This is a genomic window from Lamprobacter modestohalophilus (assembly GCF_016583905.1).
Lineage (GTDB): Bacteria > Pseudomonadota > Gammaproteobacteria > Chromatiales > Chromatiaceae > Lamprobacter > Lamprobacter modestohalophilus.
The window spans coordinates 56,192-111,511 of the sequence record NZ_NRRY01000007.1; the positions used below are offsets into that span (position 1 = coordinate 56,192).

Below are 55,320 nucleotides of genomic sequence, written 5' to 3' on the forward strand. Positions count from 1 at the left end.
TGAGCGCAAATTCTTTCCCGGTTATGTCTTCGTCAACATGGAGATGACCGACGAGAGCTGGCACCTGGTGAAGGACGTGCCGCGAGTGATGGGGTTTATCGGCGGCAAGGGCGATCGCCCGGCGCCGATCCCTGACTCACAGGCTGAGGCGATTCGGCAACGTGTACAGGATGGTGTCGAGAAGCCCCGGCCGAAGGTGCTCTACGAGCCGGGCGAGGTGATTCGGGTCACCGATGGTCCATTCACCGACTTCAACGGTGTCGTCGAAGAGGTCGATTACGAAAAGAGCCGAGTCAAGGTCTCGGTGTCGATCTTCGGCCGCTCAACGCCGGTTGATCTTGAATTCAGTCAGGTCGAGAAGGGCTGAACTGAGATTGAATCCCTTGGTGGGCTGATCTCTATCGATCGTCCGCCGGTTTCGTCCACGTCCGCGCCTCGCGCGGTCCATGCGTTGGGGAGCTGGCCTTTGGTCAGCGCTTGCACCCATAGGAGCGTCACAGGATGGCGAAGAAAGTAAACGCCTACATCAAGCTACAGGTCAAGGCCGGTGAGGCCAACCCGAGTCCGCCCGTCGGTCCAGCACTGGGTCAGCACGGCGTCAACATCATGGAGTTCTGTAAGGCCTTCAATGCGAAGACCCAGGATCTCGAGAAGGGGCTGCCGACGCCGGTGGTGATCACCGTCTATTCAGATCGTAGCTTTACCTTCATTACCAAGACGCCGCCAGCCTCGATCTTGCTGAAGAAGGCAGCTGGTGTAGCCAAGGGCAGCCCGACACCGAATACAGCCATTATTGGTACGGTGACCCGCGCGCAGATCGAAGAGATCGCGAATACCAAGATGCCCGATCTTAACGCAGCAGACCTCGAGGGAGCCGTGCGCACTATCGCGGGCAGCGCACGCGCAATGGGCCTTAAGGTTGAGGGGGTCGCATAATGGCGAAATTATCAAAGCGTGCCGCCGCTATTCGCGAGCGCGTTGAGCACGGGCGGACCTACGCGGCTGAAGAAGCATTTGAACTGTTGAAAGCGGTCTCGAGCGTCAAGTTTGTTGAAAATATTGACGTTGCCGTCAACCTCGGCGTCGATCCGCGTAAGTCGGATCAGGTTGTCCGTGGCTCGACTGTGCTACCGCACGGTATCGGCAAGCAGGTGCGGGTTGCGGTCTTTACGCAGGGCGCCAACGTCGACGCGGCAACTGAAGCCGGCGCTGATCGCGTTGGTATGGAAGACCTCGCTGAAGAGATGAAGGGGGGCAACCTCAATTTCGATGTCGTCATCGCCTCACCGGATGCGATGCGCGTTGTTGGTCAGCTCGGTAAGCTGCTTGGCCCACGTGGCTTGATGCCAAATCCGAAGGTGGGAACCGTGACGCCGAACGTGGCCGAGGCGGTTCAGAACGCTAAGGCGGGTCAGGTCCGCTACCGGACTGATAAGGCCGGCATCATCCACTGCCCACTCGGCAAGATGGACTTCGACGCCGACAAGCTGCGCGAGAATCTCGAGGCGCTACTCGCCAATCTGGCGAAGGCCAAGCCGAGTGCAGCCAAGGGTATCTACATGAAGAAGGTCACGGTCTCATCGACGATGGGACCAGGGCTGACGATCGATCATGGCGCTCTCGCGTTCTGATCGCAAACGCGGCACAACGCGCTCCTGAATAGGCGCCGTTTGCCGCATGCTTCGATGATCTTTGGGGCAGCGGTCTTCATGGCCGTGGTCCGTCAAAGACCGCAGGTGTCGGGCGACGTGCCAGGAAGTGCACGCGTTTCGGCTTAATCGCTACCTGCGTAGATGGTGTCCCGGAACCGGTTTGCTGGCGACGGAACACATTCCATGATCAGGTACTCACGATGGATCGGTGTCCTGGTTCACTGGGTTGGACGCTCGTCTAACTCCAATCCGATTAGGAGGTGACGTCTGTGGCACTGACCTTTGCCCAGAAAGAGCGCATCGTCGCCGAGGTCGCGGAGGTCGCTCAGACCGCACACTCGGCGGTTGGCGCTGAGTATCGCGGACTGACCGTCGAAGCGATGACCAAGCTTCGCGTCGAGGCGCGTAAAGCCGGAGTCTACGTTCGCGTGGTTAAGAACACGCTCGCGAAGCGTGCACTCGCCGGTACTGACTTTGCTTGCATGGACGAAGCCCTCACCGGCCCGCTCGTGCTCGCATTCGGACAGTCAGACCCGGGCTCCGTTGGCCGTGTCGCTGAAAGCTTTGCCAAGGAGCATAAAGAGTTCCAGGTCCGCATGATCGCGGTCGGGGGCCAGCTGCTGGACGGTTCTGAGCTGAGTAAGCTGGCGAAGATGCCGACTTACGACGAGGCGATCAGTCAGTTGATGGCGGTGATGAAAGCACCGGTACAGAAGCTGGCGTCCACGCTCAACGAGGTGCCGAGCAAGCTCGCACGCACGCTCAGCGCGGTGCGCGACGCCAAAGAGGCGGCCTGACCCCTCGCCTGGGCCTTGAGCCCTGCGATAGCGATTATTCATTGCAACCGAATCATTAATGCGGAGATAAGCCCATGGCTGTTTCTAAAGACGAAATCCTGGAAGCCATTGCCAATATGACGGTGATGGAGGTCGTTGATCTCATCAGCGCGATGGAAGAGAAGTTTGGTGTGACCGCGGCAGCCGCAGTTGCTGCAGCCCCGGCCGCTGCTGGCGGTGCCGATGCGGCTCCGGCCGAAGAGCAGACCGAGTTCGACGTGGTGCTGACCTCGTTTGGCGCTAACAAGGTTGCGGTCATCAAGGCGGTGCGTGCCCTGACTGGCTTGGGCCTTAAGGAGGCGAAGGACGCGGTGGAAGGAGCTCCGGCAACCCTGAAGGAAGCGGTTTCCAAGGACGATGCCGAGGCGGCCAAGAAGACGTTGGAAGAGGCTGGCGCAGCTGTCGAGATCAAGTAAAGCCATCCTTGTACCCTGCCTTAAAGCTGGGATCGACTAAGGCTGGCGGCCTCGGGCCGCCGGCCTTTTGCCGTTTCCGCTGATAGGGCTAGCGCTGGGCTGGGACGCGGGCGCTCAATTTCGTGAGACAGGCCTTGATCAGGCCCGACTCGCACAGCTGACCGGTAGTGCCGGTTTCGCTCCCCTACTGATTGGCGTCGGATGATGCCAGGGGAGATCACGCCCGGTCAGCATCCGCTCCTGCGGCGGACGTTCAAGGCTACACAAAGACCTATTACGAGGGAAGGCAGCATGCCCTATTCGTTTACCGAAAAGAAGCGCATCCGCAAGAACTTCGGCAAGCGCCCGACGATCATGGAGGTCCCGTTCCTGCTGGCGACCCAGATCGATTCCTACCGCGACTTCCTGCAGTTGGAAAAGGGGCCGAAAGAGCGTGATGAGGTCGGTTTGCACGCCGCGTTCCGGACCGTGCTGCCTATCGAGAGCTATTCCGGCAACGCCCATCTCGAATACGTCAGCTATCGGCTCGGCGAACCTGCGTTCGATGTGCGCGAGTGTCACCTGCGCGGCGCTACCTATGCTGCACCGCTGCGCGTGCTGCTACGCCTAGTCATCTACGATAAGGATGCACCGGCCAGCACCAAGGTGGTCAAGGACGTGCGCGAGCAAGAGGTCTACATGGGTGACCTGCCGCTGATGACCGAGACCGGTACCTTTATCATCAATGGGACCGAACGGGTCATCGTCTCCCAGTTGCATCGCTCGCCGGGCGTGTTCTTTGATCACGACAAGGGCAAGACGCATTCGTCGGGCAAGCTCCTGTTCTCGGCACGGGTGATCCCCTACCGCGGCTCTTGGCTCGATTTCGAGTTCGATCCGAAGGATAACGTCTTCGTGCGCATCGACCGCCGGCGCAAGCTGCCGGCGACGGTGCTGCTGCGCGCCCTCGGCTATGGCGTTGACGACATCCTGTCGATGTTCTTCGAAACCGATACCTTTCATCTCGCCGAGATGCCCGAGCTCGAGCTGGTGCCAGAGCGGCTGCGTGGTGAGACCGTCAACTTCGAGATCAAGCTCGACGATGAGATCCTGGTTGAGGCTGGCCGTCGCGTGACGGCGAAGCATATCCGCGCGCTGCAGAAGGCTGGCGTCGAGCGGCTTGATGTGCCCGACGAGTTCTTGGTCGGCCGCACCCTGGCGCGGACCCAGATCGATACCGAGACCGGCGAGATCATCGCCGAGGCCAACAGCGAGATCACCGAGGAGCTGCTCGCGGCGCTGCGCGAGAAAGGCATCGAGCGGATCGAGACCCTGTTCGTCAACGATCTCGATCATGGTCCCTATCTATCCGAGACCCTGCGTATCGACCAGACCACCAACGAGCTCGAGGCCCAGGTCGAGATCTACCGGATGATGCGCCCCGGCGAGCCACCGACCAAAGAGGCGGCGCAGAACCTGTTCCATAACCTGTTCTTCGCGCCAGAGCGCTACGACCTCTCGGCGGTCGGCCGGATGAAGTTCAATCGCCGTCTGCTGCGCGAGGAGACCGAGGGACCAGGCATCCTCTACGACGGGCGTTATTTCTCGCAGCGCAATGACGCATTCTCAACCAAGCTGGTCGAGGCGAATGGCGAGCGCTCCGATATCGTTGATGCATTGAAGGTACTGGTCGAACTGCGCAATGGCCGCGGTACCGTCGATGACATCGACCACCTCGGCAACCGCCGCATCCGCTGCGTCGGTGAGATGGCGGAGAACCAATTCCGCGTTGGTCTAGTGCGGGTCGAGCGAGCGGTCAAGGAGCGCTTATCGCTGGCCGAATCCGAGGGGTTGATGCCGCAGGAGCTGATCAATGCCAAGCCGGTCTCGGCGGCGATCAAGGAGTTCTTCGGCTCCAGTCAGCTCTCACAGTTCATGGACCAGAACAACCCGCTGTCGGAGGTCACGCACAAGCGGCGCGTGTCGGCGCTTGGGCCGGGCGGTTTGGCGCGCGAGCGCGCTGGCTTTGAGGTGCGCGACGTGCATCCGACCCATTACGGTCGTGTTTGCCCGATCGAGACCCCAGAGGGCCCGAACATCGGCCTGATCAACTCGCTCGCGGTCTATGCGCGGACCAACAAGTACGGATTCCTCGAGACCCCCTATCGTCGCGTCGAAGGCGGTCAGGCGAGCCACGAGATCGTTCACCTGTCGGCGATCGAGGAGGGCGGCTACGTCATCGCCCAGGCCAATGCCACGCTGGATGAGGACAACCGGCTGACCGATGCCTTGGTCTCCTGTCGGCACATGAACGAGTTCACCATGAAGGCGCCCGATGAGGTCCAGTTCATGGACGTCTCGCCGCGACAGATCGTCTCGGTGGCGGCCTCGCTGGTGCCCTTCCTCGAGCATGACGATGCCAACCGCGCACTGATGGGCTCGAACATGCAGCGCCAGGCGGTTCCGACCTTGCGCGCCGAGAAGCCGCTGGTTGGCACCGGTATGGAGCGTGTGGTGGCCAAGGACTCGGGCGTCGTGGTCTGGGCGCGGCGCGGCGGTGTCATCGAGGCGGTGGATGCGGCACGCATCGTGGTGCGGGTCAATGATGACGAGACCGAGGCCGGTGAGGCCGGTGTCGACATCTACACCCTGACCAAGTACACGCGCTCGAATCAGAACACCTGTATCAACCAGCGGCCGTTGGTCATCCCGGGCGATGTGGTGGTGCGTAATGACGTGCTCGCCGATGGACCCTCGACCGACATGGGCGAGCTGGCGTTGGGGCAGAACCTGCGCGTCGCCTTCATGCCATGGAATGGTTACAACTTCGAGGACTCGATCTTGCTCTCGGAGCGTCTGGTTCAGCAGGACCGCTTCACCAGCATCCATATCGAGGAGCTGACCTGCCTGGCGCGCGACACCAAGCTCGGCCCAGAAGAGATCACCAGCGATATTCCGAACGTTGGCGAGGCCGCGCTCGGCAAGCTGGATGAGTCGGGCGTCGTCTACATTGGTGCCGAGGTGCGCGACGGCGACATCCTGGTTGGCAAGGTCACGCCGAAGGGCGAGACCCAGCTCACCCCAGAGGAGAAGCTGTTGCGTGCGATCTTCGGCGAGAAGGCGTCGGATGTGAAGGATACCTCGCTGCGCCTGCCGTCCGGAATGTCCGGGACCGTTGTCGACGTGCAGGTCTTTACCCGCGATGGCGTCGAGAAGGACAAGCGCGCGACCCAGATCGAAGAGATCGAGCTCGAGCGGGTGCGTAAGGACTTGGCTGACCAGCTGCGCATCATGGAGCAGGACACCTTCCAACGTGTCGAGAAGATGCTGATCGGTAAGGTCGCTGATGGTGGTCCGGGCGGACTCAAGGCCGGCGAGAAGATCACCAAGAAGTATCTGCACGAACTGGGCGACGGGCAGGGCAAGGATAAGTGGCTCGAGATCCGTATTCGCAGCGAGGAGGCGGCGGCACAGCTCGAGGCGGTGGCGGCGCAGATCAAGGAGCAGCGCGAGGTGTTCCGCGAGCGTTTCGAGGTGAAGAAGCGCAAGATCACTCAGGGCGACGAGCTGCCGCCTGGCGTGCTGAAGATGGTCAAGACCTATGTCGCGGTGAAGCGGCGCATCCAGCCGGGTGACAAGATGGCCGGCCGTCATGGCAATAAGGGTGTCATCTCGCGCGTTGTCCCGCAGGAGGACATGCCATTCAGTGCCGACGGTGAGCCGGTCGACATCGTGCTCAACCCGCTCGGCGTGCCCTCGCGGATGAACGTTGGTCAGGTGCTCGAGACCCACCTCGGCTGGGCCGCAAAGGGGCTCGGACAACGCATCGATGCGATGTTGCGGGCGCAGGCCAGTGTCGAGGAGCTGCGCGGCTTCATGGCCAAGGTCTACAACACCAGCGGTAAGCAGGAAGACCTCGACAGTCTAAGCAACGATGAGGTGCTGGAGCTGGCGGCCAACCTGCGCGGTGGCGTGCCGCTGGCAACCCCGGTCTTCGACGGCGCCAGTGAGGAAGAGATCAAGTACATGCTCGAGCTTGCCGGGCTCTCGACGACGGGCCAGACCAAGCTCTACGACGGTCGCAGCGGTGAGCCCTTCGAGCGACCGGTGACCGTCGGCTATATGTACATGCTGAAGCTTAACCATCTGGTCGACGACAAGATGCATGCGCGCTCGACCGGCCCTTACAGCCTGGTGACCCAGCAGCCACTCGGCGGTAAGGCCCAGTTTGGTGGCCAACGCTTCGGCGAGATGGAGGTTTGGGCACTCGAGGCCTACGGTGCTGCGCACACCTTGCAAGAGATGCTCACCGTGAAGTCGGATGACGTGACGGGTCGGACCAAGATGTACAAGAACATCGTCGATGGCGACCACCGCATGGAGGCCGGTATGCCGGAGTCGTTTAACGTTCTGGTCAAGGAGATCCGCTCGCTTGGCATCAATATCGAGCTCGAGCAGGATTGATCAGGGCTCCCGGGGCGAGGCGCAGTGGCTGCGGTCTTTGCCCCGGGGCGCCTGGATGGCAACCCTTGATGGCAGTCGCGCTGCAATCGAATACTGGCTGTTGGCCGCTGGCCGTCGGCTCACTCTTTCTTCAGGAGGCTAGGTCGTGAAAGATCTTCTCAGAATCATTAAGCAACAGGGTCAAGCCCTGGAGTTCGACGCCATCCGCATCGGCCTCGCGTCGCCCGAGATGATCCGTTCCTGGTCGTACGGCGAGGTCAAGAAGCCGGAGACCATCAACTATCGGACCTTCAAGCCAGAGCGCGATGGACTGTTTTGCGCCAAGGTCTTTGGCCCAGTCAGCGATTATGAGTGCCTGTGCGGTAAGTACAAGCGGCTCAAGCATCGCGGCGTGGTCTGCGAGAAGTGCGGTGTCGAGGTCACGCTGGCCAAGGTTCGACGTGAGCGCATGGGGCATATCGATCTGGCCAGCCCAGTTGCGCACATCTGGTTCTTGAAGTCGCTGCCATCGCGCATCGGTCTGTTGCTCGACATGACCCTGCGCGATATCGAGCGCGTGCTCTATTTCGAGTCCTTCGTCGTGATCGATCCGGCGATGACTGACCTTGAGCGCAATCAACTGCTGACCGACGATCAGTACCTCGAGGCCTTGGAGACGCATGGCGACGAGTTCGATGCACGCATGGGTGCCGAGGCCGTCTACGAACTGCTGCGCAGCCTCGATCTTGATGCTGAGATCCGCCAGATGCGCGAGGACATGGAGGCCACCAACTCCGAGACCAAGCTGAAGAAGCTGACCAAGCGGCTGAAGCTCATCGAGTCTTTGCAGGCCTCGGGCAACCGGCCGGAATGGATGATCCTGACCGTGCTGCCGGTGCTGCCGCCGGAGCTGCGCCCGCTGGTGCCGCTCGACGGCGGCCGCTTCGCGACCTCGGACCTGAACGATCTGTATCGTCGGGTGATCAACCGTAACAACCGCCTCAAGCGGCTGCTGGATCTGATCGCACCCGACATCATCGTGCGTAACGAGAAGCGCATGCTGCAGGAATCGGTTGACGCACTGCTCGACAATGGTCGACGTGGTCGTGCGATCACCGGCACCAACAAGCGCCCGCTGAAGTCGCTCGCCGACATGATCAAGGGTAAGCAGGGCCGCTTCCGGCAGAACCTGCTCGGCAAGCGTGTCGACTACTCCGGCCGCTCGGTCATCGTCGTCGGCCCGACGCTCAAGCTGCATCAGTGCGGCCTGCCCAAGCTGATGGCGCTGGAGCTGTTCAAGCCGTTCATCTTCAGCAAGTTGCAGTTGCGCGGACTGGCGCCGACCATCAAGGCGGCGAAGAAGATGGTCGAGCGCGGCACGGCCGAGGTCTGGGACATCCTGGAAGAGGTGATCCGCGAGCATCCGGTGATGCTCAACCGCGCGCCGACCCTGCATCGTCTTGGCATTCAGGCCTTCGAGCCGGTGCTGATCGAAGGCAAGGCGATCCAGCTGCACCCGTTGGTCTGCACGGCGTTCAATGCTGACTTCGACGGCGACCAGATGGCCGTGCACGTGCCGCTATCGCTCGAAGCGCAGCTCGAGGCGCGTGCCTTGATGATGTCGTCGAACAACATCCTCTCGCCGGCCAACGGCGAACCGATCATCGTGCCCTCGCAGGACGTGGTGCTCGGACTCTATTACATGACTCGCGAGCGCTTCAACGCTAAGGGTGAGGGCTTGGTCCTGTCTGGGATCGACGAGGCCCGGCGCGCCTACGAGACCGGCCATGCCGCGCTGCAGGCGCGGGTGAAGGTGCTGATCCGTGAGGTCGTGCGCGAGGAGGATGGCAGCATCGAGGAGCGCGTCGGGATTAGAGAGACGACGCTGGGTCGCGCCTTGGTCTGGGAGATCGTGCCCGATGGCCTGCCATTCGAGCTGGTCGATCGTGCGCTCGGCAAGAAGCAGATCTCAGGCCTGATCAATACCTGCTACCGCGTGCTAGGCCTCAAGGACACCGTGGTCTTTGCTGACCAGATCATGTACATGGGCTTCCGCATGGCGACCCGTGCCGGCGTCTCGATCGGCCTCGAGGACATGGAGGTGCCGGAGGAGAAGGCACGCATCATCAGTGATGCCGAGGATGAGGTGAAGGAGATCGAGGACCAGTACACCCAGGGCCTGGTCACCAACGGTGAGCGCTACAACAAGGTGGTCGACATCTGGTCGCGGACCAACGACCAGGTGGCCAAGTCGATGATGCGCAAGCTGGGCAAGGACAAGGTCACCGATAGCGACGGCAATCCGGTCACCGACAGTGAGGGGACTCAGCTCGAGCAGGACTCGTTCAACTCGATCTACATGATGGCCGACTCCGGTGCCCGTGGCTCGGCCGCACAGATCCGGCAGCTCGCTGGTATGCGCGGTCTGATGGCAAAGCCGGATGGATCGATCATCGAGACCCCGATCACCGCGAACTTCCGCGAGGGACTGAACGTCATCCAGTACTTCATCTCGACGCACGGTGCGCGCAAGGGCCTCGCCGATACTGCGCTGAAGACGGCCAACTCGGGGTATCTGACCCGCCGTCTGGTCGACGTCGCCCAGGATATGGTGGTGCTCGAGGTGGACTGCGGGACCGAGCATGGCCTGCTGATGACGCCGATCATCGAGGGTGGTGACGTGGTCGAGCCACTGCGTGAGCGCATCCTTGGTCGGGTCACGGCCGAGGATCTGTATCGTCCCGGCACTGATGACATCGTCTGCGAAACCGGAACCCTGCTCGACGAGGCCTGGGTCAAGCAGCTCGAGATCGAAGGGATCGACCAGGTGCTGGTGCGCTCGCCGATCACCTGCGAGTCGCGCCTTGGCGTCTGTGCCCAATGCTACGGACGCGATCTGGCTCGTGGTCATCGCGTCAACATGGGTGAGGCCGTTGGTGTCATCGCCGCGCAGTCGATCGGTGAGCCCGGTACCCAGCTGACCATGCGCACCTTCCACATCGGTGGTGCGGCGTCGCGGGCCGCGGCTGTCAGCAACGTCCAGGTCAAGGGTGCTGGCACGATCAAGCTGCACAACATCAAGACCGTGCAGCACCACAGCGGCAACCTGGTTGCGGTCTCCCGCTCTGGTGAGCTGACCGTCAGCGACGAGAAAGGGCTCGAGAAGGAGCGTTACAAGATCCCCTACGGCGCGACCGTTGCGATCAACGATGGCGATAAGGTCGAGGCTGGCGCCATCGTCGCGACCTGGGACCCGCATACCCATCCGGTGGTCACCGAGGTCGCGGGTGTCTTGCGCTTCGAGGACTTCATCGACGGCGTCACCGTGCAGAGTAAGACCGATGATGTGACCGGCTTGGCCTCGCTCGAGGTCATGGACCCGAAGCAGCGACCGGCTGCCGGCAAGGATCTGCGCCCTATGGTCAAGCTGCTCGATGGCGATGGTGAGGAGCTGAATATCGCGGGCACCGACCTGCCGGCGCGCTATTATCTGACCTCGGGCGCGATCGTCACCGTGTCTGATGGTGCCGATGTCGGCGTCGGTGACATCTTGGCGCGCATCCCGCAGGAGTCATCGAAAACACGCGACATCACCGGCGGCCTGCCGCGCGTTGCCGACCTGTTCGAGGCGCGCAAGCCGAAAGACCCGGCGTTGCTGGCCCAGGCCACAGGGACCATCAGCTTCGGGAAGGAGACCAAGGGCAAGCAGCGCTTGGTGATCACGACCGACGACGGCGAGACCATCGAGGAGCTGATTCCGAAGTGGCGACACGTGAACGTGTTCGAGGGCGAGCGCGTCGAGCGGGGTGAGATCATCTCCGAAGGCGAGCTGAGTTCGCACGACATCTTGCGTCTGAAAGGGGTCACGGCGCTGGCCGAGTATCTGGTCAAGGAGATCCAGGACGTCTACCGGCTGCAGGGCGTGAAGATCAACGATAAGCACATCGAGGTGATCGTTCGCCAGATGCTGCGCAAGGTCGAGATCACCAACGCCGGCGATACCAACCTGCTGCGCGGTGAGCAGGTCGATCAGACGACGCTCCTGGCCGAAAACGAGCGGGTCAAGGCCGAGGACAAGCATCCGGCGCTTTATGAGCCCCTGTTGCTGGGGATCACGAAGGCCTCTCTGGCGACCGAGTCGTTCATCTCGGCGGCTTCGTTCCAGGAGACGACGCGGGTGCTAACTGAGGCGGCTGTGCGTGGCTCCGTCGACGGTCTTAACGGTCTGAAAGAGAACGTCATCGTCGGGCGCCTAATTCCGGCCGGTACTGGGCTTGCTCATCACAACGAGCGGCGCCGGCGGCGTCAAGCCGATGGTCCTGGGGATGCGGCTGAGCGCATGGAGCTTGCTAATGAAGAGTTGACCGCTGCGCTGAAGCAGGCACTTAATACGCAGGAGTCCGAGGCCGAATAGGTGCTGTCTGGAGCCCCCGATCGCGGGGGCTCCGTCATCGAACCGCAATGGCCCGTTGACAGGGCCTGTGCTGCTGCATATACTTCTCGTCTTAGCTCGCCGACATTTGTTTTGCCGGCTCGCTGTTGAGTGGCACGGTCGCTGCGGTACGCCCTTCTCGTCGACTCATCCGCCGTCTCTCTTTGGTCTCGCTGTACGCTAGCGAGTTCCTCGCCCCGGTATTCCCTGGGTGATGAGGTGGGTTGCGGCATGTTCTGGCGTTGCGTCACTGCCCTGCCTGCTTCGGGCGGTGCGACTGAGACTCTCCCAAGGGCCTCAGTAAGCCCCTCAATCTAAAATTCCAAGTTCGGGCGTCGCCAGCCAGAGGCTGCGGGCTCAGACTTTTAGTGCATACACATTGCATCCAAGCCGTCGGAGTCAGTCATGGCGACAGTCAACCAATTGGTGCGCAATCCTCGCAAGCGCCGTGTTGTGAAGAGTACGGTGCCAGCGCTCGAGGCCTGCCCTCAGAAGCGCGGCGTCTGCACCCGTGTGTATACCACGACACCAAAAAAGCCAAATTCCGCGCTGCGAAAGGTCGCGCGCGTACGGCTGACCAATGGCTTTGAGGTTGCTTCCTACATCGGTGGTGAAGGGCATAACTTGCAAGAACATTCGGTCGTGCTCATCCGCGGTGGCCGCGTCAAGGACCTTCCAGGTGTGCGCTACCACACGGTGCGTGGCACGCTGGACGCATCCGGGGTTGAGAAGCGCCGTCAAGGTCGTTCCAAGTATGGCGCCAAGCGCCCGAAGAGCTAAGCCGCTCTTCACTCATTGCCGCGTCCAACGCCTTACTCGTCGAACGCGCTAACCTTTTAAGTAGGTAGTCGGAGCCTGAAACGCAATGCCGAGAAGACGCATCGTTGGTCGTCGCCAGATCCTGCCAGACCCAAAGCATGGCAGTGAGCTGCTGACGAAGTTCATCAATATGCTCATGGAAGACGGCAAGAAGGCCGTGGCCGAGCGCATCATCTACGGCGCGCTCGATCGCGTGGTCGAGAAGAAGGGCGCCGAGCCGCTCGAGCTGCTCGATAGCGCAATGGAGAACGTGCGCCCCGTGGTCGAGGTCAAGTCTCGCCGCGTTGGTGGCGCCACCTATCAGGTTCCGGTCGAGGTGCGGCCATCGCGTCGTAACACGCTGGCGATGCGCTGGCTGATCGATGCCTCGCGCAAGCGCTCCGAGAAATCGATGGCATTGCGACTCGCGGGCGAACTGATGGATGCGGCTGACGCCCGAGGCACTGCTGTGAAGAAGAAGGAAGACACGCATCGCATGGCGGAAGCTAACAAGGCCTTCTCGCATTATCGCTGGTAGCGCAGAAACGCGCGCAGCTCCCGGTACTCACCCCAGGCAATAGGCAACGCAGTCGTGGCACGTAGCACACCAATCGATCGGTACCGAAACCTCGGCATCATGGCGCATATCGATGCCGGCAAGACGACGACGACTGAGCGCGTCCTGTTTTACACCGGCTTGTCGCACAAGATCGGTGAGGTGCATGACGGCGCGGCCACCATGGACTGGATGGAGCAGGAGCAAGAGCGCGGAATCACCATTACCTCCGCGGCAACGACCTGCTTCTGGTCTGGGATGGATCAGCAGTTCCCTGAGCATCGAATCAACATTATCGATACGCCCGGGCACGTCGATTTCACCATCGAGGTGGAGCGCTCGCTGCGCGTACTCGATGGCGCCTGTACCGTGTTCTGTGCCGTTGGCGGCGTCGAGCCGCAGTCTGAGACGGTCTGGCGTCAAGCGGACAAGTACCATGTGCCACGTATCGCGTTCGTTAACAAGATGGATCGCATGGGTGCGAACTTCTTACGCGTCGTCGGCCAGGTCCACGACCGGCTAGGCGCGGTTGCGATCCCGCTCCAGTTACCGATTGGTGCTGAAGAAGATTTTGCCGGTGTCGTCGATCTGGTGCGGATGACTGCAATCTACTGGAATGAAGAAGACAAGGGCCTGACCTACGACGCCCGCGACGTTCCGGCAGATATGGCTGACGCCTGCGCTGAATGGCGAGAGAAGCTGGTCGAGGCTGCCGCCGAAGCGAATGAAGAGCTGATGGAGAAGTACCTCGAGGGCGGCGAGCTGACCGAGGACGAGATTCGGGTGGGCATCCGCAAGCGCACGATCAATAACGAGATCGTCCCGATGCTGTGCGGCTCTGCGTTTAAGAACAAGGGTGTTCAGGCAATGCTCGACGCGGTGGTGATGTACCTGCCGTCGCCGCCTGAAGTGCCAGCGATCAAGGGCGTGCTTGATGACGCCGCCGAGACTGTCGAAGAGCGCCCGTCGAAGGACGATGCACCCTTTGCCGCCTTGGCCTTTAAGATCGCGACCGATCCCTATGTCGGTACGCTGACCTTCTTCCGCGTCTACTCGGGCGTGCTGAATGCGGGCGACAGCGTGCTGAACCCGGTCAAGAGTAAGAAAGAGCGGGTCGGACGCATCCTGCAGATGCATTCGAACGATCGCAAAGAGATCAAAGAGGTTCGGGCAGGTGACATCGCTGCAGCGGTCGGTCTCAAGGACGTCACCACAGGCGACACCCTTTGCGCCCTCGATAAGCCGATCACGCTCGAACGGATGGAATTCCCTGAGCCGGTGATTTCGGTTGCGGTAGAGCCGAAGACTAAAAGCGACCAGGAAAAGATGGGTGTCGCGCTACAGAAGCTGGCCCAAGAAGACCCGTCGTTTCGCGTGCGCTCCGACGAGGAATCCGGTCAGACCATTATCTCCGGCATGGGTGAGCTGCATCTGGAGATTATCGTTGACCGCATGCGACGTGAATTCAACGTCGAAGCCAACGTCGGTGCGCCACAGGTCAGCTACCGTGAGACGTTGCGGGCAACGGTGGAGCAAGAGACCAAGTTTGCTCGTCAGTCTGGTGGCCGCGGCCAATACGGTCACGTCTACATTCGGCTCGAGCCACAGGAGCCGGGCGCTGGCTACGAGTTTACCAATGCGATTGTCGGCGGTGCGGTACCGAAGGAATACATCCCAGCTGTTGATAAGGGCATCCAAGAGGCGATGACCAACGGAGTGATCGCCGGCTTCCCGGTGGTCGATGTGAAGGCAACGCTCTATGACGGCTCGTATCACGAGGTCGACTCGAGCGAGATGGCGTTCAAGATCGCGGGCTCGATGGCTTTCAAGGAAGCTGCATCGAAGGCCAAGCCGGTGCTGCTCGAGCCGATCATGAAGGTCGAGGTGGTCACACCTGAGGAGAACATGGGTGATGTCATGGGCGACCTCAATAGTCGCCGCGGCATGATTCAGGGGATGGAAGATACGCCATCTGGGAAGATCATCCGTGCTGAAGTGCCGTTGTCGTCGATGTTCGGCTATGCGACGGACCTGCGTTCGGCAACGCAGGGGCGTGCGAGCTACAGCATGGAGTTCTCCAAGTACAACGAGGTTCCGGCGAGTATCGCCGAGACCGTCGCCAAAAAACGATAGCGTTGACCGCAGGTCGACGCCCGCTAACGATTGCAGTGGATCTTTGAGGGGATACGGGCATGTCCAAAACAAAGTTCGAGAGAAACAAGGCGCACGTCAACGTTGGCACGATTGGTCACGTTGACCATGGCAAGACCACGCTGACGGCAGCGATCACGGTGCATCAGGCGAAGAAATTTGGTGGTGAGGCACGCGCCTATGACCAGATCGACAACGCCCCTGAAGAGCGCGAGCGCGGCATCACCATTGCCACCGCCCACGTCGAGTACGAGACCGACAAGCGCCACTACGCCCACGTCGACTGCCCGGGACACGCCGACTACGTCAAGAACATGATCACCGGCGCGGCACAGATGGACGGCGCCATCCTCGTTGTCTCCGCCGCCGATGGCCCCATGCCCCAGACCCGCGAGCACATCCTGCTCTCGCGTCAGGTCGGCGTGCCCTACATCGTCGTCTATCTGAACAAAGCCGACATGGTCGACGACGCCGAACTCCTAGAGCTGGTCGAGATGGAAGTCCGCGAACTGCTCGACAGCTACGAATTCCCCGGCGACGACACCCCGATCATCACCGGCTCCGCGCTCAAGGCCCTCGAAGGTGACGAAAGCGAGATTGGCGGCCCCTCCATCGACAAACTGATGGACGCCCTCGACAGCTACATCCCCGAGCCCGAGCGTGCCATCGATGGCGCCTTCCTCATGCCCATCGAAGACGTCTTCTCCATCTCCGGGCGCGGCACCGTCGTCACCGGACGTGTTGAGCGCGGCATCGTCAAGGTCGGCGAAGAAGTCGCCATCGTCGGCATCAAAGACACCGTCAAGACCATCTGCACTGGTGTTGAGATGTTCCGCAAGCTGCTCGACCAAGGGCAAGCCGGCGACAACATCGGTGCCCTGCTGCGCGGCACCAAGCGCGACGACGTCGAGCGTGGTCAAGTCCTGGCCAAGCCCGGCTCGATCACCCCGCACACCCACTTCGAAGCCGAGGTCTACGTGCTGAGCAAAGAGGAAGGCGGACGACACACCCCGTTCTTCAACGGCTATCGACCGCAGTTCTACTTCCGCACCACCGACGTCACCGGCGCCTGCGAACTACCCGAAGGCATCGAGATGGTCATGCCCGGCGACAACGTCAAGATGACCGTCAAGCTCATCGCCCCGATCGCGATGGAAGAAGGACTGCGCTTTGCCGTCCGTGAAGGTGGCCGCACCGTCGGCGCCGGTGTCGTCGCGAAGGTGATTGAGTAAACCGCATGGCAAGTCAACGCATACGCATTCGGCTGAAGGCATTCGATCATCGACTGATCGATCAGTCTGCCCGCGAGATCGTCGATACGGCCAAGCGCACTGGCGCACAGGTTCGTGGTCCGGTGCCGCTACCCTCGCGTCACGAGCGCTACACCATCCTGGTCTCACCGCACGTCAATAAGGACGCGCGCGATCAGTATGAGCTCCGCACGCACAAGCGGTTGATGGATATCGTCGATCCGACCGACAAGACGGTCGACGCCCTAATGAAGCTCGACCTGGCTGCCGGCGTCGACGTACAGATCAAATTGAGCTGAGGTTAAGACGATGGCCATTGGCGTAATCGGCCGCAAAGCCGGTATGACCCGCATCTTTAATGACGACGGACAATCGATTCCGGTCACCGTCATTGAGGTGCAGCCCAACCGTGTGACCCAGGCGAAGACTGACGAGCGCGACGGTTACCGTGCGGTGCAAGTGACCACTGGCCGCCGCCGTAAAACACGTGTGACGCAGCCACTCGCCGGACATTATGCGAAGGTCGGTGTTGAGCCGGGTACGGTGTTGCGGGAGTTCCGGCTAGAGCCTGGCGAAGGTGAGGATCTCACCGACGGCGCCGAGCTCAACGTCTCACTGTTCGAGGTGGGTCAGAAGGTGGATGTGCGTGGCGTCACCATCGGGCGTGGCTTCACAGGCACCATTCGTCGACACCACTTCCGCGGTCAAGATAGTACGCACGGCAACTCGTTGTCGCACCGGGCGCCGGGATCGATTGGTCAATGTCAGACCCCAGGCCGCGTCGTCAAGGGCAAGAAAATGGCCGGGCAGATGGGCAACGTCAATCGTTGTCAGCAGAATCTCGAGGTCATCCGCGTGGATGCCGAGCGCAATCTGCTGCTGATCCGCGGCGGTGTGCCTGGGCCGGCGGGCGGTCGCCTCGTGGTGGTGCCGTCTGTGAAACAGAAGAATCGAAAGGGTTAATCATGGAACTGGCTATTCGCAACGCCGGGTCGTCCTCGGTCCAGGTCGCTGACCTGGTCTTTGGCGCGGACTATAAGCCGGGCCTGGTCCATCAGGTCGTAACGGCCTATATGGCCGGCGGGCGGGCCGGGACCAAGGCGCAAAAGAATCGTTCTGCCGTCAGTGGCGGTGGCGCTAAGCCTTATCGCCAGAAGGGTACGGGCCGGGCGCGCGCAGGTACCAGCCGCAGCCCACTGTGGCGCAGTGGTGGTGTGACCTTCGCCGCGCAGCCGCGCAACTATGAGCAGAAGGTCAACCGCAAGATGTACCGTGGCGCATTGCGCTCGATCGTCTCTGAGTTGGTCCGCACCGAACGCCTGCTGGTGGTCTCCGAGCTTAAGATTGAAGCGCCTAAGACCAAAGCGGTGCTCGCGAAACTCGCTGAGCTGAACCTTAAGCGTGCGTTGGTGCTGGTCGACGAGGTGGATGACAACCTAGCGCTGGGCGCGCGCAATCTGCCTGGGGTTTGGGTCGATACCGCTGCCGGTGTTGATCCGGTGAGCCTTGTTGCTGCGGAGCAGGTCTTGATTACAGAGGCCGCACTGCGCCGTCTAGAGGAGCGTTTGTCATGAATGCCGGCGTCAATCAAGAGCGACTGATGAAGGTGTTGCTCGGACCCATCATCTCCGAGAAGGCCTCTATCGTTGCGGATCAGTCCGCGCAATATGCATTCCGGGTCGAGCCGACAGCGACTAAGCGTGAGATCGGGCAGGCCGTCGAGCTGTTGTTCGAGGTCAAGGTCGACGCTGTGCAGGTACTCAACGTCAAAGGCAAAGCGAAGCGCTTCGGCGGCCGCCTCGGCAAGCGTCCGGGTTGGCGCAAGGCCTACGTGCGCCTCGCACCGGGCAACGACATCGACTTCGGGGGCGGTGCCTGATCGGCGGAGCTTAAAAGCTAAGGCCCACCAAAGATACGGATCACAGACAATGGCTATCGTTAAAACAAAACCGACTTCGCCGGGCCGGCGATTCGTCGTCAAGATCACGGGCGCCGGGCTGCACAAGGGTGCGCCACACGAGGCCTTGGTCACCAAGAAGTCGAAGACCGGCGGCCGCAATAATCAGGGCCGTATCTCGGTGCGCCATCGCGGTGGTGGCCATAAGCAGCGCTATCGCATCATTGATTTCAAGCGCCGCAAGCAGGGCATTCCTGCAACTGTGGAGCGGATTGAGTACGATCCTAATCGCAGCGCAAACATCGCCTTGCTAAAGTACGCCGACGGCGAGCGTGCTTACATCATCGCGCCCAAGGGACTGACCGAGGGTGCTGCGGTGATGGCTGGAGAAGCGGCACCGATCGCTGCAGGTAACTGCTTGCCGTTGCGCAATATCCCGGTTGGTACCGAGGTGCACTGTATTGAAATGCGGCCCGGCAAAGGCGCCCAGATCGCTCGCGCTGCAGGTGCCTCAGTCCAGTTGGTCGCTCGCGAGGGCAACTTCGCAACCCTGCGGCTTCGCTCCGGCGAAATGCGCAAGGTGCAGGCGGACTGCCGCGCGGTGATTGGAGTCGTCGGCAACGGCGAGCACAGCCTGCGTAAGCTCGGCAAGGCCGGAGCATCGCGTTGGCGCGGTGTGCGGCCCACCGTACGCGGTGTCGTGATGAACCCGGTCGATCACCCGCACGGCGGTGGTGAGGGCCGGACCTCGGGTGGTCGTCACCCGGTGAGCCCTTGGGGTCTTCCCACCAAGGGTCACAAGACTCGAAACAACAAGCGTACGGACGGCATGATCGTACGTCGTCGTCGGCGCAAGTAAGACAACGCGAGGAGCGATCACGTGGCACGTTCGATCCACAAGGGTCCGTTTATCGATCATCACTTGGCCAAAAAGGTCGAGGATGCGGTGGCCCAGAATAGTAAGCGGCCGATCAAGACATGGTCTCGCCGGTCAATGATTTTGCCGGAGATGGTCGGGCTGACCATCGCCGTCTACAACGGTCGCCAGCACGTGCCGGTGTTGATCAATGAAAACATGATCGGCCACAAGCTCGGCGAGTTCGCGCTGACCCGGACCTTCCGCGGCCATGCGGCGGACCGCAAAGCGAAGAAGCGCTAGGGGATTTGGCATGCAAGCAGCAGCGACACTAAAGTACGCGCGCATCTCGGCGCAGAAGGCGCGCTTGGTTGCGGATCAGATCCGCGGTCAGCACGTTGAGCGTGCCCTCAATGACCTGGCGTTTAGCACCAAGAAAGGCGCGCGCATGCTGCGCAAGCTCTTGGAGTCGGCGATCGCCAATGCGGAAAATAACGCCGGAGCCGACATCGATCAGCTGCACGTCGTCGAGGTGCAGGTGGGCGAGGGTCCGACGATGAAGCGCCTGCGGGCTCGGGCCAAGGGCCGGGCGTCGCGGATCTTAAAACGCACCAGCCACATTAGTGTCCGGGTAGCAGAACGCGACGGTCGGGGTTGAGGCATGGGACAGAAAGTACATCCAATTGGTATTCGGCTTGGTATCGTCAAGGATTGGAATTCGACCTGGTACGCAAGCACAAAAGATTATCCCGATCTGTTGAACAACGATCTCGAGGTGCGGCAGTTTCTGAAGAAGAAGCTGGCGAATGCCTCGGTCAGTCGTATCCAGATCAATCGGCCGGCGCGTAATGCGCATATCACCATCCATACCGCACGCCCCGGCGTCGTGATTGGTAAAAAGGGTGGCGATATCGACAAGCTGCGCGCTGAGGTCTCGGAGCGGATGGGGATTCCGGTGCACATCAGCATCGAGGAGATCCGCAAGCCCGAGCTCGACGCCCAGTTGGTTGCCGAGGGCATCGCCCAGCAGCTCGAGCGGCGCATCATGTTCCGGCGTGCGATGAAGCGTGCTGTCCAAGGCACGATGCGGGCTGGTGCCGGTGGTGTTCGAGTGAATATCGCGGGTCGCCTCAATGGCGCCGAGATTGCGCGCTCCGAATGGTATCGCGAGGGCCGGGTGCCACTGCATACGCTACGCGCGGATATCGACTATGGCTTCGCCGAGGCGCGGACTACATACGGCATCCTCGGGGTGAAGGTATGGGTCTTCCGCGGTGAGATCCTGTCTGATTTCCCCGGCACTGGCGTCAAAGACAAGACCGAGAAGAAGGGTTGAGCCATGCTGCAACCAAAACGTACAAAATTCCGCAAGCAGCATAAGGGCCGCAACCGGGGCTTGGCACAAAGTGGTAGCCAGGTGTCGTTTGGTGAATATGGCCTGAAGGCAGTTGGGCGCGGACGCTTAACCGCCCGCCAGATCGAAGCTGCTCGTCGCGCCATCACCCGTAAGGTAAAGCGTGGCGGCAAGTTGTGGATCCGTGTGTTCCCCGATAAGCCTGTCTCGAAAAAGCCTCTCGAGGTTCGCATGGGTAAAGGCAAGGGCAACGTCGAGTATTGGGTAGCGCTAATCCAGCCGGGTCGGATGCTCTACGAGATCGAGGGCGTTACCGAGGAATTGGCGCGCGACGCTTTTCAGCTCGCTGCCGCCAAGCTGCCAGTGCAGACGCGATTCGAGAAGAGGACAGTGCTCTAATGAAGGCTCAAGAATTACGCGCACTCGGCACCGCCGAACTCGAGAAGCGACTGCATGAACTGCTGAAGGAGCAGTTCAATCTCCGGATGCAGCAACGCACCGGCCAGCTCTCGCGGCCTTCCCAGGTCAAGGCAGTGCGCCGTGACATCTCTCGGGTGAAGACCCTGATGACAGAGCAAACCAAGGTGGCGGCGGGGACCGGTCAATGAGCGAGAATACTGAGAGCAACCGCGTACTCACCGGGCAGGTGATTAGCAACGCGATGGACAAGACCATTACCGTGGTCATCGAGCGTCGGGTTAAGCATCCGCTCTACGGTAAGTTTATGCGGCGCTCGACCAAGATCCATGCGCATGATGACGCGAACGAGTGCAATAAGGGCGATCTGGTGCGTGTCGAGCAATGCCGCCCGCTGTCGAAAACCAAGAGTTGGCGGTTGGTCGAGGTCATCGAGCGCGCCCGCTAGGCAGCGTCTCGGCAGGTCTTTTCTCGCTCCAGACGTGCAGACCAGGCTTCGGTCGGCACCCGCTCAGCAGTTGCAAAGGTAGGTTCAAACAATGATTCAAATGCAGACCCGCCTCAGCGTGGCCGACAACAGCGGGGCGCGCTCAGTGCAGTGCATCAAGGTGCTTGGCGGCTCGCATCGACGCTACGCGGGCATTGGCGATGTGGTCAAGGTCACGGTGAAGGATGCGATCCCGCGTGGCAAGGTCAAGAAGGGCGACGTGTTCAACGCGGTTGTCGTGCGAACGCGGCAGGGTGTTCGCCGTCCGGATGGCTCGCGGATTCGGTTCGACGGGAATGCCGCCGTGCTGCTCAACAACCAGCTGCAGCCGATCGGTACCCGCATCTTTGGCCCGGTCACGCGTGAGCTCCGCGGTGAGCGCTTCATGAAGATCATCTCGTTGGCTCCCGAGGTCCTCTAAACATGAACAAGATCAAGGTAGGCGATGACGTGATGGTCATTGCTGGTAAAGACAAAAACAAGCGCGGCACTATTCTCAAGATGAATGGTGACCGGGTCGTGGTAGAAAACGTCAACATGGCGAAGAAGCACCAGAAGCCAAACCCGCAAAAAGGCATCCCCGGCGGCATCGTCGACAAGGAGATGCCTCTGCATCGCTCGAACGTGGGTCTCTATAACCCGGCGCTCGGGCGTGCAGACCGGGTTGGCTTCAAGACGCTTGAAGACGGAAACAAGGTTCGGATTTTCAAGTCTGACGGCGAAGTCGTGGACGTTGGGTAAGCATATGTCTAGGTTGCAGACACTCTACAACGAGAAGTATGTCGGTGAGCTGAAAGAGCGCTTTGGCTTCAAGAGCGTGATGCAGGTTCCGCGGCTGACGAAGATCACGCTCAACATGGGCGTGGGTGAAGCCGTGACTGATAAAAAGGTCATGGATTTTGCGGTGGGCGATCTGACCAAGATCGCAGGCCAAAAGCCGGTTGTGACCAACGCGCGCAAGTCCGTCGCCGGGTTCAAGATCCGCGAGGGCTGGCCAGTCGGTTGCAAGGTGACACTTCGCCGCGAGCGGATGTACGAATTCCTCGACCGGTTGATCAACGTCGCGATGCCGCGTGTCCGCGACTTCCGCGGGCTCAGTCCGAAGGCCTTCGACGGCCGCGGTAATTATTCGCTGGGCGTTCGCGAGCAGATCATCTTCCCAGAGATCGACTACGACAAGATAGACTCAATGCGTGGCCTTGATGTCGTCATCACGACAACAGCCCGCAACGACGAGGAAGGGCGCGCGTTGCTCGAGGCCTTCCAGTTCCCATTCCGTACCTAATTTTCGGAGGCGAAGGTTGGCGAAGAAGAGCATGATCGCGCGCGACGTCAAGCGTGCAAAGATCGCGAAGCGTTATGCAGAGCGCCGCGCGCAGTTGAAGGCAGTGATTAACGATCGAAGCGCTGAGCCCGAGCAGGTTGAGGCAGCGGTCGTGGCGCTTCAGAAGCTGCCGCGCGATGCGAGTCCAACGCGGTATCAGCGGCGTTGCCGGATCAGCGGCCGGCCACATTCGGTCTATCGCAAGTTCGGGCTAGGTCGCAACAAGCTGCGCGAAGCCGTGATGCGCGGTGATGTGCCGGGTGTTGTGAAGGCTAGCTGGTAAAGTAAAGAAGCTGGTAAAGAATCGATCGGAACGTCCGATCAGCCTGTTCGCCCCGTGTCGAGCAGGATCGAGAAACCCGAGTGGGTATCGCGCTCTCATCAGCGGCCTGACCCCGGAGTAATGCAATGAGTATGACCGATCCCATTGCGGATATGCTAACGCGTATCCGTAACGGCCAGGCGCGCGGCAAGATCACGATCTCGATGCCGCTGTCGAAGAAAAAGCTGGCCGTCGCCAACCTCCTTCGGGATGAGGGCTACATCGCTGACGTGTCCGTCGAAGACGATGACACAGTTAAGCCACAGCTGCTCCTCAAACTGAAATATTACCGCGGCAAGCCGGTTATCGAGTACCTGAAGCGGGTCTCACGGCCAGGCTTGCGCATCTATCGCGGCAAGGACGAGCTCCCCAGCGTCTGGGGTGGGCTCGGCGTCGTGATCATATCGACCTCGCAGGGCTTGATGTCCGATCGTGCCGCGCGCAAGGCCGGGCACGGTGGCGAGATCCTGGCCTACGTCGCCTAAGGGAGGTTGTCATGTCTAGAATAGGTAAGGCGCCGGTCCAGGTGCCAAAGGGTGTTGACATCACGATGGCGGGTCGTGAGGTCACTGTGAAGGGGCCGAAAGGCTCGCTGTCCTGGTCGATCCATCCATTCGTCGAGGTCGATATCGATGGTGCCGTCGTGACCACGCGGCCGGCGAACGACAGCGATTCACAGTGGGCGATGGTCGGCACTACGCGTGCACTCCTGAACAACATGGTTCAAGGCGTCAGCAGCGGCTTCGAGCGCAAGCTCAGCCTGGTTGGCGTTGGCTATCGCGCACAGGCCAAGGGCAAGATCTTGAATCTGGCGCTGGGCTTCTCGCATCCCATCGACTTCCCGGTTCCGGACGGGATCGAGATCGAGACACCAACGCCGACGGAGATCGTCGTGCGTGGGATCGACAAGCAGCAAGTCGGTCAGGTGTCCGCCGTGATTCGCGGGTTCCGTCCGCCGGAACCTTACAAGGGCAAGGGTGTTCGCTACGCGGATGAGCAAGTCCTGCGTAAAGAAGCCAAGAAGAAATAGGTGATGCGGATGGATAAGAAACATGCCCGGCTTCGGCGTGCGACGCGCGCTCGAGCCAAGATTCGCGAGATCGGTGGCTATCGGCTCTGCATCTATCGCACGCCGCGACACATTTATGCCCAGGTCATCGGCGAAGGCGGCGATCGCGTCATCGCCTGTGCCTCGACCGTCGAGAAAGAGCTGAAGGCTGCCTGCGAGGGCCACACCGGTAATGTCAGCGCAGCCGCTAAAATCGGCCATGCGATTGCCGAGCGGGCTCGCTCTGCCGGGGTCGAAAAGGTGAGCTTCGATCGCTCTGGCTTCAAATATCACGGCCGCGTCAAAGCGCTGGCCGATTCCGCGCGTGAGCACGGGCTTCAGTTCTGAGGAGACGTAGATGTCGAATTACAACCCAAAGCCCGAAGGCGACGATCTGCTCGAGAAGCTGATTTCCGTCAACCGCGTGGCGAAAGTCGTGAAGGGTGGCCGCGTGTTTGGCTTCGGCGCCCTAACCGTTGTTGGCGATGGAAAAGGTCGTGTCGGTTATGGGACCGGCAAGGCGCGTGAGGTCCCGGTTGCGATCCAGAAGGCGATGGAGAGCGCACGCAAGAACATGGTCGACATCAAGCTGAAGGGTAGCACCCTGCAGTATCCGGTCAATGGTCGGCACGGTGCGGCGCATGTCTACATGCAGCCCGCCTCTGAGGGTACCGGGATCATCGCCGGTGGCGCCATGCGCGCCGTGTTCGAGGTCGTTGGTGTGCAAGACGTTCTGGCGAAGTGCATTGGCACGAACAACGCCATTAACGTCGTGCAGGCCACGATTAACGGCCTCTCCAACATGGTCGATGCCGAGGTGGTTGCCGCGAAACGCGGTAAGACAGTCGACGAGATCCTAGGTTAGGAGCGAGCAATGGCGGAGAACAGGATGAAGGTGCAGCTCGTACGGAGCATGCACGGGCGCTTGAAGACGCACCAAGCTTGTGTCCGCGGCCTTGGCTTGCGGCGCATGCACCAGATCGTCGAGGTGGAAGACACGCCGGCGACCCGTGGCATGGTGAACAAGGTGCAATACATGGTTCGCGTTTTGGGGGACGGTTGAGATGCGTCTGAACACTCTTTCGCCTGATGCAGGCAGTCGCCCCGATGCCAAGCGCGTTGGTCGCGGCATCGGTAGCGGGCTCGGCAAGACTGCGGGACGTGGTCATAAGGGCCAAAAGTCGCGGACCGGTGGTTTCCACAAGACTGGCTTCGAAGGCGGCCAGATGCCGCTGCAACGGCGACTGCCAAAGGTGGGCTTTCGCTCGCGCAAGGCGGCAAGCAAAGACGAGATTCGGCTCAGTGAGCTGAAGCGACTCGACAGCACCGAGGTCGACCTGGCAAGCCTCCGCGCTGCGGGCCTGATCACGGGCGCGGTGTCAAGCGTGAAGTTGATCAAGTCCGGTGACGTTGATCGCGCCTACCAAGTAACAGGGCTGGGTGTGACAGCCGGTGCGCGTGCCGTAATCGAAGCGGCCGGCGGCTCGGTTGCCGACAGCGACAGCTAAACCAGCAAGGGCGAACCAGGGGCGATCCAAATGGCGAAGAACACGGCGTCAATGATGCAGTCACTCGGCGGCATGGGCCGGCTGACTGAGCTGCGGCAGCGTCTGCTGTTCGTGCTCGGCGCGCTGCTCGTCTACCGGATCGGCACCTTCATCCCGGTTCCCGGGGTGAATCCTGAAGCCCTAGCCGTACTCTTCGATCAAAACCAGGGCTCGATCCTTGACATGTTCAACATGTTCTCGGGTGGTGCGCTCGAGCGCGCGAGCATCCTGGCACTCGGGATCATGCCGTACATTTCGGCCAGCATCATCATGCAGCTGATGTCGGCCGTGATCCCCCAGCTCGAACAATTGAAGAAAGAGGGTGAGGCCGGTCGACGCAAGATCACCCAGTACACCCGCTATGGCACCGTGGTGCTGGCGACCTTCCAAGCAATCGGTATCTCGATTGCGTTGCAGGGGCAGACGGCTGGCGGCTCGTCGTTGGTGGTGCAGCAGGGATTTGGCTTCGTGTTCACCGCTGCGGTGTCGTTGGTGACCGGAACCATGTTTCTGATGTGGCTTGGTGAGCAGATTACCGAGCGCGGAATCGGCAATGGCATCTCGCTGATCATCTTCGCTGGTATTGTGGCCGGTCTGCCGGCGGCGGTTGGCGGCACCCTTGAATTGGTTCGCACGGGCGAGATGAACGCACTGGCGGTCTTGGTCTTGTTCGCCCTGGCACTCGCGGTGACCGCATTCGTGGTTTTCGTCGAACGCGGCCAAAGGCGAATAACAGTTAACTATGCTCGACGACAACAAGGGCGTCGCATGTTAGCCGCACAAAGCACGCATTTGCCCTTGAAGCTCAACATGGCCGGCGTGATCCCACCGATCTTCGCGTCCAGTATCATTCTCTTTCCGGGTACCCTCGGCCAATGGTTCGGCCAGTCCGAGAACATGCGTTGGCTCGCAGACTTAACCAGTAAGTTGTCGCCAGGCGAGCCGGTTTACGTCATCTTTTATGCGACGGCGATCATCTTCTTCTGCTTCTTCTATACGGCCCTGGTGTTCAACGCCAAGGATACGGCGGACAACCTGAAGCGCTCGGGCGCGTTCATCCCTGGTATTCGGCCTGGAGAGCAGACGGCTCGCTACATCGATTCGGTGATGACTCGGCTCACCGCCGCAGGGGCGCTCTACATCACTGCGGTCTGTCTGTTGCCGGAGTTCTTGATCGTCGGCTGGAATGTGCCGTTCTACTTTGGTGGGACTTCATTGCTGATCGTCGTGGTCGTGGTGATGGACTTCATGGCCCAGGTGCAGGCGCATCTGATGTCGCACCAGTATGAGGGCCTCATGAAGAAGGCCAACCTGAAAGCGCCAGGGGCTGGCCTGACACGCTAGCGAAGCGTTTTCATCACCTACTCGCTGTTCGCTGAGGTAACGCGACGCGCAATCGGCGCGAGCGACTCGGCCTGCAACCCTTTACATCGAAAACGGAGACAATTATGAAGGTAAGAGCATCTGTCAAAAAGATGTGCCGCCACTGCAAGACGATTCGTCGTAACGGCACCATTCGTGTGATCTGCAAAGACCCGCGCCACAAACAGCGCCAGGGTTAGCGAGCGGAAGCCTGCTGCCGCTTCCAACGTAAGGCGCACGGTGCTACACTGCTCTGTTTACACTTTTTCTTCTGACAGAACTGAACGCTTAGGAGCGCAACGCGCATGGCTCGAATCGCCGGAGTCAATATTCCAGACCGCAAACATGCGGTCATTGCCTTGACATCGATCTACGGGATCGGGCGGACTCGGGCGGCCTCGATCTGCGAGGCCGCACAGGTGCCGACCACCGCGCCCATCCGTACATTGAGCGAAGACGAGATCGATCGTCTGCGTAACGAGGTGAGCAAATTTTCGGTCGAAGGCGACCTCCGGCGTGAGGTATCGATGAATATCAAGCGCTTGATGGACCTTGGCTGTAATCGTGGGATTCGGCATCGTCGCGGCCTGCCGCTGCGCGGCCAACGCACGCGCACCAACGCGCGGACGCGTAAGGGACCGCGGCGCCCAGTTCGTCGTTAACACCGTTCAAGGGCTCTGTCCGACCGGCGCGGGATCGCGCTGGCGGCAGGGATCGCCTTTTCCGCTCGGAGACAGATTACAGTGGCTAAACAGCTGCGCACGCGCAAAAAAGTAAAGAAGCAGGTGGCGGATGGGGTGGCACACATCCATGCCTCCTTCAACAACACCATCATCACGATTACCGATCGGCAGGGTAATGCCTTGACCTGGGCAACCTCCGGCGGCTCCGGTTTTCGCGGCTCGCGTAAGAGCACACCGTTTGCGGCGCAGGTCGCTGCAACGCGTGCTGGCCAAGCCGCAAAGGAGTTCGGTGTCGTGAATCTTGACGTTCATGTCAAGGGACCCGGCCCGGGCCGCGAATCGGCGGTCCGAGCGCTGAACAACGCCGGTTTCAAGGTTGCGAGCATCACCGACGTGACGCCGATCCCACACAATGGTTGCCGACCGCCGAAGAAGCGGCGCGTATAACGGGGCAGAGAACATGGCGAGATACATTGGTCCCACCTGCAAGCTTGCACGCCGCGAAGGCGTCGATCTTGGGCTCAAAAGCAGGGCGCGCGCGCTCGAGACCAAGTGCAACCTGGAGAAGCAGCCTGGTCAGGCGGCTGATCGGCGGCGACGGCTCTCGGATTATGGCCTTCAGCTGCGAGAGAAGCAGAAGGTTCGGCGCACTTACGGCGTGATGGAGAAGCAGTTCCGCAATTATTACGCTGAGGCGGCGCGCCGCAAGGGTGCCACTGGCGAAAACCTGCTGCAGCTCCTGGAGCGCAGGCTTGATAACGTGGTGTATCGGATGGGCTTTGGCGCGACGCGCGCCGAGGCAAGGCAGCTGATCGGTCACAAGGGTGTGCTGGTCAACGGCAAAGTGGTTTCGATACCCTCCTACCAAGTGACGGTCGAAGACGAGATCGAGGTTCGCGAGAAGGCGAAAAAGCAGGTGCGCGTACAAAACGCACTCGCGCTCGCTGAGGCGAACGGTTTCGCTGAATGGATCGATGTCGATAGTAAGTCAGCGAAAGGGGTCTTCAAGCGGATTCCAGACCGGGTCGATCTGCCGTCCGACATCAATGAGTCGCTCATCGTCGAGTTGTACTCGAAATAACGCCGTCGAGGGAGTTTTCTATGTCAGACGTCGCAGGCGGCTTTCTAAAGCCGCGCATCGTCAAGGTCGACCCCGTCGCCGGTAGTCCGAATCGCGCTAAGGTTTCGCTAGAGCCCTTCGAGCGCGGCTTTGGCCACACGCTCGGCAATGCGCTACGGCGGATCTTATTGTCGTCGATGGACGGTTTTGCCGTCACCGAGGTCGAGATCCAAGGCATCCTGCATGAGTACACGACGATCGAGGGCGTGCAGCAGGACGTGCTCGAGATCCTGCTCAATCTGAAGCAGCTTGCAATCCGACTCCATGGTCGGGATGAGGCCACCTTCACGCTGAGCAAGGTTGGGCCTGGGGCGGTCACCGCGGGCGATATCAAAATCGACCACACCGCAGAGGTCGCGAACCCTGACTTGGTGATCGCGAACCTGACAGGTAAGAGTGAGCTCAGCATGTCGCTGACCGTGCGTCGTGGCCGCGGCTATGAGCCCGCGAGTGTGCGCGAGGCAGCGAGCGGTGAGGAGCGGCCGATCGGCAAGCTGCCGCTCGATGCAACCTTCAGCCCGGTGCTGCGCGTTGCGATCGATGTCGAAGCGGCACGTGTCGAGCAGCGGACAGATCTTGATCGGCTGGTCATCGACATCGAGACCGACGGCACTCTCGATGTCAAAGATGCAGTACAGCGGGCAGCGACCATCTTGCGCGACCAGCTCAGTAGCTTTGTCGATCTCGACCAGTCCGGCCCAACCGACGGGGTCAGCGATGAGCGTCCGAGTGAGCCAGCCTATGATCCGATCTTGGTGCGGCCGGTCGACGAGCTTGAATTGACAGTGCGCTCTGCGAACTGCCTGAAAGCAGAGAACATCTACCTCATCGGTGATCTGATTCAGCGCACCGAGGTTGAGTTGTTAAAGACACCCAATCTTGGTAAGAAGTCGCTCACTGAGATCAAGGATGTGCTGGCGACGCGGGGTTTATCACTCGGAATGCGTCTCGAGAACTGGCCACCCGATAACATCGAAGAGTTGATGGTCAAATAAAGACCGGAACAGTAGGGGCCGGGCCAGTGGCGACCGGAACAGTACCGATCGGAACAGAACAATGCGACATCAAAAAGCTGGAAGAAAACTCAATCGAAATAGCGCCCACCGCGAGGCGATGTTTCGCAACATGGCGGGCTCGCTGTTTCGGCACGAGCTGATCAAGACGACGCTGCCGAAGGCCAAGGAGCTGCGCCGTGTCGCAGAGCCCTTGATCACCTTGGCAAAGGAAGACTCGGTGCATCACCGCCGCCTCGCTTTTGCGCGGCTGCGGGATAAAGAGGTCGTCGGTAAGCTCTTTACCGAGCTCGGACCGCGTTATAGCGAGCGTCCCGGGGGCTATCTGCGCATCCTCAAATGTGGTTTTCGCGCAGGCGATGCGGCACCGATGGCCTATGTCGAGCTGGTCGATCGCCCGGCTGATGAGGCCATCACTGAGGCTGATAACGATTGACGCATGACCTCGTCAGTGGTGCAGTGATGCGCCGGTTTTGCGACGCTACGGCCGGGCTTGACCCGGCCGTTTGCGTTACGAGCCCAGCATCGGTTTCGAGCCCAGTCTAGTTTTGAGCGCGCTCTAGTTTTAAGCCAGAATGATCGTGCAGCGCTGTGCTCGAATCGTCCTCCTGAGCGACTTTGGCGATGGACCCTATGTTGGGCAAATGCAGCTTCGGCTGACCGAGCTTGCGCCAAACGTCCCGGTCGTCACGCTCACCTCGGATCTCCCACCGTTCCGACCAGATCTGGCTGCCTACCTGCTGCCCGGACTGCAGTCTGGGATGCCGCTAGAGACGGTCTATTGCTGTGTGGTTGATCCCGGGGTTGGCACGAGCCGAGAGGTGATCATCGCGCGGCGGGGTGCAGATTGGTGGCTGGGGCCCGATAACGGGCTGCTCGTGCCCTTGTTACAAGGTCAAACAGACCTAGATATCTATCGGCTCAAGTGGCGCCCTGCGCAACTCTCAGCGAGTTTTCACGGGCGGGACCTGTTTGTGCCGGTTGCGGCCCGCTTGGTGCTCGGCGACCTGCCGGCGGCAGAGCGCATCATATTCGCTCAGCTCGTCGGCGCCGATTGGCCAGCGGAACGGGCCTGCATCTGCTACGTCGATGCGTTTGGCAATCTCATGACGGGTCTCCAAGCAGACGGCCTGGCAGCGGATGCCGATTTGCTGGCCGCTGGTCAACGGCTGAAGGCGGCGCGGACCTTCGCCGATGTCGCCGTGGGCGAGGCCTTTTGGTATCGCAACGCCTTCGGCCTGGTCGAGCTTGCAGTGAACCAAGGGCGCGCCGATGCTCACCTGGGGCTGGGCCTCGGTGACTCGGTGGAGCTGGGTTAACGGGTTCCGGAACCTTGAATTCGCCGTCATGTCCTCATCTAGCGTTGGCCATGAACGATGAGTACCTGAACGTGCAAAAGACTAGCAGCGCCTTGTATCCACCGATTGAGCCCTTCGCTGTTGATCGCCTTGCCGTTGGCGAGGGTCATGAGCTCTACCTCGAGCAATCCGGAAACCGCGACGGCATTCCAGCGGTGTTCTTGCACGGTGGACCAGGCGCTGGTTGCGGCCCCTCGCATCGTCGCTTCTTCGATCCCGAGCGCTACCGAATCATCCTCTTCGACCAACGCGGTTGCGGCCGCTCCCGACCGCACGCGAGTATCGAGCACAACAGCACCTGGGACCTGGTTGCTGATATGGAGCGGATTCGCGCGCATCTCGGCATCGATCGCTGGCTGGTCTTTGGTGGCTCCTGGGGCTCGACACTGGCCTTGGCCTACGCCGAAACCTATCCGGAGCGGGTCAGCGCCTTGGTGCTGCGTGGGATCTTTCTCTGCCGCCCGGAGGAGATCGCCTGGTTCTATCAGCAGGGCGCGAGCTGGATCTTCCCAGACCACTGGCGTGATTTCTTGGCACCGATCCCTGAGTCCGAGCACGGCGATCTGCTCCAGGCCTATCATCGCCGTCTGACCGGATCGGATGCAGAGACGCGGTTGGCCGCGGCCAAGGCCTGGTCGATTTGGGAGGGGCGCTGTGCAACGCTGTTGCCGGACCCTGACATCCGCCGCACCTTCAGCGACGAGCGGCTTGCGCTCAGCCTGGCGCGGATCGAATGCCACTATTTTGTCCATCAAGCATTCTTGCGGCCGAATCAGTTATTGGAGGATGCGCCCAGGCTCAGTGAGATCCCCGGCGTCATCGTGCACGGTCGCTATGATTTGATCTGCCCTTTGCGCTCCGCTTGGGAGCTGGCGGCGGCTTGGCCACGCGCATCGCTCGAGGTGATCGCCGATGCCGGCCACGCTGCCTTCGAGCCGGGGATCGCCCGCGCGCTAGTGGCGGCGACCGACCGGATGGCTGCTGAGCTCGATCCGGAGCGGCCAAGCGCTGAGTCGATGGGATGATCGGCTTATTACAGCGGGTTCGCGCGGCCCAAGTCGAGGTTGAGGGTGAAACGATCGGCGCCATCGGCCGCGGTCTGTTGGTATTGGTCGGGGTGCAGCAGGGTGACACCGACCCGCGCGCGACCCGGTTGCTGGAGCGGCTGCTGAGCTATCGGGTGTTTGCCGATGACACCGGCCGTATGAACCTGAGCCTGGTCGATGTGGGTGGCGGCTTGCTGTTGGTGCCCCAGTTCACGCTGGCTGCCGAGACCAAGAAGGGCACCCGCGCGAGTTTCACCAGTGCCGCTGCTCCTGCGGAGGGAGAGCGGCTCTTCCATCTGCTGCTCGAGCAGGCGCGTGCCTGTCATCGCCCGGTCGCCAGCGGGCGTTTTGGTGCCGACATGCAGGTCACGCTAACCAATGATGGGCCAGTGACCTTCTGGCTCGAGTCTTGAGTGCTGTCTATACTGTGCAGTTGCCACCGCGCTTACCGCTGACTTTGTCGCCGACTTTTTGCCGCTGACTTTTGCCGCTGACTTTTTGCCGCTGACTTTTTGCCGCTGACCGGGAGCCCGCCATCTGATCATGAGTGCAGAACCCCTCGTCCATCGCATCGCTGAGATCGAGCGCAAGACCCTCGAGACCCAGGTGCGCGTGAAGCTCGATCTCGACGGGGTCGGCCGTGCGCGGTTCGAGACTGGCGTGCCCTTTCTCGAGCACATGCTGGATCAGATTGCCCGCCATGGTCTGATCGATCTCGACGTGCAGGCAGAAGGGGATCTGCAGATCGACGCGCATCATACGGTTGAAGACGTTGGCATCACGCTCGGCCAGGCACTCGCCGCGGCCTTAGGCGACAAAGCCGGCATCCGCCGTTATGGCCATGCCTATGTGCCCCTCGACGAGGCACTCTCGCGGGTGGTGGTCGATCTCTCTGGGCGGCCGATGCTGACCTACGAGGTGCCCTATACGCGGGCCTTGATCGGTGGCTTCGATGTTGATCTACTGCGCGAGTTCTTCCAAGGCCTGGTCAACCACGCCGCGATGACACTGCAGATCGATAATCTGCGCGGCATCAACGCCCATCATCAGGCCGAGACCGTCTTCAAGGCGTTTGGCCGCGCGCTGCGCATGGCTGTCGAGCCCGATCCACGCATGGCAGGCGTGATGCCTTCAACCAAGGGCAGCCTCTGAACAGCGGCTGTGAGCCTCTCGCCTCGATCGACCCGCTTGCCGAGCGCCGAGCCTGCCCTGGCCGCGACGCAGGCAGCTCGCCGGGCTCAAGTTGGCCGTGGCTCGGTTGATTGGCGGTCTCTTGCCTCGCGGCGTCTAAGGCGCGATCCGCGTTGACCGACATCGCCGAAGGTCCACTCAGCGGCCGCTCGGGCAGAGGCACGGGCGGAGCCAATAAGGCGCGCGATCAGGCGCGCGATCAGGCGCGCCGTCGTATTCACCCCAATCGCCCGCCGGAGGGCCCTCGATGTTGCTGATTCCCGCTATCGACCTGAAGGACGGCCGCTGTGTGCGTCTGCGACAGGGCCGCATGGACGACGAGACGGTGTTCTCGGATGACCCGGTTGAGGTCGCCGGTCGCTGGGTCGCCGAAGGCGCGAAGCGGCTGCATCTGGTCGATCTGAATGGGGCCTTCGCTGGCGAGCCGGTCAACGGTGATGCGATCCGCGCCATCGTTGCCGCCTTTCCCGATCTGCCGATCCAGGTCGGCGGTGGCATTCGCGACGAGCAAACGATCGGCGCCTATCTCGAGGCGGGGGTGCAGTGGTGCATCATTGGCACTCAGGCGGTCAAGGAACCCGAGTTGGTGACGCGTGCCTGCGCGGCCTTTCCAGGCCATCTCATCGTTGGGCTGGATGCCAAAGACGGTCAGGTCGCGATCAATGGCTGGGCCGAGGTCACCGAGCACCGCGTCGAGGCCCTGTCGCAACGCTTCGAGAACGACGGTGTCGAAGCCATCGTCTACACCGATATCGGCCGTGACGGTATGCTGACGGGGCCCAATATCGAGGCCACTCGCGCCCTGGCTGACGCGATTCGTATCCCGGTGATCGCCTCGGGTGGCGTCACCAATCTGGACGATCTCAAGGCATTAGTGGCGGTGGCCGAGCCGGGCATCATTGGCGCGATCACCGGTCGCGCCATCTACGAAGGCACGCTCGACTTCGCTGAAGGGCAGCGGGTGGCGGCTGGTACTGGTGATGCCTGAAGCCAGCGTATGGCGGCATCCATCGCTCCGACGTTTGGGATGGCGAAGCGTCATGTATTGACGCTGAAACAGAGGCGTCATCTTCCGGAGTGGTGACGCGCCATGTACTTTAAGAGGAGGCTGAAAGCTTGTCCGATGTCCTGAATCGACTCTCCGAGGTGTTGGAAGAACGCAAGGGCGCTGACCCCAGCACCTCCTATGTCGCCAAGCTCTACGATAAGGGGCTAGATGCCATCCTAAAGAAGATTGGCGAGGAGGCCACCGAGACCGTGATGGCCGCGAAGGATGGTGATCCGGATAAGCTGGTCTACGAACTGGCCGACCTCTGGTTCCATTCGCTGGTGCTGATGGCGGATCAGGGGCTGCATCCGGATGCGGTACTCGCCGAGCTGGATCGGCGTTTCGGGCTCTCCGGGCTCACCGAGAAGGCATCAAGGCCGGATTAACCTGAATCTCACGCGATTCGTCTGCCTGGGTGGCGTGGCACGCCATGAGCGTTAGAGCCGCTCAAGATCCGGCTGAAGGATACATGTTGGACCGAGGGCGGCGACCAGATGCGTCGGTCGTTGCCCAGATTTATGCACCGCGGCATGGCCATGCGGTATAGTCGCCGGTCGAGGCGAGAACATGCCAGAGGCGAGCGGTGATCGCCGCCTCGAGTTGTACTCAATGAATAGTTCGGTTGCCTGTGCAGGGCGACCCCAAGGCTTGGTCCCGGGAGGTTTCGATGGGTGTCGGTGGAATCGGTATTTGGCAACTCTTAATCATCCTCTTGATCGTTGTGCTGCTGTTCGGCACCAAGCGATTAAAGGGCATTGGCTCGGATCTCGGCAACGCCGTGAAAGGGTTTCGCTCGGCGATGTCGGACGCCGATAAAGCGGATGAGGAAGACAAAGACCCGAAGCGTTTGGACGCAGCGAAGTCTGAGCAGGCGGCCGATGATGCAACCGGCTCGACGAGCGATTCGGTCTCGGATAAGCCAGCAGAGAAGACCAAGGTCTGAGATGCCGGGCGGCGGTCTGCGTCATCGAGCGCGCTTGAACAGACGCTTGAACAGACGCTTGAACTGATTGGAGTAGGGCGGATCAGATGTTCGATGTGGGTGCGTTAGAGCTGCTAGTGATCAGCGTGGTTGCGTTGATCGTGGTCGGTCCTGAACGGTTGCCGAAGCTGGCGCGCGCCGCTGGGCTCTGGGTGGGTCGAGCGCGGCGTGCCTTCTCCTCGGTGAAGGAAGAGATCGATCGCGAGATCAAGGCAGACGAACTCAAAGAGATCTTGCGCAAGCAGTCCCAAAGCCGGCCATTGGATACGATCCTGGAAGAGGCCGTCAGCGGTCGTCCAGCGGCCAAGTCGAGCGGGCAGCCCGCTGCTCAGGCCTCTGTCTCGAGTCCTGGCGCAAAAAGCGCGTCAGACGCTGGTCTCGATAACGAGCCAGGCTCAGGCTCGCCGACAGCTGATGCTCCCAAGGACCGCGCATGAGTCGCCTCGGATGAGCTTAGCCTCCCGCGAAAGCACCAAACATCAGGGCACCTCGGGGCCCGATGCGTTCGGGCCAGATGGCTTGGGCGGCGAGCAGCCGTTCATCTCGCATCTGGTTGAGCTGCGCGACCGCCTGATCCGGATGGTGATCGCCATCCTGCTGGTGTTCTTGGTGCTGTTCCCGTTCGCGAACGACATCTACACCTTCATCGCGGAGCCGATCCGCGCACAGTTGCCGGCCGGTTCGCAGATGATCGCGACCCAGGTTGCCTCGCCCTTCCTGACGCCCTTCAAGTTGGCGCTGGTGGTCGCGATCTTCGTTGCCATGCCTTACCTGCTCTATCAGTTCTGGGGCTTCATCGCACCCGGGCTGTACACGCATGAGAAGCGGTTGGCGGTGCCGCTGGTGACCTCCAGCATCCTGCTGTTCTATCTCGGCATGCTGTTCGCGTACTACGCGGTCTTTCCGTTGGTGTTTGGCTTCTTCTCAGCGGTGACGCCCGAGGGCGTCGCGCAGATGCCCGATATCGCCTTCTATCTCGAGTTTGTACTCAAGCTCTTTTTTGCCTTCGGCATCGCGTTCGAGATTCCGATCGCGACCATTCTACTCGTGGCGATCGGTGCGACGACGCCCGCGGCGCTGAAGCAGAAACGTCCCTATGTGATCGTCGGCGTCTTCGTTGCCGGCATGCTGCTGACACCGCCGGATGTGATCAGTCAGACGATGTTGGCATTGCCGATGTGGCTGCTGTTCGAGGCGGGTATCTTCTTCTCGCGCTTCGTCCAGCCCAAGACGAGCGAAGATGAAGGGGAGGGCATGCCTGATGGTCCTGAGGATGATCCCAACAGCCCTTTGTCTGCCGGCGAAACGGATCGCTCGTCGACCCCGCATCGGTCGCCAGACAATGACCTAAGCGCCATCGTGGGTGATGAGATCGACGGTGGCGATCGCAACGAGCCTGGTCGCTATCGGCCGATGACCGATGACGAGATGGAGGCTGAGCTGGATGCCATCGAGGCTGAGGAGCTTGAGACCTTGGAGCCCAAACCGGCGCCCAAACCGGCGGCAAGCTCAACGAATGATTCGATGCAGGTTGAGCTGATCGAGACACTGATCCGCAAGGCGAACGAGCTGCGGGCAGCGGGTGAGGTCGCCAATGCAAAGCAGCTCTTGTACCGCGTGCTCGAGGAAGGCAACGCGGATCAGCGCGCGGTCGCGCGCAATATCCTCGTCGATTTGGATCGGTGAGCGATCCGTTGGCGTTCGGTCTGGCCGGGTATTCAGCGGCATCATCGGCAATCCACGCTGATGCGGTGAGCCTGCGAGCGCTGGTGTAATGAATCACTCGGCAACCGACTCAGACCAGCCTGCTGTGCCCCCGTCGCGGCGTCGAGAAACGGCGCGCGCGGGTGCTGGGCCACCGGGTTGGGGGAGTCAAAATCGGCTCAAGCAATTACGCGCTTTTTGCCACGCGGCGCGCGTCGGTAGTGTCAGCGCGGCGGCGGAGTTGGTCTCGCTGAGTCAGCCTACGGTCTCGCTGCAGATCCAATCGCTCGAGCGCGAGCTCGACACGATCCTCTTTGAACGCCGCGGCCCAAAGATTCAACTGACGCCCGAGGGTGCGCTGCTGTTCGAGCTGGCGCAGCCGCTGGTACAGGGTGTCGATGGCCTACAGGAGACCTTCGCGGCGCAGTGCGGCCGGCTTGATCGCGGCCGGCTCGATATCGCCGCAGGCGAGTCAACCATCCTTTACATCCTGCCTGCGCCGGTGCAGCGCTTTGCCGAGCAGTATCCGGGCATCGAGCTGCAGCTCCACAATGTCACCGGCCGTGATGGCCTGTCGATGGTGCGGGCCGACGAGGTCGACCTGGCGGTGGGCTCGATGCTCGAGGTGCCGGACGATATCCGCTATATCCCGATCGTGAACTATCGACCGACGCTGATCATGCCGCTCGGACATCCGCTGGCGGAGAAGCCGGAGGTCTCGTTGCAGGATATTGCTGAGCATGGCCTGATCCTGCCCCCTCGTCATCTGAGCACCTGGCGTTTGGTCGATCTGGTGTTCCGGCAGCAGGGGCTGAGCTACCAGGTCCGCCTTGAGGCTGGCGGCTGGGAGGTGATCAAGAAATACGTCGCGCTCGGGCTCGGCATCTCGATCGTCACCGATGTCTGCCTCACGGGCGAAGAGCGACTGGCGCGCCGGCCGTTGGATGCCTATTTCCCTTCGCGCAGCTATGGACTGGTGCTCCGGCGCGGCAAGTTCATGTCCGCCAGCAGCAAGCGTTTCCAGGCGCTGATGACCGAACTCTTCTTGGCCGGCGCCGAGCGCTCTGGCCAGCCACTGGCTGCCGGTGACGATTCGTTCGAGGATGGTCTGCTCGGCTAAGATCCCAATCTGTTTCGGTACAACGTCGACACTATGAGTATTAAATCCGACCGCTGGATTCGCCGCATGGCGAGCGAGCAGGGCATGATCGAACCCTACATCCCCGGCCAAGTGCGGGAGTCGGAAGGCGGCGGCCGCGTCATCTCCTACGGCACCTCGAGCTACGGCTACGATATCCGCTGTGCCGACGAATTCAAGATCTTCACCAACATCAACTCGGCGATCGTCGATCCGAAGAATTTCGACTCCTCGAGCTTCGTTGATCTCAAAGCCGATGTTTGCATCATTCCGCCGAATTCATTCGCGCTCGCCCGAACCGTCGAATACTTCCGTATCCCACGGAATATATTGACGATTTGTCTCGGAAAAAGCACGTATGCAAGATGTGGAATAATCGTAAATGTAACGCCTTTGGAGCCCGAGTGGGAGGGACATGTGACGCTCGAGTTCTCGAATACGACGCCTCTGCCGGCCAAGGTTTACGCCAATGAGGGCGTGGCGCAGATCCTGTTCCTGGAGTCGGACGAGGTCTGCGAGACCTCGTATAAGGATCGCGGTGGAAAGTATCAGGGACAGCGCGGTGTAACCTTGCCGAAGCCCTGACAAGATTACGAAGCCCTGACAAGATTAGGAGCGTGTGAACACTGTTGCTTCCAGTTTGACTAGCATCAGTCACGGGTTTCCAGTGACCAGGATGGCGAAGAGTGCCGTCGGTGTCTTACGGTGCTTGCCGTTCATGGCGCTTCCACTCCGGGTGCTGCTTCAGAACGATAGCGATACAGCCGCCAAACATTGGCCGGATCATCGCAGCCGCCGGCCTCCCAAGCTGCGGCGCCATCGACGGCGGTGAAGCGACCATCGGGGCAACTGTAGAGACTGCGGATCTCGACCGCTTCGAAGCCTGCGATCTCGGGCGCGGAGAACTTGCGTGCTAGCAGCCAGAAGCTGGTCTGCTGTAGGACTTGCGGGTCTGGCAACGGCGCGATCCGTCCGCGTCCATACTCCGATGGTCGGGTGATGCCGGGCCATTGGCTGACTGCGAGTTGGGGCTGATAGAAGTTCAGCATCGCCGCGAACTGGTAGCGATCCGCGACCACGGGTTCGGTTAAGCGTGCACTGTAGTCAGCCAATTTCTCGAAGCCGCGGGTCTCGTGCAGTGCCCGCCCGGCCGCATCGGGCAAGGGCGGGAAGGCGGTGACTGCGTGCAGCACATAAATGCTGATCAGCACCAGGTTGCCGGCGGCGGCGATGATCGCCCAGCCGTCAATACCCAATCCGCGACCAGCCGAGCCTCGCAGCAGCAGCGCGACGAAAGGTGCGGCGCCGATCAGATAGGGCGCCGCCCAGTTCGCCTCGACCTCGCTGCCGAGCGCGACCAGCGCGAACAGTCCCAAGGGCACCAAAGCCGCTGCGCCCAGCAGCGAAACAGCGGCCGGGTCGATTATGCTGGTCGCTCGCACGCTGGTCGTTTGATTGTGCTCGGGTGTGATACCCGCAAAGCGCCGACCAAGGTTCCGCGCAAAGCGTCCATTCAGGTTCCGCGCAAAGCGCCACCAGCGATGCCACCCTGAGTATTTATCTGAGTGCTGATGAGTGCGCTGCCCAGGGCTCTCATCTGAGTGCTGACCAGTTGAGTGCTGACCAGCTGGGCGCTGACCAGCTGGGCGCTGACCAGCGAGCAGGTAAGAGCGTCGACCAACGCGCCAAAGAGCGATAGCGATCGGCACCAGCAGTAGCCCCCAGAACAACAGTTGCTCGCTGAGATAGCCACCGAGGCTGGAGAGCCGCTCGCCCCAGTCCATCGACTCCGATGACGGCTCATGCGTATAGGCATGCGCGCCAGTGACGGTGGGTAGGGCGTCTGCTGCTAGCCGGATCGAACCGCTATCGGTGGAAAAACCGTGCCCGAACTGGAACCTGAGGGTCAGCCAGTCATTCTGTGCGTTCCAAACCAGGTTCGGCGCGAAGACAAGCAGCGCGACCAGGCCGCCGAGATAGGGCCAAGGCGTGCGCAGCGCGCGCGGGTCAGCGCGCAGCAGCGCCCAGAGGAAGACCGGGCCGATCATCACCATGCTGTATTTGCCGAGCAGCCCGAGCCCGGTCGCGAGACCCGCCGTGAGCCAGCGCTTGCGCTGGCCTTGGAGCGCACGGAGGGCTTCGTGCAAAGCGAGAGGCCAGCACAGCATCAGCACCGTATCCGGCGTCGTGATGACCCCTGCGACAAGCCCTGGGATGCTGGCGACGGAGAGGATGAGCGCTAGAAGCAAGCCATTGCCCGAGCTCAGGCCACTGGCGCGATAGAGTCGCCAGAGTACCAACAGCGACAAGCCACCCAAGGCGACTGCGCCGAGCCGAGCGGCCAGGGCAGAGCCCGGGGCGAGCCAGGTGCCGACGCCGACCAGGGCGACCCCCGGTGGATGATCAAAGTAGCCCCAGGCTAGCTGGCGCGCCCAGTTGAAATAGTAGGCCTCATCGCGCGTGACCGGCAGCGAGTCGGCGACCAGCAGCCGCCAGGCGGTGACGCCGAGGATCAGCAGCAGCACCCAAGCGATGCCTGTACCCATGCCCATGCCCCGTTGAGAGGGATCGATCTGGGTCGGGTTTCTGCCCGTGCTTGAGTTCGAGCTAGAGCTTGGGCTAGGCGTTTGACTCGAGCTAGGATTTTTCCCCGGGCTCGGACTCAGACTCGGACTAGGACTAGGACTAGGACTGGGACGCTGCTGTGCTTGGCTGGAGCGGCTCATAAGCGCCTCATGAGCGCTGCCGAGACGGCACGCAATCGCTCTCGCGCTGGCTGCGTTGGATCAGCGCCTGCAGCCGCTGCTGCTCGTCGACCAGTTCGTCTGGTGGCTTGGGTGAGTGCTTGAGCATCGTCGCGGCCTGCGCGAGTCCTTGGCAACGGTCGCTGCCGGACTCTTTCAGCAGCGCGTGGTAGACCAACGCCGAGGCGCCGTAGATGAAGCCCAGAGCACTATCTGGCACCCGCGCGCGCGCCTCTTCGGCGGCGGTTATCAGCTTTTGATTCTCGCGGTCGAGCTTCTTCTCGCGCACTGAGGCGTCGAGCCGATTGCGCCGCTCGCTGAGTGTGAGTAAGAGCCCGCCATGGTAGGAGGCGATTCTTGGCGACTCGCTTGAAGGTTGCAGGTCGAGGGCCTTGCGATAGCTGGACTCGGCCTTGTCGAGGAGCTTGCGCGTCCGTCCTCCGGTCGCGGATGCATCGGCCGGGAGTTGGATCGCGAGGCGCAAGCAGGCATCGGCATGGATGGCGTGTGCTTCGGCGCAGAGGTCGCTGGCCTCTTTGCACTGGATGCTAGCGGCGGCGATGCCTTCCCAGTTGCTAGCGGCAACCAGCGCTTGCAGTTGGCTCGGGTTAAGCCCCGGCCCAGACTCGGCGATGGGCTGAGTCTGACAGCCCACAAGCAGAGCGGACAGGCCGATCAGGCCAATCAGGAGTCGCGCAGCAAGGCCCCGACCTGCTTGGGGTCTCTGCTGACGGCGACCTTGGCAATCTGCGCATGGGTTCATCGGCGTGCCTGCTTCGCGGGCGCCTTGGCCTGACGCTGAAGCAGGGGCTCTGCTCGGGCGTTGCGGTCTGAGACTGCGCCTGAGCCTGAGTCTGAGTCTGAGTCTGAGCTTGAGCCTGGGTCTGAGCCGAGGACTGACGTGCCTGGCGGCTCCAACGGGAGCAGGCGTTGCAGAATGAGAAAACCCAGCCAGACCAGCAAGATCGAGGTCAACGTATCGCTGAGGAAATGGGCGCCCGCGGCCATCCGTGCGAGCACCATGGCCAGCAGATAGAGCAGGGCCACGCCGGTCCAGATGGAGCTGACCCCGAACAGCACCACCGGTACCGCGACCAGCCATGCGGCGGCCGCGACATGACCAGAGGAAAAGCTACCGCCGTTCTGGTCGGAGACGACGAAGGCCGGCGTGAAGGTCCGGTGGCCGCCGAACGGCTCGAGCTGGATTGGGCGTGCTCGCCCCCAATGCTCCTTGAAGACTTGATTGACGATCAGCCCTGGCACGAGCGCGAGTAACAGCAGCAGGAAGCCCAGTTGGCGCCCGCTGATGCGCCACACGGCAGTGCTTTTGCTGGGTTTGGCGAGGCGGAGATCGCCGCGGCGCGTGAGGACAACACGCATGGCCTTGGCCTCGGGCGCGTCAATGCCGCTCTGGGCGCTGCTTGCCGCCGATGCATGCCGGCGCCCAATCGCCCAAGCACCGATCAGGCCTAAGCCAACGATCACCAAGACCTCATCGATCGAGCCATACATGAATTGTTCCCAGAAGGCACCGCGCGCGGCGAAGCCACCCTCCGGGGTCCAGAACAGGCCTGCGACGGCGAGATCGATCTGCGGAAATGCGAGCCAAAGATCGGCCAGCGCGAAGAACAGGATCGAGACGGCAAGCAGCGGCGGGGCACTCATGGATGCGATGGGGTTTGCTTTCAGGCGTTCAGAACAGGGTGTAGATGAACGGCGCGACTGCCGAGCCTTGGGCGAGCACGATCAGTGCCCCGAGCAGCAGCATGACGACGATAATCGGCGCGAGCCAGAACTTCTTGCGCTCACGCATGAAGCCCCAGAGGTCTTTGAGCAGGTCGAGCATCGGTAGCAGTCTCTCGTTGGTCAGGTCGTGCGCAGATCGTTCACAGATCGTGCGCTGACCTTGCGTCAGTAGGGTCGTTCGAATGAAGCGGGCGCAATCGGCTGGCTCGGTTCGCGGTAGCTCTCGGCCTCGGGTTGCAGTCGGCGGCGCATCGGATCATGACGAAACAGGCGCATCACCGCGCCGACCGGCACGAACAGCAGAAAGAACACCAGACCCAGAATCAGCGGCGTCGTGATCCGACTCATGATCAGGCCGAAGCGCATCCAGCCGCGATAGATCGGGCGCAGACTGCGCGGCGCCGTCAAGCCCCAGAGCGCGAGCACCGCAGCCAGCGGCCAGGGCCAGATCGGCCAGCCAAGGCTGAGCAGCCAGGGCAGCAACAGCCCAAAGAGCAGGGCGATGATCGTTGCCGTGGTCAGCGCGAAGCTGCGCAGTCCGGCGCGGTCGAGTTCGGGTATCGGGTGCATGGGGTGGCGATAGGCTCGGTGCTTTAGTCCAGCTCGAAGGTCTGCTGCCAACTCAGGTCTTGCTCCCGCGCGGGTTGCTCGGACTTGGTCAGCAGGCAGTTCTCGAGCACCAGAGTGTCCATCTCAGTGCGCATAAAGCAGCGATAGGCGTCCTCGGGTGAGCCGACGATGGGCTCGCCACGGACATTGAATGAGGTGTTGACCAGCAGCGGACAGCCGGTGCGTTCGGCAAAGGCTGAGATCAGCCGGTGGAAGCGCGGGTTGGTCTCGTGGTGCACCGTCTGCAGCCGCGCCGAGTAGTCGACATGGGTGATGGCCGGGACCTCGGAGCGGGCGATATGCAGCTTATCGACCCCGAATAGCTGCTGCTCCGCCTCGGTCATCCTGATACGCTTCGACTCCGCCACCGGGGCGACGATCAGCATGTAGGGGCTGGGCTCCGACTGCTCGAACCAGTCACCGACCTGCTCGGCGAGCACCGCTGGCGCGAACGGGCGAAACGACTCGCGGTACTTGATCTTCAGGTTCATCACCGACTGCATGCGCGGATTGCGCGGGTCGCCGATGATCGAGCGTCCGCCAAGCGCGCGTGGGCCGAACTCCATCCGCCCCTGGAACCAGCCGATGATCTGGCCGGCGTCGAGCAGCTCCGCCAGTCGTAGCATCAGCGCCTCATCGTCGATACGCTGGTACGGAACCTCGGCGTCATCAAGGAAGGTCTGGATCTCGGTATTGGTGAAGCGCGGGCCGAGATAGGCACCCCGCATCCGGTCTGTCTTGGCACCCGTGCGCGGCTGATCCAGATACTCATGCCAGACTGAGAGCGCGGCGCCGAGCGCGCCACCCGCATCACCAGCCGCCGGCTGAATCCAGATCTCCTTGAACGGCCCTTCGCGTTGCAGGCGGCCATTGGCGACGCAGTTCAGCGCCACGCCGCCAGCCAGGCAGAGCCGATCGACGCCCAGCTCACGATGCAGGCTGCGCGCGAGCCGCAGCACCACCTCCTCGGTCACCACCTGAATCGACCGTGCCAAGTCCATCTCGCGCTGGGTCACCGGCGACTCGGGCTTGCGCGGCGGGCCGCCGAACAGCCGCTCGAAGGCACGGCTGGTCATGGTCAGCCCGTTGGCATAGTTAAAATAGCGCATATCCATGCGGAAGCTGCCGTCGTCCTTGAGCGCGATCAGATGCTCCAGGATCAGGTCGACATAACGCGGCTCGCCATAGGGCGCTAGGCCCATCAGCTTGTACTCGCCGGAGTTGACCTTAAAGCCAGCGAAATAGGTGAAGGCCGAATAGAGCAGGCCGAGCGAGTGTGGAAACTGGATCTCCCACTGCGGGCTGAGCCAGTTGCCCTCGCCGAGCCAGGCGCTGGTGGTCGCCCACTCGCCGACGCCATCCAGGCAAAGCACCGCCGCACGCTCGAACGGGCTCGGGAAGAAGGCTGAGGCGGCATGCGATTGGTGGTGCTGGGTGAATAGCAGCGGCGGCAGTTGCGCGACCGGCACCGCACCGAGCTTGGCCAGCTCCTGCTTCAGCAGATCCTTCAGGAACAGCTTCTCCTTGAGCCAGATCGGCATCGCGGTGATAAACGAGCGCAGCCCACGCGGCGCATAGGAGAGGTAGGTCTCGAGCAGACGCTCGAACTTGATCAGCGGCTTGTCGTAGAAGACGACTTGATCCAGCTCGGCCAGCGCGATGCCGGCCTCGTCCAAGCAGTAGCGGATGGCCTCGGCTGGGAAGGCGGCATCGTGCTTCTTGCGCGAGAAGCGTTCCTGCTGGGCAGCCGCCAGCACCTCGCCGTCGCGCACCAGAGCGGCCGCGCTGTCGTGATAAAATGCCGAAATGCCGAGGATGTTGACCGCCATGAGAACCGCAAACGCGTCTGCACAAGGTTCGCGCGGCGGGTGCCGCGTTAGCCGGCGGAGTATAACGAAGTTCTGATGGTCTGACCTGTCGGATCGGCTGACCTGACTGACCGCTGATCGGCTCGCTGATCGGCTCGCGCCTTGAGCCGGTTGCTTGCAGAATGTATGCGATGAAATGAATGCTATGAACGTAGGACGCGGAACGCAGCGCGGCTGTTTCGCGCTGAGGAATGGGCATGGTGCGTCGTCTATTGCTGGGGTTCGTTTGGCTGTTGTTCGTCTTTCTGCTCTTGCAGCTGGCGGGCTTTGTCTTCTATCAGTTCGTCGTCAGCCGGCCGATCAGCGGCTATGGCTATCCAACCGGGCTCGAGCAGCCGCATGCTGAGCTTGGCTACCATTACCAGCCTAATTTCTCTGCGCGGTTCAAGGGCACGGCCTATCAGCACATCCTGATCGAGACCAATCCCCAGGGCTTTCGCGACGCCGATTTCGCGCATCGGTCGGGTGAGGGCCTGCGGGTCGCCGTGTTGGGTGATTCCGTGGTGCTCGGCCCTGGTGTCGAGGCCGATGAGCGTTTCACGAGCTGTCTCAACGAGCCTGTGACAGCCCGTGCGGCGTCTGCCGGGCAGTCAGTAGCCTCGTCCATGCAGTCACTGGACTGGCGGGTGCTCAATCTCGGCGTGCATGCGTACAGCTTCGGCCATTACGTCAAGCTCGCCGAGCTGGATTTCCTCGGTGCCGAGCCCGATGCGGTGCTGCTCGGGATCACGCTCAACGACTTCGCGCCGATGCAGAGCGTGGGTCCGGCGCGACGCGCGCGGCGCCAGGCCGAAGGTTGGCACAAGCCGGAGTGGATCGCGCGCATCCAAGCGCGCATTGGCCGCACCTATGCGGCGCGCTTCCTCGATGAGCTCGATACCCGCCTCCGCTATGCACTGCTCAGTGCTGATGAGCGCGAGGCCTATCACACCACCTGGATGCGCACTGTGGTCGAGGCCTGGCAGCAGGACGAGAACCGCGAGCGTTTCGCCACCCGCCTGGATCAATTCACCGACCTGATCGAACAGCGTGGTCTGCCGCTCGGCATCCTGTTGTTCCCCGAGTTGAACGCGCTCAGCGATCCCGCGACCTTCGATGGTCCGCGCCAACAGGTGCGGGCCCTGCTCGCGGCCCGCGACCTGGACTACTGCGATCCGTACGATGACTTCGCCCGCCAGCCGGATCTCGATGCGCTGTTCCTGGTGCGCGATAGCGTGCACTACACGCCGCGCGGTCATCAGCTGCTGTGCGAGGCGATCGAGCGCTGTCTTGAGGCCGGGACGCTAGCAGATCTGGCCGAGGCCAGTTCCCCAGGGCGGTAGTCTCATGGCGGACAAGTAGGCTTCGGTCGCGGCTTCGATCTCGTAACCGCGGGCCGCTTGTTTGAGTGTCGCGGTTGGCAACGGCGCGGCGAGGGTGCTCGCCATGGCCGCAGCCAAGGCTTGGTGGTCCCCGACCGGCACCAGCGGCCCATACTGTCCCGCTTGGAGGATCTCGCTTGGACCGCTCGGGCAGTCCGTCGACACCACGGGCGTGCCAAGCGCGAGCGCCTCGATGAGCACAAATCCCAACCCTTCCCAACGCGATGTAAAGGCAAAGAGATCCGCGTTAGCCAGGTAAGCATAGGGCTCAGGGATGAAGCCCGGCAGGGTGAAATCTTCGGCAACGCCGAGCTCCCGCGCGAGCGCGAGCAGCCGCTCACGGCCTCGACCACGACCGATGATCATGAGCCGGCATTGACGCTGCGCGCGCAGCAGGGCAAAGCCCCGCAACAGCGTCTCGAAGTCTTTGCGACCGCAGAGCTCACCGGCCCCGAGGATCAGGGGCCAGTCCGCATCCTGGAACCAGGGATGCGCCGGCGGGGGCAGGGTTGCGTCGAACAGCGACTCTGGCACCACTGGCGAAGGCGCCACTTGGATCAGCGATCGAGCTAGGCCGGTGTAACGCGCGATATCGTCCGCGGCACCCCTGCTGGGCGTGATGACTTGGTCGGCGAACGGGTACAGCTTGCCGATCGAGGTCCGTTGCAACCAGCGTTCCCAGCGACCACGGCTGGCGAGATCAACCGACAGCGTCGTCCCCAAGCGCAACAGCAAACGCGTCTCGACGCCGGCCAGGGCACGCGCCAGCAAGGCGGTCCGGTTGACACGGTCCTTGTCCGACAATAACGCGGCAGGTCGCTCGCGACGCAGGTAGCGCACCAGACTTGGCAAGCAGGCATAGGTTTGCCGATGACCGAGATCGAGGATGCGGATACCGGGGGCGGCTGTGTGGGGATCAGCCGTGTTCAGTTCTGGTCCATGCCCACACACCTTGAGCAGATCGACCGGATAGCCGCGTCGGGCGATCGCGGGCAGCAGGTTCTTGGCCACCCGGTCGACGCCGCTGTGGCCGGAGGTGGAAAAAAAGAAGGCAATGCGTGGCTCAGCCATCGGAGGCGATCCAGTCCAGCGGGTCTTCATCGGGCTGCGGGACTTGGCCCGGCTGGTCGATGAAGAGTCGGTGCCAGATCGCGAACTGCATCAGGCCGAACAGCTCCCGACTGCCGCCGCGATGGGCTTGTCGTGCCGCCACCAGATCCGCAATGGCCTCGCTCCGAAACCACTCACGAACGCCCTGGTTGCGCATCAGCAGGTCGCCAATGCGTGCCGCCATCGGGCCGCTGAGCCAGTCGCCAACCGGGACATGAAAGCCGCGTTTCGGCCGCTCGAGATGCCCCGGTGGCAAACGCGGCTGAGCCCATTGGCGCAGCAGCACTTTGCCGGTTCGGCCGCGCACCTTGAGCGGGTCTGGCAACGCCAACCCAAACTCGACCAGGCGATGGTCGAGGAAGGGCACGCGACCCTCCAGCCCAAAGGCCATCAGCATGCGATCGGTCTTGACCAGTAGGTTATCCGGCAGCGCGGTGACCAGGTCGGTCTGTTGCCGACGTTGCAGGTCGGACCAGTTCCGCGGGGTCGACTGCCAGGCATCGATGAACGGCTGGCGGGCGTGAGCTGCGGCATGGCTCAGCGTCGGCCCGAACAGGCGTTGCATCCAGGTCCGCGACCATTGCGGACGGCTGCGAAAGCCGCCGCTGCCGGGGTGGAGGAGGGATTTTCCCCAACGCTCCAGTCGCGTTGGGCGGTAGCGACGGTAACCGGCAAAGATCTCATCGCCGCCCTCGCCGGAGAAAACCACCTTGAGATCCTGTGCGGCCGTCTCGGCCAGGATCGATGTGGGCAGGCAGGCGTAGTCACGCATCAACTCGTCTGCCGCCCAGACACTGTGCGGGATGCGGGCAAACACCTGATCCAGCTCAAGCTCGAGGGCGCTGTGCTCGAAGCCGAACCAGTCGGCAACCCGTTGCGCCTCATCGAGCTCGTGCGCCATCGCCGTGCCGCGATAACCGACCGAAAAGCTCTGGATGCGTCCGGCCCCAAGCGCCTGCAGCTGACAGGCGAGCACCGCCGAGTCAAGCCCCCCGGAGAGAAAGAGTCCGAAGGGCACGTCGGCGCGCATGTGCTCGCGCATCCCTTCGGTCAGTAGGCTGTCCAACTGCTGCAGGGCTTCATCTTCGTTCAGGCTACTCGGGGCGATCTGCAACGGCGACCAATACCGATGCCGGCGAATCCGCAGATCGGCGTCGATTACCAGCATTTCGCCCGGCAGCACGCGGCGAATCCCAGCGACAAGGGTCTCCTCACCACTGCTGAACTGCTGCAAGAGAAACTGCGCGAGCGCCTGAGGCTGGACCTGGGGTTGGTGGCCAAGCAACGGCAAGAGCGCCTTGATCTCGGAAGCAAAGGCGATGCGATCGGGGAGCTGCAGGTAGAACAGGGGCTTGATGCCCAGGCGGTCGCGGACCAGCAGCAGGCGGCGCTGGGCGGCGTCGTAGAGGGCAAAGGCATACATCCCTCGTAGACGCTCGAGGCAGCCGTCGCCGTATGCTGCATAGGCGAGCAGGATGGATTCGGAGTCTGAGCTCGAGGAGGGGTGGTGACCGAGCCGGCGCAACGCCTCGTTCAGCTCGAGGTAGTTGTAGACCTCGCCGTTGGCCGCGAGGCTGAGCCGGCCGTCGCTGGAGACCATCGGCTGATGCCCGCTGCTCAGCCCGATGATGGACAGTCGCGTCTGCACCAGCCCGACGGCGCCCTGGATGTGCACGCCCTGGTCATCTGGACCGCGATGCGCCAATTGTTCGGCCATGGCGTCGAGCACCGCTCGTTCTGGCTTGCGGCCGTGTTTCAAGATGAATCCGGCGATGCCGCACATAGGCAGATTCCGAGGCGAGGGGGCGGAAAACAATCAGTGCTGCCGGCGCTCGGACAAGGCAGGCCGACAGCAACTACGATCGGTTGTGACAGATTCGTTGAGAGCCGGTAATTAGTCCGCCCTAGGCTCGCCGATTCCTAACTCGGGAACGCTCATCTCCGGCCTTGCAGCGCTGAGCCCGAGCACCTCTGCATAACGCGCGGCGCTGTGGTGCGGATCGAAGCGCCCGGCACCGGCGCGCAGCTGCTCGGCCGGCAGCGGCTTCTCGAGCACCGAACGCATCGCTTCAGCCAAGGCAACCGGGTCATCAATCGGCACCAAGGGGCCGAGCCGGCCATCGTCGAGAATATCGCGCGCGCCGCTCGGGCAGTCGGTCGAAACACAGGGCGTGCCGAGGGCGAGGGCCTCGATCAGCGCATTACTCGAGCCCTCGAACAGCGATGAGCAGACGAACAGGTCGGCAGCGGCAACATAACGAAAGGGGTTTGGCTGATAACCCAGCAATTCGATCCGATCCGCAATCCCGAGCCGCGTTGCCAGCGCCTGAAGCCGGTCCTGCTGACCGCCCTGACCACAGATCATCAGGCGGGCATCGAGTGCCGGTGGCAGCAATGCAAAGGCGCGCAGCAACAGGCCGAAATGCTTGGCGCGCACCAGCCGCCCTACACTGACGATGATCGGCCCGGGCTTTTGTTTGAGCCAGGGGTGCAAAATCGGCTCGCTGGCCAAGCGGGCGATGGTCTCGTTGTCGACTGGATTCAGGATGGTTTCGATGCGCGGCGATGGCTGGCGCTGTCTCGACCCCCGGCTCAGCATGCGTTGCAAGGCGGCACTGACCCCGGAAGAGTTGCCGATCAGCAGATCGGCTTGGCGATAGAGTGTAGTGAGTCGCCAGCCATTCCAGGCCGCTGTCCAGGGACTGTTGCGCTTGAGCCGTTCCGGAATATTGGTGCCAATGCGAAAAGCGGTGAAGGGTCGCTCTCCGGTCAGCTTGCGTTGCATCAGGAGGCGATGACTTCGGTCGCGATTGCTGAGGATGGCGTCTGGTCGGCGCTGGTGCAGATAATCGAGCAGCTGGACCTCGGCCTGCTTGAGTTGCTCGAGATCGATGACGAAACACGCGACCTCGCCCCTAAGCTCGCTCAGGTCGGGATGTGTGGGACTCGGTAGCAACAGATCGATCTCGATGCCCCGCTCGAGCAGCGCCTCCATCAGCGTTGTCATCACGCGCCCGATACCGCCACTGCCCTTGAGGAAACCAATCATCGCGAGTCGTGGTCGAGGCTCGCTTGCGCTCGCACTCGGAGACGGGAATGCCCTGTTATCGGTCATGCTCGGTGCCTTCTTCAGTCTTGCACGAGAAACATCGTCCTTCAAAGGGAGGCGCGAGCTGCCTGGAATCCTGCGCTTGTTTCCGGGCTTGGGCGCATCTTCCTGAAGAGATGGTCAGTGATGCAGGCCGGTTATAGTACAGTGTTGAACCTTTCAACCGCTGTTGTTTGTCTACGTGACCACTGCAAACGCCTCGCCCGGGAACAGCCTGCTAGAGGGCCTGCGCCTATTCAGCCTCTATGGACTGTCCCTCAGCCTCTTTATGGCACCGGCTGGTGTCTCGGCTGGGCTGTTGCTGATCTGGGTTTGGTTCCTGGTGCTGTTGCTGAGTCGCCCCCAGCCCCCACTGCCGCGCCATGGACTGGTTTGGCTGATGCTCGCGTTTGCGCTTTATGCGCTGCTGCAGCCGCTTTTACTGCGCGTTGCGAGTGCTGACCTCGCTTCAGGTTGGGAGGCAGCGTTTAGTTGGTCACAGCTCGTTGTCGTGGTGCCGATTGCCTATGCGCTGCGCGGCGAGGAGCGGCTCGTGCTGCGCTTGTTGTTGCTGGCCCTGATCGGCCTGGTGCTCGGCACCTTGTGGCGACTTGATGGGGCGCTATTGCTCGGCGATACCGAGGCATTCTTCGATTCGCGACCAGGCTTCGGTTTTCCGGCGCTGGCTTATGCCCTCTACGCAGGAACAGCCTTGATCGGCCTGTTGGTACTGCGTCGGCGCTGCTGGTATCGAACGGATGGCCGGCGACGCTGGTGGGCCCTGGCGTTATGGTTAGTGGCCCTGGCCATGCTGGCTGAAGCCGTGGTACTGACCCAGTCCCGTGGTAGCTGGCTTGGATTGATCCTGGTGGCGCTTCTCGGGGTGGGGTTATGGCTGCGCGGGCCATGGCGCTATGACGGTCGGATTCCACGCCTGCAGTTGCTGGTGGTCGCGGCTGCGATCCTATTGTTGATTGGATTGAACGCGAGCAAGATCGGCGAGCGTCTGAATGAGGAGCAAGCGGTCGCCGAGCAACTGCTGCGGGGCGAGACACCCGCTGATCAGATCACCTCGTTGACATTGCGTTGGCATGCCCAGCGCTTTGGCCTAGCGCTCTGGCGCGAACGGCCCTGGCTCGGCTGGGGATCTGGTACCAGCTATTCGCTGATGGTCGCCAGCGTCGCTGCGAGGGCTGTTGAGAACGAAATGGACGCACTCTCTACGGGGGCATTGGCTGAGGCTGAGCGCATGGAAGCCATTCGTGGTGGCATGCAGACTGTTGTGGACGAGAGGCTGGCCGCCGCTGCGGAAGGCATTTGGCATCCCGACGATGGTGTGCTCAAGCATCTCCACAACAGCTACTTGGAGCTACTGGCGCAATTGGGCCTAGTCGGCTTCGGGCTCTGGATGCTGATTGCCATGCTGATGGTTTGGACGCTCTACGACGGGGTTCGGAGTGGAAGGCTGAGTCGGGATTTGGGCCTATTTCTGATCCTCTCATTGTCGTATTTGGCGGTCTGGAGTCTGTTCAACTTCCGCATGGTGCACCAGGATTTTCGCGGCTATTGGGGGCTGCTTGCCGGTGCTGTGCTGAGCATAGCGTTGTACCGGCGCGGCGAGCTGGCCGTCGACACTGCGCCGTCTGGCAGCCAGGCTGAAGCGCCGCGTAAAGCTGTGGACGGATCGAGTTCGGAGGTTCAAACGCCGCCTAAAGCTGTGGGCCGATCTAGGTCGGGGGCTGAAGCGCCGCGTATCCTGCTCGTCCGGCTAAGCGCGATCGGCGACATCGTGTTTGCCTCGCCGTTGATTGCGAGCGCAAGGCGCGCCTATCCGCGGGCGCATCTGGCCTGGCTGGTGCAGCCGGAGTGTGCGCCGCTGCTCGCGCAGCATCCTGATCTTGACGAGGTGATCGAGTGGCCAATGCCGCGGTGGCGCCGCCTTTGGCGACAACGGCGTCTGTTTCGTCTGATGGGGGAGGTTGGTGTCGCGGTGAAAGCGCTGCGTGCGCGTCGCTTCGATCTGGCGATTGATCTGCAGGGGTTGTTGAAGAGTGCGCTGCCGGTGTTCTGGAGTGGCGCGCGGGAGCGGATCGGACTCGGCTCGCGCGAGGGTGGGCAATGGCTGATGACGCGTGCCCTAGGGCGTGGTAACGATGGCGCCCGGGTCAGCTCCGAGTATCGACACCTGGCATCCAGTCTGGGCTGGCCAACCGATGACTTCCGGCTGCGGGTCTATCCGGGTAGCGCGGCCGAGGCTGAGGCCGAGGCGCTGATCGCTCAGTCTGGCTTGAGCGCCGGTTATGCCGTCATCTGTCCGTTCACGACGCGTGCGCAGAAGCATTGGTTTGATGCGCGCTGGAGCAGGCTCGCGAGACAGATTCAGACGCGCTTTGGGCTGCCGACACTGATGCTGGGAGGGCCGGCCGACCTCGAGGCTGCGCAGTCGATCCTGGCTGGAGCCGGCAGGCCCGCTGAGGCTGAAACGAGCGCTGAAAACAAGGCTGCACAGGGCGCGGATCCGGTGGCAGAGAAGGGCGTGGAGACGGGGCACAAAACGGCCGTTGAATCGGGTGTTGCAACCAGCCTCAGGACAGCGCCCAATGATCGGCGAGCCGGCGTTGGACCTGCTGGGTCGGCCAGCGCAAACAACCCTCGACCGCTGCTGAGCCTGGTTGGCAAGACCAGCCTGCTCGCTGCTGCTGCGCTGATCCGGCGCGCGCGCTTGCTGGTTGGCGTCGATACCGGACTCAGCCACATGGGTATCGCTTTTGATCGGCCGACCCTGCTGCTGTTTGGCTCGACCTGTCCCTATACCGAGACCGGCAGCGCAACCGCGCGTGTGCTCTATCACCCGCTGCCCTGCTCACCCTGTCGACGGCGGCCGACCTGTGACGGCGCCTTCACCTGTATGCGCGAGATTCAGGTCGATGAGGTCATGGCGGCGCTCGCCGAGCTGCTCGACCTGGCAGACTTGCCAGCGGACCAGGCATGAGGGTGTTGCATGTCGAGGGTGGGGCGCACCTGTACGGCGGTGCACTGCAGTTGCTCTACCTGCTGGAGGGGCTGTCAGCGCGCGGTGTCGACAATCATCTGGCCTGCCGCCGCGGCTGCGAACTCGCGACCCGCGCCGCACCCTTCGCTCAGGTCCGCGAGATGCCGATGGGCGGCGATCTCGATGTGCTGATGATCGGCCGCCTGTATCGCGTGATTCGCCAGACGCGGCCGGACCTCGTTCACCTTCACAGTCGCATCGGTGCCGATCTGATGGGCGGTATCGCCGCACGTCTGGCTGGCGTTCCGGTGCTGCATACGCGCCGCGTCGACAATCCCGAGCCGAGGCTGCTGGTGGCGACCAAGTACCGACTTCACGATCGGGTGATCGCGATCTCCGAAGGCATCGAGCGCGTGCTGCTCGCCGAAGGCCTGCCGGCAGCCAAGCTGCGCTTGGTGCGCAGTGCGGTGCCAGCGGAGCGATATGCGCAGCCCTGCCGCGTGCAGCTGATCAGCCAACGCCTCGGACTGCCGGAAGACGCGTTGCTAGTCGGTGTCGTCGCGCAGTTGATCGAGCGCAAGGGGCACGGTTTGCTGTTAGAGGCGCTGCCGAGGTTGCTCGCCGAGCAGCCGCGGCTGCAGGTGCTGTTCTTTGGTCAGGGTCCGCTGGCGGCTGCGCTCGAACAGCAGATCGGCGCCGCCGGACTGCGCGGGCGAGTCCATCTGACCGGCTTCCGCGATGATCTGCCGGAACTGCTGCCCTGTCTGGCGCTATTGGTGCATCCGGCGTTGATGGAGGGGCTTGGTGTCTCGCTCTTGCAGGCGGCCGCGGCTGGGGTGCCGATCATTGCCAGTCGGGTGGGTGGTATTCCGGAGGCGGTTGAGGACGGTGTCACCGGTATGCTGACGCCGCCCGGCGATGTGGTCGCACTAGAGCAGGCGATACGGGCACTGCTGTCTGACCCACAGCTGCGCGAGCGGCTCGGTCGAGCTGGCGCAGAGCGGGTTCGACGCGATTTCTGCGTGGAGGCCATGGTTGAGGGTAACCTTTGGGTCTATCGCGAACTGCTTGGGAGGCTCCGTCATGAATGACAGCGAAAGATCACGCCCAGGGTCGGAGGCTGCCGGCCATGCTGGCGCTACCGCTCAGCCAGAGGCTCAGTGGCCATCCAGCTTGCAGCTGATTGGGAGTAAGGGGCTTGGCGGCGCCGAGCGTTGGTTTCAGCGCTTTTGCGATGCGCTGGCCGATCGCGGCGCGCCGGCCGCGATCGGTATCCGCGCCGGTAGTGGCCTGGACAAGGCGCGCGCGGAGGGGATCGGTGCACAGCTACCCTGTCATCGGCTGCCGTTCCGAACGGTTTGGGACCCCTTGTCGCGCGGTGCGATCGATCAG

At 62.0% G+C, this 55,320-nt stretch carries 63 protein-coding genes and 1 pseudogene (2 of these 64 only partly in view); 55 read left to right on the forward strand and 9 right to left on the reverse strand.

What is annotated here, in order from left to right; all coding sequences use genetic code 11:
• The 50 genes from nusG to dcd form a co-directional block, all read left to right on the forward strand.
• On the forward strand, positions 1-367 hold the 3' portion of the coding sequence (nusG, locus tag CKO42_RS06430) for a transcription termination/antitermination protein NusG (RefSeq protein ID WP_200240767.1). It extends 167 nt beyond the left edge of the window; only the last 367 of its 534 coding nucleotides appear in the window; the start codon falls outside the window, past its left edge; it ends in the stop codon at positions 365-367.
• A 134-nt stretch (positions 368-501) separates the two neighbouring features.
• Positions 502-936, forward strand: a complete 435-nt coding sequence (gene rplK / locus CKO42_RS06435) for a 50S ribosomal protein L11 (protein ID WP_200240769.1) — start codon at positions 502-504, stop codon at positions 934-936.
• A complete protein-coding gene (gene rplA / locus CKO42_RS06440) occupies positions 936-1,631 on the forward strand; it encodes a 50S ribosomal protein L1 (RefSeq protein ID WP_200240771.1) in 696 nt (231 codons plus the stop codon). Before rplK ends, rplA begins: the two co-directional genes overlap by 1 nt.
• Before the next feature lie 290 nt (positions 1,632-1,921).
• Positions 1,922-2,449, forward strand: coding sequence for a 50S ribosomal protein L10 (rplJ, locus tag CKO42_RS06445; protein ID WP_200240773.1), 528 nt, complete (start codon positions 1,922-1,924; stop codon positions 2,447-2,449).
• A 74-nt stretch (positions 2,450-2,523) separates the two neighbouring features.
• Positions 2,524-2,904 carry a 50S ribosomal protein L7/L12 gene (gene rplL, locus CKO42_RS06450; RefSeq protein WP_200240775.1) on the forward strand — a complete coding sequence of 127 codons (381 nt, stop codon included), beginning with the start codon at positions 2,524-2,526 and terminating at the stop codon, positions 2,902-2,904.
• A 291-nt stretch (positions 2,905-3,195) separates the two neighbouring features.
• Entirely contained in the window at positions 3,196-7,347 is a 4,152-nt protein-coding gene (rpoB, locus tag CKO42_RS06455; RefSeq protein WP_200240777.1) for a DNA-directed RNA polymerase subunit beta, read from the forward strand.
• 145 nt (positions 7,348-7,492) lie between these two features.
• Positions 7,493-11,740 carry a DNA-directed RNA polymerase subunit beta' gene (rpoC, locus tag CKO42_RS06460; RefSeq protein ID WP_200240779.1) on the forward strand — a complete coding sequence of 1,416 codons (4,248 nt, stop codon included), beginning with the start codon at positions 7,493-7,495 and terminating at the stop codon, positions 11,738-11,740.
• A 423-nt stretch (positions 11,741-12,163) separates the two neighbouring features.
• Positions 12,164-12,538, forward strand: coding sequence for a 30S ribosomal protein S12 (gene rpsL, locus CKO42_RS06465; RefSeq protein WP_200240781.1), 375 nt, complete (start codon positions 12,164-12,166; stop codon positions 12,536-12,538).
• 85 nt (positions 12,539-12,623) lie between these two features.
• Positions 12,624-13,094, forward strand: a complete 471-nt coding sequence (rpsG, locus tag CKO42_RS06470) for a 30S ribosomal protein S7 (protein ID WP_200240789.1) — start codon at positions 12,624-12,626, stop codon at positions 13,092-13,094.
• Positions 13,095-13,148: 54 nt separating this feature from the next.
• Complete coding sequence (gene fusA / locus CKO42_RS06475) at positions 13,149-15,245, forward strand: elongation factor G (protein ID WP_200240791.1); 2,097 nt, start codon at positions 13,149-13,151, stop codon at positions 15,243-15,245.
• A 59-nt stretch (positions 15,246-15,304) separates the two neighbouring features.
• Complete coding sequence (tuf, locus tag CKO42_RS06480; RefSeq protein WP_200240763.1) at positions 15,305-16,495, forward strand: elongation factor Tu; 1,191 nt, start codon at positions 15,305-15,307, stop codon at positions 16,493-16,495.
• A 5-nt stretch (positions 16,496-16,500) separates the two neighbouring features.
• Positions 16,501-16,812 (forward strand): 30S ribosomal protein S10, encoded by a 312-nt coding sequence (gene rpsJ / locus CKO42_RS06485; RefSeq protein ID WP_200240793.1) that lies wholly within the window; start codon positions 16,501-16,503, stop codon positions 16,810-16,812.
• Between the two features lie 10 nt (positions 16,813-16,822).
• A complete protein-coding gene (rplC, locus tag CKO42_RS06490; RefSeq protein ID WP_200240795.1) occupies positions 16,823-17,476 on the forward strand; it encodes a 50S ribosomal protein L3 in 654 nt (217 codons plus the stop codon).
• 2 nt (positions 17,477-17,478) lie between these two features.
• Positions 17,479-18,087 (forward strand): 50S ribosomal protein L4, encoded by a 609-nt coding sequence (gene rplD, locus CKO42_RS06495; RefSeq protein WP_200240797.1) that lies wholly within the window; start codon positions 17,479-17,481, stop codon positions 18,085-18,087.
• The gene (gene rplW / locus CKO42_RS06500) at positions 18,084-18,392 is read left to right on the forward strand and encodes a 50S ribosomal protein L23 (protein WP_200240799.1); all 309 of its coding nucleotides are present in this window, start codon (positions 18,084-18,086) and stop codon (positions 18,390-18,392) included. The genes rplD and rplW overlap by 4 nt, the downstream gene beginning before the upstream one ends.
• 49 nt (positions 18,393-18,441) lie before the next feature.
• The gene (gene rplB, locus CKO42_RS06505; RefSeq protein WP_200240801.1) at positions 18,442-19,269 is read left to right on the forward strand and encodes a 50S ribosomal protein L2; all 828 of its coding nucleotides are present in this window, start codon (positions 18,442-18,444) and stop codon (positions 19,267-19,269) included.
• A 21-nt stretch (positions 19,270-19,290) separates the two neighbouring features.
• Positions 19,291-19,569: a 30S ribosomal protein S19 gene (gene rpsS / locus CKO42_RS06510; protein WP_200240803.1), complete on the forward strand. Its 279-nt coding sequence runs from the start codon at positions 19,291-19,293 to the stop codon at positions 19,567-19,569.
• A gap of 10 nt (positions 19,570-19,579) precedes the next feature.
• A complete protein-coding gene (rplV, locus tag CKO42_RS06515) occupies positions 19,580-19,924 on the forward strand; it encodes a 50S ribosomal protein L22 (RefSeq protein WP_200240813.1) in 345 nt (114 codons plus the stop codon).
• 3 nt (positions 19,925-19,927) lie between these two features.
• Positions 19,928-20,602 carry a 30S ribosomal protein S3 gene (rpsC, locus tag CKO42_RS06520; protein ID WP_200240815.1) on the forward strand — a complete coding sequence of 225 codons (675 nt, stop codon included), beginning with the start codon at positions 19,928-19,930 and terminating at the stop codon, positions 20,600-20,602.
• 3 nt (positions 20,603-20,605) lie between these two features.
• Entirely contained in the window at positions 20,606-21,019 is a 414-nt protein-coding gene (rplP, locus tag CKO42_RS06525) for a 50S ribosomal protein L16 (protein WP_200240818.1), read from the forward strand.
• Positions 21,019-21,228, forward strand: coding sequence for a 50S ribosomal protein L29 (gene rpmC, locus CKO42_RS06530; protein WP_200240820.1), 210 nt, complete (start codon positions 21,019-21,021; stop codon positions 21,226-21,228). Before rplP ends, rpmC begins: the two co-directional genes overlap by 1 nt.
• A complete protein-coding gene (gene rpsQ, locus CKO42_RS06535) occupies positions 21,225-21,485 on the forward strand; it encodes a 30S ribosomal protein S17 (protein WP_200240822.1) in 261 nt (86 codons plus the stop codon). Before rpmC ends, rpsQ begins: the two co-directional genes overlap by 4 nt.
• Positions 21,486-21,576: 91 nt before the next feature.
• Entirely contained in the window at positions 21,577-21,945 is a 369-nt protein-coding gene (gene rplN, locus CKO42_RS06540) for a 50S ribosomal protein L14 (RefSeq protein ID WP_200240825.1), read from the forward strand.
• 2 nt (positions 21,946-21,947) lie between these two features.
• On the forward strand, positions 21,948-22,265 hold the full coding sequence (gene rplX, locus CKO42_RS06545) for a 50S ribosomal protein L24 (RefSeq protein WP_200240827.1): 318 nt from the start codon (positions 21,948-21,950) through the stop codon (positions 22,263-22,265).
• 4 nt (positions 22,266-22,269) lie between these two features.
• Positions 22,270-22,809 carry a 50S ribosomal protein L5 gene (gene rplE, locus CKO42_RS06550; protein WP_200241036.1) on the forward strand — a complete coding sequence of 180 codons (540 nt, stop codon included), beginning with the start codon at positions 22,270-22,272 and terminating at the stop codon, positions 22,807-22,809.
• Between the two features lie 16 nt (positions 22,810-22,825).
• A complete protein-coding gene (gene rpsN, locus CKO42_RS06555) occupies positions 22,826-23,131 on the forward strand; it encodes a 30S ribosomal protein S14 (protein ID WP_200240836.1) in 306 nt (101 codons plus the stop codon).
• A 125-nt stretch (positions 23,132-23,256) separates the two neighbouring features.
• A complete protein-coding gene (gene rpsH, locus CKO42_RS06560) occupies positions 23,257-23,655 on the forward strand; it encodes a 30S ribosomal protein S8 (RefSeq protein WP_200240838.1) in 399 nt (132 codons plus the stop codon).
• An 11-nt stretch (positions 23,656-23,666) separates the two neighbouring features.
• The gene (rplF, locus tag CKO42_RS06565) at positions 23,667-24,200 is read left to right on the forward strand and encodes a 50S ribosomal protein L6 (RefSeq protein WP_200240840.1); all 534 of its coding nucleotides are present in this window, start codon (positions 23,667-23,669) and stop codon (positions 24,198-24,200) included.
• Between the two features lie 9 nt (positions 24,201-24,209).
• Entirely contained in the window at positions 24,210-24,566 is a 357-nt protein-coding gene (gene rplR / locus CKO42_RS06570; RefSeq protein ID WP_200240842.1) for a 50S ribosomal protein L18, read from the forward strand.
• A 10-nt stretch (positions 24,567-24,576) separates the two neighbouring features.
• Positions 24,577-25,083: a 30S ribosomal protein S5 gene (gene rpsE, locus CKO42_RS06575; protein WP_200240844.1), complete on the forward strand. Its 507-nt coding sequence runs from the start codon at positions 24,577-24,579 to the stop codon at positions 25,081-25,083.
• A gap of 9 nt (positions 25,084-25,092) precedes the next feature.
• Positions 25,093-25,281, forward strand: coding sequence for a 50S ribosomal protein L30 (gene rpmD, locus CKO42_RS06580; protein ID WP_200240847.1), 189 nt, complete (start codon positions 25,093-25,095; stop codon positions 25,279-25,281).
• A 1-nt stretch (position 25,282) separates the two neighbouring features.
• Positions 25,283-25,726: a 50S ribosomal protein L15 gene (gene rplO, locus CKO42_RS06585; protein WP_200240850.1), complete on the forward strand. Its 444-nt coding sequence runs from the start codon at positions 25,283-25,285 to the stop codon at positions 25,724-25,726.
• 30 nt (positions 25,727-25,756) lie between these two features.
• Positions 25,757-27,109, forward strand: coding sequence for a preprotein translocase subunit SecY (gene secY / locus CKO42_RS06590; RefSeq protein ID WP_200240852.1), 1,353 nt, complete (start codon positions 25,757-25,759; stop codon positions 27,107-27,109).
• A gap of 104 nt (positions 27,110-27,213) precedes the next feature.
• Complete coding sequence (rpmJ, locus tag CKO42_RS06595) at positions 27,214-27,327, forward strand: 50S ribosomal protein L36 (protein ID WP_200240854.1); 114 nt, start codon at positions 27,214-27,216, stop codon at positions 27,325-27,327.
• 105 nt (positions 27,328-27,432) lie between these two features.
• A complete protein-coding gene (gene rpsM / locus CKO42_RS06600; RefSeq protein ID WP_200240856.1) occupies positions 27,433-27,789 on the forward strand; it encodes a 30S ribosomal protein S13 in 357 nt (118 codons plus the stop codon).
• A gap of 81 nt (positions 27,790-27,870) precedes the next feature.
• A complete protein-coding gene (gene rpsK / locus CKO42_RS06605; protein WP_200240865.1) occupies positions 27,871-28,257 on the forward strand; it encodes a 30S ribosomal protein S11 in 387 nt (128 codons plus the stop codon).
• A 13-nt stretch (positions 28,258-28,270) separates the two neighbouring features.
• Positions 28,271-28,891, forward strand: coding sequence for a 30S ribosomal protein S4 (gene rpsD, locus CKO42_RS06610; RefSeq protein ID WP_200240874.1), 621 nt, complete (start codon positions 28,271-28,273; stop codon positions 28,889-28,891).
• Positions 28,892-28,911: 20 nt separating this feature from the next.
• Complete coding sequence (locus CKO42_RS06615; RefSeq protein ID WP_200240877.1) at positions 28,912-29,925, forward strand: DNA-directed RNA polymerase subunit alpha; 1,014 nt, start codon at positions 28,912-28,914, stop codon at positions 29,923-29,925.
• 61 nt (positions 29,926-29,986) lie between these two features.
• The gene (gene rplQ, locus CKO42_RS06620) at positions 29,987-30,379 is read left to right on the forward strand and encodes a 50S ribosomal protein L17 (RefSeq protein WP_200240878.1); all 393 of its coding nucleotides are present in this window, start codon (positions 29,987-29,989) and stop codon (positions 30,377-30,379) included.
• Between the two features lie 139 nt (positions 30,380-30,518).
• Positions 30,519-31,262, forward strand: coding sequence for an SAM hydrolase/SAM-dependent halogenase family protein (locus CKO42_RS06625; RefSeq protein WP_200240880.1), 744 nt, complete (start codon positions 30,519-30,521; stop codon positions 31,260-31,262).
• A 50-nt stretch (positions 31,263-31,312) separates the two neighbouring features.
• A complete protein-coding gene (pip, locus tag CKO42_RS06630) occupies positions 31,313-32,326 on the forward strand; it encodes a prolyl aminopeptidase (protein WP_200240882.1) in 1,014 nt (337 codons plus the stop codon).
• Positions 32,323-32,760, forward strand: coding sequence for a D-aminoacyl-tRNA deacylase (gene dtd, locus CKO42_RS06635; RefSeq protein WP_200240885.1), 438 nt, complete (start codon positions 32,323-32,325; stop codon positions 32,758-32,760). The genes pip and dtd overlap by 4 nt, the downstream gene beginning before the upstream one ends.
• 130 nt (positions 32,761-32,890) lie before the next feature.
• Complete coding sequence (gene hisB, locus CKO42_RS06640; RefSeq protein ID WP_200240887.1) at positions 32,891-33,499, forward strand: imidazoleglycerol-phosphate dehydratase HisB; 609 nt, start codon at positions 32,891-32,893, stop codon at positions 33,497-33,499.
• A gap of 286 nt (positions 33,500-33,785) precedes the next feature.
• Positions 33,786-34,526, forward strand: coding sequence for a 1-(5-phosphoribosyl)-5-[(5-phosphoribosylamino)methylideneamino]imidazole-4-carboxamide isomerase (hisA, locus tag CKO42_RS06645; protein WP_200240889.1), 741 nt, complete (start codon positions 33,786-33,788; stop codon positions 34,524-34,526).
• 128 nt (positions 34,527-34,654) lie between these two features.
• Entirely contained in the window at positions 34,655-34,972 is a 318-nt protein-coding gene (locus CKO42_RS06650) for a phosphoribosyl-ATP diphosphatase (protein ID WP_200240891.1), read from the forward strand.
• Between the two features lie 281 nt (positions 34,973-35,253).
• Positions 35,254-35,529, forward strand: a complete 276-nt coding sequence (gene tatA / locus CKO42_RS06655; protein WP_200240893.1) for a twin-arginine translocase TatA/TatE family subunit — start codon at positions 35,254-35,256, stop codon at positions 35,527-35,529.
• 86 nt (positions 35,530-35,615) lie between these two features.
• Positions 35,616-36,005 (forward strand): Sec-independent protein translocase protein TatB, encoded by a 390-nt coding sequence (gene tatB / locus CKO42_RS06660; protein WP_200240895.1) that lies wholly within the window; start codon positions 35,616-35,618, stop codon positions 36,003-36,005.
• Between the two features lie 10 nt (positions 36,006-36,015).
• Entirely contained in the window at positions 36,016-37,254 is a 1,239-nt protein-coding gene (gene tatC / locus CKO42_RS06665) for a twin-arginine translocase subunit TatC (protein WP_200240897.1), read from the forward strand.
• A gap of 88 nt (positions 37,255-37,342) precedes the next feature.
• Positions 37,343-38,392: a LysR family transcriptional regulator gene (locus CKO42_RS06670; protein ID WP_200240900.1), complete on the forward strand. Its 1,050-nt coding sequence runs from the start codon at positions 37,343-37,345 to the stop codon at positions 38,390-38,392.
• 33 nt (positions 38,393-38,425) lie between these two features.
• The gene (gene dcd, locus CKO42_RS06675; RefSeq protein WP_200240902.1) at positions 38,426-38,995 is read left to right on the forward strand and encodes a dCTP deaminase; all 570 of its coding nucleotides are present in this window, start codon (positions 38,426-38,428) and stop codon (positions 38,993-38,995) included.
• Between the two features lie 131 nt (positions 38,996-39,126).
• Here the strand turns inward: dcd and CKO42_RS06680 are convergent, their stop codons facing one another.
• The 6 genes from CKO42_RS06680 to CKO42_RS06705 form a co-directional block, all read right to left on the reverse strand.
• The gene (locus CKO42_RS06680; protein WP_242479174.1) at positions 39,127-40,956 is read right to left on the reverse strand and encodes a glycosyltransferase family 39 protein; all 1,830 of its coding nucleotides are present in this window, start codon (positions 40,954-40,956) and stop codon (positions 39,127-39,129) included.
• A 187-nt stretch (positions 40,957-41,143) separates the two neighbouring features.
• A complete protein-coding gene (locus CKO42_RS06685) occupies positions 41,144-41,809 on the reverse strand; it encodes a hypothetical protein (RefSeq protein ID WP_200240906.1) in 666 nt (221 codons plus the stop codon).
• 104 nt (positions 41,810-41,913) lie between these two features.
• Positions 41,914-42,819: a phosphatase PAP2 family protein gene (locus CKO42_RS06690; RefSeq protein WP_242479175.1), complete on the reverse strand. Its 906-nt coding sequence runs from the start codon at positions 42,817-42,819 to the stop codon at positions 41,914-41,916.
• 28 nt (positions 42,820-42,847) lie between these two features.
• Positions 42,848-43,000 carry a DUF5989 family protein gene (locus CKO42_RS06695; RefSeq protein WP_200240908.1) on the reverse strand — a complete coding sequence of 51 codons (153 nt, stop codon included), beginning with the start codon at positions 42,998-43,000 and terminating at the stop codon, positions 42,848-42,850.
• 65 nt (positions 43,001-43,065) lie between these two features.
• Positions 43,066-43,470 (reverse strand): SxtJ family membrane protein, encoded by a 405-nt coding sequence (locus tag CKO42_RS06700; RefSeq protein ID WP_200240910.1) that lies wholly within the window; start codon positions 43,468-43,470, stop codon positions 43,066-43,068.
• Positions 43,471-43,493: 23 nt separating this feature from the next.
• Positions 43,494-45,338 carry a carbamoyltransferase family protein gene (locus CKO42_RS06705; RefSeq protein ID WP_200240913.1) on the reverse strand — a complete coding sequence of 615 codons (1,845 nt, stop codon included), beginning with the start codon at positions 45,336-45,338 and terminating at the stop codon, positions 43,494-43,496.
• A gap of 236 nt (positions 45,339-45,574) precedes the next feature.
• Between CKO42_RS06705 and CKO42_RS06710 the strand changes: the two genes are divergently transcribed.
• Positions 45,575-46,699: an SGNH/GDSL hydrolase family protein gene (locus CKO42_RS06710; protein ID WP_200240915.1), complete on the forward strand. Its 1,125-nt coding sequence runs from the start codon at positions 45,575-45,577 to the stop codon at positions 46,697-46,699.
• Here the strand turns inward: CKO42_RS06710 and CKO42_RS06715 are convergent.
• The 3 genes from CKO42_RS06715 to CKO42_RS06725 form a co-directional block, all read right to left on the reverse strand.
• Positions 46,661-47,809: a glycosyltransferase gene (locus CKO42_RS06715; protein ID WP_200240918.1), complete on the reverse strand. Its 1,149-nt coding sequence runs from the start codon at positions 47,807-47,809 to the stop codon at positions 46,661-46,663. The genes CKO42_RS06710 and CKO42_RS06715 overlap by 39 nt on opposite strands.
• Positions 47,802-49,631, reverse strand: a complete 1,830-nt coding sequence (gene asnB, locus CKO42_RS06720; RefSeq protein WP_200240920.1) for an asparagine synthase (glutamine-hydrolyzing) — start codon at positions 49,629-49,631, stop codon at positions 47,802-47,804. The genes CKO42_RS06715 and asnB overlap by 8 nt, the downstream gene beginning before the upstream one ends.
• 111 nt (positions 49,632-49,742) lie before the next feature.
• Positions 49,743-50,963 carry a glycosyltransferase gene (locus CKO42_RS06725; RefSeq protein WP_200240922.1) on the reverse strand — a complete coding sequence of 407 codons (1,221 nt, stop codon included), beginning with the start codon at positions 50,961-50,963 and terminating at the stop codon, positions 49,743-49,745.
• 781 nt (positions 50,964-51,744) lie between these two features.
• On the opposite strand from CKO42_RS06725, the pseudogene CKO42_RS28450 reads away from it, so the two are divergent.
• The 4 genes and pseudogenes from CKO42_RS28450 to CKO42_RS06740 all read left to right on the forward strand — a co-directional run.
• A pseudogene (locus tag CKO42_RS28450) lies at positions 51,745-52,080 on the forward strand (O-antigen ligase family protein); the annotation flags it as partial.
• A gap of 573 nt (positions 52,081-52,653) precedes the next feature.
• The gene (locus tag CKO42_RS28455; RefSeq protein ID WP_420844275.1) at positions 52,654-53,928 is read left to right on the forward strand and encodes a glycosyltransferase family 9 protein; all 1,275 of its coding nucleotides are present in this window, start codon (positions 52,654-52,656) and stop codon (positions 53,926-53,928) included.
• Positions 53,925-55,019, forward strand: a complete 1,095-nt coding sequence (locus tag CKO42_RS06735; protein WP_200240927.1) for a glycosyltransferase — start codon at positions 53,925-53,927, stop codon at positions 55,017-55,019. The genes CKO42_RS28455 and CKO42_RS06735 overlap by 4 nt, the downstream gene beginning before the upstream one ends.
• On the forward strand, positions 55,012-55,320 hold the 5' end (the start) of the coding sequence (locus tag CKO42_RS06740) for a glycosyltransferase (RefSeq protein ID WP_200240930.1). 876 nt of this gene lie beyond the right edge of the window; 309 of the gene's 1,185 nt are visible here — the first part of the coding sequence; the start codon lies at positions 55,012-55,014; its stop codon lies beyond the right edge, outside the window. The genes CKO42_RS06735 and CKO42_RS06740 overlap by 8 nt, the downstream gene beginning before the upstream one ends.

Bases quoted from the DNA above. Each gene is read 5' to 3' on its own strand.
- rpoB (WP_200240777.1), top strand. From the start codon at position 3,196: ATGCCCTATTCGTTTACCGAAAAGAAGCGCATCCGCAAGAACTTCGGC.
- CKO42_RS06625 (WP_200240880.1), top strand. From the start codon at position 30,519: ATGATCGTGCAGCGCTGTGCTCGAATCGTCCTCCTGAGCGACTTTGGC.
- rplQ (WP_200240878.1), top strand. From the start codon at position 29,987: ATGCGACATCAAAAAGCTGGAAGAAAACTCAATCGAAATAGCGCCCAC.
- CKO42_RS06700 (WP_200240910.1), bottom strand. From the start codon at position 43,470: ATGCACCCGATACCCGAACTCGACCGCGCCGGACTGCGCAGCTTCGCG.
- rplW (WP_200240799.1), top strand. From the start codon at position 18,084: ATGAATGCCGGCGTCAATCAAGAGCGACTGATGAAGGTGTTGCTCGGA.
- rpmJ (WP_200240854.1), top strand. From the start codon at position 27,214: ATGAAGGTAAGAGCATCTGTCAAAAAGATGTGCCGCCACTGCAAGACG.
- rplV (WP_200240813.1), top strand. From the start codon at position 19,580: ATGCAAGCAGCAGCGACACTAAAGTACGCGCGCATCTCGGCGCAGAAG.
- asnB (WP_200240920.1), bottom strand. From the start codon at position 49,631: ATGTGCGGCATCGCCGGATTCATCTTGAAACACGGCCGCAAGCCAGAA.
- rplO (WP_200240850.1), top strand. From the start codon at position 25,283: ATGCGTCTGAACACTCTTTCGCCTGATGCAGGCAGTCGCCCCGATGCC.
- hisB (WP_200240887.1), top strand. From the start codon at position 32,891: ATGAGTGCAGAACCCCTCGTCCATCGCATCGCTGAGATCGAGCGCAAG.
- dtd (WP_200240885.1), top strand. From the start codon at position 32,323: ATGATCGGCTTATTACAGCGGGTTCGCGCGGCCCAAGTCGAGGTTGAG.
- CKO42_RS06705 (WP_200240913.1), bottom strand. From the start codon at position 45,338: ATGGCGGTCAACATCCTCGGCATTTCGGCATTTTATCACGACAGCGCG.
- CKO42_RS06710 (WP_200240915.1), top strand. From the start codon at position 45,575: ATGGTGCGTCGTCTATTGCTGGGGTTCGTTTGGCTGTTGTTCGTCTTT.
- CKO42_RS06725 (WP_200240922.1), bottom strand. From the start codon at position 50,963: ATGACCGATAACAGGGCATTCCCGTCTCCGAGTGCGAGCGCAAGCGAG.
- rplN (WP_200240825.1), top strand. From the start codon at position 21,577: ATGATTCAAATGCAGACCCGCCTCAGCGTGGCCGACAACAGCGGGGCG.
- CKO42_RS06690 (WP_242479175.1), bottom strand. From the start codon at position 42,819: ATGAGTGCCCCGCCGCTGCTTGCCGTCTCGATCCTGTTCTTCGCGCTG.
- dcd (WP_200240902.1), top strand. From the start codon at position 38,426: ATGAGTATTAAATCCGACCGCTGGATTCGCCGCATGGCGAGCGAGCAG.
- rpmC (WP_200240820.1), top strand. From the start codon at position 21,019: ATGAAGGCTCAAGAATTACGCGCACTCGGCACCGCCGAACTCGAGAAG.
- tatC (WP_200240897.1), top strand. From the start codon at position 36,016: ATGAGCTTAGCCTCCCGCGAAAGCACCAAACATCAGGGCACCTCGGGG.
- rpsL (WP_200240781.1), top strand. From the start codon at position 12,164: ATGGCGACAGTCAACCAATTGGTGCGCAATCCTCGCAAGCGCCGTGTT.
- rpsH (WP_200240838.1), top strand. From the start codon at position 23,257: ATGAGTATGACCGATCCCATTGCGGATATGCTAACGCGTATCCGTAAC.
- CKO42_RS06680 (WP_242479174.1), bottom strand. From the start codon at position 40,956: ATGGGTACAGGCATCGCTTGGGTGCTGCTGCTGATCCTCGGCGTCACC.
- rplA (WP_200240771.1), top strand. From the start codon at position 936: ATGGCGAAATTATCAAAGCGTGCCGCCGCTATTCGCGAGCGCGTTGAG.
- tatA (WP_200240893.1), top strand. From the start codon at position 35,254: ATGGGTGTCGGTGGAATCGGTATTTGGCAACTCTTAATCATCCTCTTG.
- CKO42_RS06735 (WP_200240927.1), top strand. From the start codon at position 53,925: ATGAGGGTGTTGCATGTCGAGGGTGGGGCGCACCTGTACGGCGGTGCA.
- CKO42_RS06670 (WP_200240900.1), top strand. From the start codon at position 37,343: ATGAATCACTCGGCAACCGACTCAGACCAGCCTGCTGTGCCCCCGTCG.
- tuf (WP_200240763.1), top strand. From the start codon at position 15,305: ATGTCCAAAACAAAGTTCGAGAGAAACAAGGCGCACGTCAACGTTGGC.
- CKO42_RS06615 (WP_200240877.1), top strand. From the start codon at position 28,912: ATGTCAGACGTCGCAGGCGGCTTTCTAAAGCCGCGCATCGTCAAGGTC.
- rplC (WP_200240795.1), top strand. From the start codon at position 16,823: ATGGCCATTGGCGTAATCGGCCGCAAAGCCGGTATGACCCGCATCTTT.
- rpsC (WP_200240815.1), top strand. From the start codon at position 19,928: ATGGGACAGAAAGTACATCCAATTGGTATTCGGCTTGGTATCGTCAAG.
- rpmD (WP_200240847.1), top strand. From the start codon at position 25,093: ATGGCGGAGAACAGGATGAAGGTGCAGCTCGTACGGAGCATGCACGGG.
- tatB (WP_200240895.1), top strand. From the start codon at position 35,616: ATGTTCGATGTGGGTGCGTTAGAGCTGCTAGTGATCAGCGTGGTTGCG.
- rplK (WP_200240769.1), top strand. From the start codon at position 502: ATGGCGAAGAAAGTAAACGCCTACATCAAGCTACAGGTCAAGGCCGGT.
- rpsQ (WP_200240822.1), top strand. From the start codon at position 21,225: ATGAGCGAGAATACTGAGAGCAACCGCGTACTCACCGGGCAGGTGATT.
- rplF (WP_200240840.1), top strand. From the start codon at position 23,667: ATGTCTAGAATAGGTAAGGCGCCGGTCCAGGTGCCAAAGGGTGTTGAC.
- rpsJ (WP_200240793.1), top strand. From the start codon at position 16,501: ATGGCAAGTCAACGCATACGCATTCGGCTGAAGGCATTCGATCATCGA.
- rpsG (WP_200240789.1), top strand. From the start codon at position 12,624: ATGCCGAGAAGACGCATCGTTGGTCGTCGCCAGATCCTGCCAGACCCA.
- pip (WP_200240882.1), top strand. From the start codon at position 31,313: ATGAACGATGAGTACCTGAACGTGCAAAAGACTAGCAGCGCCTTGTAT.
- rpsD (WP_200240874.1), top strand. From the start codon at position 28,271: ATGGCGAGATACATTGGTCCCACCTGCAAGCTTGCACGCCGCGAAGGC.
- rplP (WP_200240818.1), top strand. From the start codon at position 20,606: ATGCTGCAACCAAAACGTACAAAATTCCGCAAGCAGCATAAGGGCCGC.
- rpsM (WP_200240856.1), top strand. From the start codon at position 27,433: ATGGCTCGAATCGCCGGAGTCAATATTCCAGACCGCAAACATGCGGTC.
- rplL (WP_200240775.1), top strand. From the start codon at position 2,524: ATGGCTGTTTCTAAAGACGAAATCCTGGAAGCCATTGCCAATATGACG.
- CKO42_RS06695 (WP_200240908.1), bottom strand. From the start codon at position 43,000: ATGCTCGACCTGCTCAAAGACCTCTGGGGCTTCATGCGTGAGCGCAAG.
- rpsE (WP_200240844.1), top strand. From the start codon at position 24,577: ATGTCGAATTACAACCCAAAGCCCGAAGGCGACGATCTGCTCGAGAAG.
- hisA (WP_200240889.1), top strand. From the start codon at position 33,786: ATGTTGCTGATTCCCGCTATCGACCTGAAGGACGGCCGCTGTGTGCGT.
- CKO42_RS06715 (WP_200240918.1), bottom strand. From the start codon at position 47,809: ATGGCTGAGCCACGCATTGCCTTCTTTTTTTCCACCTCCGGCCACAGC.
- rplE (WP_200241036.1), top strand. From the start codon at position 22,270: ATGTCTAGGTTGCAGACACTCTACAACGAGAAGTATGTCGGTGAGCTG.
- rplX (WP_200240827.1), top strand. From the start codon at position 21,948: ATGAACAAGATCAAGGTAGGCGATGACGTGATGGTCATTGCTGGTAAA.
- secY (WP_200240852.1), top strand. From the start codon at position 25,757: ATGGCGAAGAACACGGCGTCAATGATGCAGTCACTCGGCGGCATGGGC.
- rplR (WP_200240842.1), top strand. From the start codon at position 24,210: ATGGATAAGAAACATGCCCGGCTTCGGCGTGCGACGCGCGCTCGAGCC.
- rplB (WP_200240801.1), top strand. From the start codon at position 18,442: ATGGCTATCGTTAAAACAAAACCGACTTCGCCGGGCCGGCGATTCGTC.
- rplD (WP_200240797.1), top strand. From the start codon at position 17,479: ATGGAACTGGCTATTCGCAACGCCGGGTCGTCCTCGGTCCAGGTCGCT.